The 54460-nt window shown below is 67.7% G+C and carries 56 protein-coding genes (2 of these 56 cut by a window edge); 27 read left to right on the top strand and 29 right to left on the bottom strand.

What is annotated here, in order from left to right; all coding sequences use genetic code 11:
• Positions 1-444: the 3' portion of a L,D-transpeptidase family protein gene (locus ACTZWU_RS11910; protein WP_444737580.1), read on the top strand. The gene continues 78 nt to the left of window position 1, outside the view; only the last 444 of its 522 coding nucleotides appear in the window; the start codon falls outside the window, past its left edge; it ends in the stop codon at positions 442-444.
• A 63-nt stretch (positions 445-507) separates the two neighbouring features.
• On the opposite strand, the gene dalA is transcribed toward ACTZWU_RS11910, so the two are convergent.
• Positions 508-1023: a divisome-associated lipoprotein DalA gene (gene dalA / locus ACTZWU_RS11905; protein WP_444737579.1), complete on the bottom strand. Its 516-nt coding sequence runs from the start codon at positions 1021-1023 to the stop codon at positions 508-510.
• Positions 1024-1242: 219 nt separating this feature from the next.
• On the opposite strand from dalA, the gene ACTZWU_RS11900 reads away from it, so the two are divergent.
• On the top strand, positions 1243-1842 hold the full coding sequence (locus tag ACTZWU_RS11900; RefSeq protein ID WP_444737578.1) for a L,D-transpeptidase: 600 nt from the start codon (positions 1243-1245) through the stop codon (positions 1840-1842).
• A gap of 49 nt (positions 1843-1891) precedes the next feature.
• On the opposite strand, the gene hemH is transcribed toward ACTZWU_RS11900, so the two are convergent.
• Together hemH and ACTZWU_RS11890 are read right to left on the bottom strand one after the other, a co-directional pair.
• Complete coding sequence (hemH, locus tag ACTZWU_RS11895; protein WP_444737577.1) at positions 1892-2920, bottom strand: ferrochelatase; 1029 nt, start codon at positions 2918-2920, stop codon at positions 1892-1894.
• On the bottom strand, positions 2917-3756 hold the full coding sequence (locus ACTZWU_RS11890; RefSeq protein WP_444737576.1) for a methyltransferase domain-containing protein: 840 nt from the start codon (positions 3754-3756) through the stop codon (positions 2917-2919). Before ACTZWU_RS11890 ends, hemH begins: the two co-directional genes overlap by 4 nt.
• On the opposite strand from ACTZWU_RS11890, the gene ACTZWU_RS11885 reads away from it, so the two are divergent.
• Genes ACTZWU_RS11885 through ACTZWU_RS11870 form a run of 4 tightly spaced genes read left to right on the top strand, consistent with a single transcriptional unit; the run spans position 3755 to position 6129 of the window.
• Entirely contained in the window at positions 3755-4510 is a 756-nt protein-coding gene (locus ACTZWU_RS11885; RefSeq protein WP_444737575.1) for a ComF family protein, read from the top strand. The genes ACTZWU_RS11890 and ACTZWU_RS11885 overlap by 2 nt on opposite strands.
• 29 nt (positions 4511-4539) lie before the next feature.
• The gene (gene grxC, locus ACTZWU_RS11880) at positions 4540-4800 is read left to right on the top strand and encodes a glutaredoxin 3 (RefSeq protein WP_444737574.1); all 261 of its coding nucleotides are present in this window, start codon (positions 4540-4542) and stop codon (positions 4798-4800) included.
• A 14-nt stretch (positions 4801-4814) separates the two neighbouring features.
• Positions 4815-5684 (top strand): carbon-nitrogen hydrolase family protein, encoded by an 870-nt coding sequence (locus ACTZWU_RS11875; protein ID WP_444737603.1) that lies wholly within the window; start codon positions 4815-4817, stop codon positions 5682-5684.
• Complete coding sequence (locus ACTZWU_RS11870) at positions 5659-6129, top strand: MarR family winged helix-turn-helix transcriptional regulator (protein WP_444737573.1); 471 nt, start codon at positions 5659-5661, stop codon at positions 6127-6129. Before ACTZWU_RS11875 ends, ACTZWU_RS11870 begins: the two co-directional genes overlap by 26 nt.
• Here ACTZWU_RS11870 and ubiG read toward each other — a convergent pair.
• Complete coding sequence (gene ubiG, locus ACTZWU_RS11865) at positions 6126-6866, bottom strand: bifunctional 2-polyprenyl-6-hydroxyphenol methylase/3-demethylubiquinol 3-O-methyltransferase UbiG (protein ID WP_444737602.1); 741 nt, start codon at positions 6864-6866, stop codon at positions 6126-6128. The two genes, ACTZWU_RS11870 and ubiG, sit on opposite strands and share 4 nt — an antisense overlap.
• Before the next feature lie 56 nt (positions 6867-6922).
• On the opposite strand from ubiG, the gene pip reads away from it, so the two are divergent.
• The 6 genes from pip (at position 6923) to infB (ending at position 14015) form a co-directional block, all read left to right on the top strand.
• A complete protein-coding gene (gene pip, locus ACTZWU_RS11860) occupies positions 6923-7915 on the top strand; it encodes a prolyl aminopeptidase (protein ID WP_444737572.1) in 993 nt (330 codons plus the stop codon).
• Positions 7912-8370, top strand: coding sequence for a tryptophan-rich sensory protein TspO (gene tspO, locus ACTZWU_RS11855; protein WP_444737571.1), 459 nt, complete (start codon positions 7912-7914; stop codon positions 8368-8370). The genes pip and tspO overlap by 4 nt, the downstream gene beginning before the upstream one ends.
• A 132-nt stretch (positions 8371-8502) precedes the next feature.
• Complete coding sequence (gene rimP, locus ACTZWU_RS11850; RefSeq protein ID WP_444737570.1) at positions 8503-9120, top strand: ribosome maturation factor RimP; 618 nt, start codon at positions 8503-8505, stop codon at positions 9118-9120.
• A gap of 6 nt (positions 9121-9126) precedes the next feature.
• Positions 9127-10806: a transcription termination factor NusA gene (gene nusA / locus ACTZWU_RS11845; protein ID WP_444737569.1), complete on the top strand. Its 1680-nt coding sequence runs from the start codon at positions 9127-9129 to the stop codon at positions 10804-10806.
• 24 nt (positions 10807-10830) lie between these two features.
• Positions 10831-11451 carry an RNA-binding protein gene (locus tag ACTZWU_RS11840; RefSeq protein WP_444737568.1) on the top strand — a complete coding sequence of 207 codons (621 nt, stop codon included), beginning with the start codon at positions 10831-10833 and terminating at the stop codon, positions 11449-11451.
• 8 nt (positions 11452-11459) lie between these two features.
• Positions 11460-14015 carry a translation initiation factor IF-2 gene (gene infB, locus ACTZWU_RS11835; RefSeq protein WP_444737567.1) on the top strand — a complete coding sequence of 852 codons (2556 nt, stop codon included), beginning with the start codon at positions 11460-11462 and terminating at the stop codon, positions 14013-14015.
• A 237-nt stretch (positions 14016-14252) separates the two neighbouring features.
• Here the strand turns inward: infB and ACTZWU_RS11830 are convergent, their stop codons facing one another.
• From ACTZWU_RS11830 to ACTZWU_RS11815, 4 genes are all read right to left on the bottom strand, one after another.
• Positions 14253-14381 (bottom strand): hypothetical protein, encoded by a 129-nt coding sequence (locus tag ACTZWU_RS11830; protein ID WP_444737566.1) that lies wholly within the window; start codon positions 14379-14381, stop codon positions 14253-14255.
• Between the two features lie 123 nt (positions 14382-14504).
• Positions 14505-14903 carry a (deoxy)nucleoside triphosphate pyrophosphohydrolase gene (locus ACTZWU_RS11825; protein ID WP_444737565.1) on the bottom strand — a complete coding sequence of 133 codons (399 nt, stop codon included), beginning with the start codon at positions 14901-14903 and terminating at the stop codon, positions 14505-14507.
• Positions 14900-16153: a bifunctional glutamate N-acetyltransferase/amino-acid acetyltransferase ArgJ gene (gene argJ, locus ACTZWU_RS11820; protein ID WP_444737564.1), complete on the bottom strand. Its 1254-nt coding sequence runs from the start codon at positions 16151-16153 to the stop codon at positions 14900-14902. Before argJ ends, ACTZWU_RS11825 begins: the two co-directional genes overlap by 4 nt.
• Entirely contained in the window at positions 16153-16992 is an 840-nt protein-coding gene (locus ACTZWU_RS11815; protein ID WP_444737563.1) for a peptidylprolyl isomerase, read from the bottom strand. The genes argJ and ACTZWU_RS11815 overlap by 1 nt, the downstream gene beginning before the upstream one ends.
• A 210-nt stretch (positions 16993-17202) precedes the next feature.
• On the opposite strand from ACTZWU_RS11815, the gene secA reads away from it, so the two are divergent.
• Positions 17203-19920, top strand: coding sequence for a preprotein translocase subunit SecA (gene secA, locus ACTZWU_RS11810; RefSeq protein ID WP_444737562.1), 2718 nt, complete (start codon positions 17203-17205; stop codon positions 19918-19920).
• A gap of 99 nt (positions 19921-20019) precedes the next feature.
• Here the strand turns inward: secA and fmt are convergent, their stop codons facing one another.
• The 3 genes from fmt to def (ACTZWU_RS11795) all read right to left on the bottom strand — a co-directional run bounded on the left by fmt (position 20020) and on the right by def (ACTZWU_RS11795) (position 22039).
• A complete protein-coding gene (gene fmt / locus ACTZWU_RS11805; protein WP_444737561.1) occupies positions 20020-20913 on the bottom strand; it encodes a methionyl-tRNA formyltransferase in 894 nt (297 codons plus the stop codon).
• A gap of 61 nt (positions 20914-20974) precedes the next feature.
• Positions 20975-21478 carry a peptide deformylase gene (gene def, locus ACTZWU_RS11800; protein WP_444737560.1) on the bottom strand — a complete coding sequence of 168 codons (504 nt, stop codon included), beginning with the start codon at positions 21476-21478 and terminating at the stop codon, positions 20975-20977.
• A gap of 39 nt (positions 21479-21517) precedes the next feature.
• Complete coding sequence (gene def, locus ACTZWU_RS11795) at positions 21518-22039, bottom strand: peptide deformylase (protein ID WP_444737559.1); 522 nt, start codon at positions 22037-22039, stop codon at positions 21518-21520.
• A 76-nt stretch (positions 22040-22115) separates the two neighbouring features.
• On the opposite strand from def (ACTZWU_RS11795), the gene ACTZWU_RS11790 reads away from it, so the two are divergent.
• The 3 genes from ACTZWU_RS11790 (at position 22116) to ACTZWU_RS11780 (ending at position 24977) form a co-directional block, all read left to right on the top strand.
• Entirely contained in the window at positions 22116-23300 is a 1185-nt protein-coding gene (locus ACTZWU_RS11790; RefSeq protein WP_444737558.1) for a MalY/PatB family protein, read from the top strand.
• An 83-nt stretch (positions 23301-23383) separates the two neighbouring features.
• On the top strand, positions 23384-24346 hold the full coding sequence (locus tag ACTZWU_RS11785; protein WP_444737557.1) for an acetyl-CoA carboxylase carboxyltransferase subunit alpha: 963 nt from the start codon (positions 23384-23386) through the stop codon (positions 24344-24346).
• Between the two features lie 400 nt (positions 24347-24746).
• Positions 24747-24977 (top strand): hypothetical protein, encoded by a 231-nt coding sequence (locus ACTZWU_RS11780; protein WP_444737556.1) that lies wholly within the window; start codon positions 24747-24749, stop codon positions 24975-24977.
• Here ACTZWU_RS11780 and ACTZWU_RS11775 read toward each other — a convergent pair.
• The 3 genes from ACTZWU_RS11775 to ACTZWU_RS11765 are packed head-to-tail and all read right to left on the bottom strand — an operon-like array spanning position 24962 to position 27356.
• Positions 24962-25759, bottom strand: a complete 798-nt coding sequence (locus ACTZWU_RS11775; protein WP_444737555.1) for a lysophospholipid acyltransferase family protein — start codon at positions 25757-25759, stop codon at positions 24962-24964. The two genes, ACTZWU_RS11780 and ACTZWU_RS11775, sit on opposite strands and share 16 nt — an antisense overlap.
• Positions 25756-26667 (bottom strand): cell division protein FtsX, encoded by a 912-nt coding sequence (locus tag ACTZWU_RS11770; protein ID WP_444737554.1) that lies wholly within the window; start codon positions 26665-26667, stop codon positions 25756-25758. The genes ACTZWU_RS11775 and ACTZWU_RS11770 overlap by 4 nt, the downstream gene beginning before the upstream one ends.
• Before the next feature lie 14 nt (positions 26668-26681).
• Complete coding sequence (locus ACTZWU_RS11765) at positions 26682-27356, bottom strand: cell division ATP-binding protein FtsE (RefSeq protein WP_444737553.1); 675 nt, start codon at positions 27354-27356, stop codon at positions 26682-26684.
• 114 nt (positions 27357-27470) lie between these two features.
• Between ACTZWU_RS11765 and ACTZWU_RS11760 the strand changes: the two genes are divergently transcribed.
• Complete coding sequence (locus ACTZWU_RS11760) at positions 27471-28232, top strand: zinc-ribbon domain-containing protein (protein WP_444737552.1); 762 nt, start codon at positions 27471-27473, stop codon at positions 28230-28232.
• Positions 28233-28241: 9 nt separating this feature from the next.
• Here the strand turns inward: ACTZWU_RS11760 and ACTZWU_RS11755 are convergent, their stop codons facing one another.
• Genes ACTZWU_RS11755 through argH form a run of 4 tightly spaced genes read right to left on the bottom strand, consistent with a single transcriptional unit; the run spans position 28242 to position 33626 of the window.
• Positions 28242-30815 carry a DUF4175 domain-containing protein gene (locus tag ACTZWU_RS11755; RefSeq protein WP_444737551.1) on the bottom strand — a complete coding sequence of 858 codons (2574 nt, stop codon included), beginning with the start codon at positions 30813-30815 and terminating at the stop codon, positions 28242-28244.
• Positions 30806-32071 (bottom strand): diaminopimelate decarboxylase, encoded by a 1266-nt coding sequence (gene lysA, locus ACTZWU_RS11750; RefSeq protein WP_444737550.1) that lies wholly within the window; start codon positions 32069-32071, stop codon positions 30806-30808. Before lysA ends, ACTZWU_RS11755 begins: the two co-directional genes overlap by 10 nt.
• Entirely contained in the window at positions 32071-32229 is a 159-nt protein-coding gene (locus tag ACTZWU_RS11745; RefSeq protein WP_444737549.1) for an argininosuccinate lyase, read from the bottom strand. The genes lysA and ACTZWU_RS11745 overlap by 1 nt, the downstream gene beginning before the upstream one ends.
• Entirely contained in the window at positions 32226-33626 is a 1401-nt protein-coding gene (gene argH / locus ACTZWU_RS11740; protein ID WP_444737548.1) for an argininosuccinate lyase, read from the bottom strand. The genes ACTZWU_RS11745 and argH overlap by 4 nt, the downstream gene beginning before the upstream one ends.
• A 22-nt stretch (positions 33627-33648) precedes the next feature.
• Here argH and ACTZWU_RS11735 point away from each other — a divergent pair, with 22 nt between their 5' ends.
• Positions 33649-34200, top strand: a complete 552-nt coding sequence (locus ACTZWU_RS11735; protein ID WP_444737547.1) for a TlpA disulfide reductase family protein — start codon at positions 33649-33651, stop codon at positions 34198-34200.
• Here ACTZWU_RS11735 and ACTZWU_RS11730 read toward each other — a convergent pair.
• Positions 34172-34756, bottom strand: a complete 585-nt coding sequence (locus ACTZWU_RS11730) for a DNA-3-methyladenine glycosylase I (protein ID WP_444737546.1) — start codon at positions 34754-34756, stop codon at positions 34172-34174. The genes ACTZWU_RS11735 and ACTZWU_RS11730 overlap by 29 nt on opposite strands.
• A gap of 96 nt (positions 34757-34852) precedes the next feature.
• On the opposite strand from ACTZWU_RS11730, the gene ACTZWU_RS11725 reads away from it, so the two are divergent.
• From ACTZWU_RS11725 to ACTZWU_RS11715, 3 genes are all read left to right on the top strand, one after another.
• A complete protein-coding gene (locus ACTZWU_RS11725) occupies positions 34853-35668 on the top strand; it encodes an EAL domain-containing protein (RefSeq protein ID WP_444737545.1) in 816 nt (271 codons plus the stop codon).
• Between the two features lie 109 nt (positions 35669-35777).
• Positions 35778-36950, top strand: a complete 1173-nt coding sequence (locus ACTZWU_RS11720) for an acetyl-CoA C-acetyltransferase (protein WP_444737544.1) — start codon at positions 35778-35780, stop codon at positions 36948-36950.
• A 141-nt stretch (positions 36951-37091) separates the two neighbouring features.
• Positions 37092-37817: a beta-ketoacyl-ACP reductase gene (locus ACTZWU_RS11715; RefSeq protein ID WP_444737543.1), complete on the top strand. Its 726-nt coding sequence runs from the start codon at positions 37092-37094 to the stop codon at positions 37815-37817.
• An 80-nt stretch (positions 37818-37897) separates the two neighbouring features.
• Here ACTZWU_RS11715 and ACTZWU_RS11710 read toward each other — a convergent pair whose 3' ends face one another.
• From ACTZWU_RS11710 to ACTZWU_RS11700, 3 genes are read right to left on the bottom strand one after another with little or no spacing between them, the layout of a single operon-like run.
• The gene (locus ACTZWU_RS11710) at positions 37898-38062 is read right to left on the bottom strand and encodes a YdcH family protein (RefSeq protein ID WP_444737542.1); all 165 of its coding nucleotides are present in this window, start codon (positions 38060-38062) and stop codon (positions 37898-37900) included.
• 58 nt (positions 38063-38120) lie between these two features.
• The gene (locus tag ACTZWU_RS11705) at positions 38121-38879 is read right to left on the bottom strand and encodes a tRNA1(Val) (adenine(37)-N6)-methyltransferase (protein ID WP_444737541.1); all 759 of its coding nucleotides are present in this window, start codon (positions 38877-38879) and stop codon (positions 38121-38123) included.
• On the bottom strand, positions 38872-39081 hold the full coding sequence (locus ACTZWU_RS11700; RefSeq protein ID WP_444737540.1) for a putative signal transducing protein: 210 nt from the start codon (positions 39079-39081) through the stop codon (positions 38872-38874). The genes ACTZWU_RS11705 and ACTZWU_RS11700 overlap by 8 nt, the downstream gene beginning before the upstream one ends.
• 75 nt (positions 39082-39156) lie before the next feature.
• On the opposite strand from ACTZWU_RS11700, the gene ACTZWU_RS11695 reads away from it, so the two are divergent.
• A complete protein-coding gene (locus tag ACTZWU_RS11695; RefSeq protein ID WP_444737539.1) occupies positions 39157-40158 on the top strand; it encodes a polyprenyl synthetase family protein in 1002 nt (333 codons plus the stop codon).
• A gap of 144 nt (positions 40159-40302) precedes the next feature.
• On the opposite strand, the gene ACTZWU_RS11690 is transcribed toward ACTZWU_RS11695, so the two are convergent.
• Positions 40303-41649, bottom strand: a complete 1347-nt coding sequence (locus ACTZWU_RS11690) for an ammonium transporter (RefSeq protein WP_444737538.1) — start codon at positions 41647-41649, stop codon at positions 40303-40305.
• Between the two features lie 266 nt (positions 41650-41915).
• On the opposite strand from ACTZWU_RS11690, the gene ACTZWU_RS11685 reads away from it, so the two are divergent.
• Complete coding sequence (locus ACTZWU_RS11685; protein WP_444737537.1) at positions 41916-44210, top strand: transglycosylase domain-containing protein; 2295 nt, start codon at positions 41916-41918, stop codon at positions 44208-44210.
• Positions 44211-44258: 48 nt separating this feature from the next.
• Positions 44259-44471, top strand: a complete 213-nt coding sequence (locus ACTZWU_RS11680; RefSeq protein ID WP_444737536.1) for a putative hemolysin — start codon at positions 44259-44261, stop codon at positions 44469-44471.
• A gap of 170 nt (positions 44472-44641) precedes the next feature.
• Here ACTZWU_RS11680 and ACTZWU_RS11675 read toward each other — a convergent pair whose 3' ends face one another.
• Positions 44642-45256 (bottom strand): MlaC/ttg2D family ABC transporter substrate-binding protein, encoded by a 615-nt coding sequence (locus ACTZWU_RS11675; protein ID WP_444737535.1) that lies wholly within the window; start codon positions 45254-45256, stop codon positions 44642-44644.
• Complete coding sequence (locus ACTZWU_RS11670; protein WP_444737534.1) at positions 45231-46016, bottom strand: MlaA family lipoprotein; 786 nt, start codon at positions 46014-46016, stop codon at positions 45231-45233. Before ACTZWU_RS11670 ends, ACTZWU_RS11675 begins: the two co-directional genes overlap by 26 nt.
• Positions 46017-46146: 130 nt before the next feature.
• Here ACTZWU_RS11670 and ACTZWU_RS11665 point away from each other — a divergent pair, with 130 nt between their 5' ends.
• The gene (locus ACTZWU_RS11665) at positions 46147-47895 is read left to right on the top strand and encodes a type I secretion system permease/ATPase (RefSeq protein ID WP_444737601.1); all 1749 of its coding nucleotides are present in this window, start codon (positions 46147-46149) and stop codon (positions 47893-47895) included.
• Positions 47892-49199, top strand: coding sequence for an HlyD family type I secretion periplasmic adaptor subunit (locus ACTZWU_RS11660; protein ID WP_444737533.1), 1308 nt, complete (start codon positions 47892-47894; stop codon positions 49197-49199). The genes ACTZWU_RS11665 and ACTZWU_RS11660 overlap by 4 nt, the downstream gene beginning before the upstream one ends.
• Before the next feature lie 221 nt (positions 49200-49420).
• Here the strand turns inward: ACTZWU_RS11660 and rnr are convergent, their stop codons facing one another.
• From rnr to ACTZWU_RS11640, 4 genes are read right to left on the bottom strand one after another with little or no spacing between them, the layout of a single operon-like run.
• Entirely contained in the window at positions 49421-51667 is a 2247-nt protein-coding gene (gene rnr / locus ACTZWU_RS11655) for a ribonuclease R (protein ID WP_444737532.1), read from the bottom strand.
• 22 nt (positions 51668-51689) lie between these two features.
• A complete protein-coding gene (locus ACTZWU_RS11650; RefSeq protein WP_444737531.1) occupies positions 51690-52106 on the bottom strand; it encodes a GNAT family N-acetyltransferase in 417 nt (138 codons plus the stop codon).
• Positions 52103-53239 (bottom strand): succinyl-diaminopimelate desuccinylase, encoded by a 1137-nt coding sequence (gene dapE / locus ACTZWU_RS11645; protein ID WP_444737530.1) that lies wholly within the window; start codon positions 53237-53239, stop codon positions 52103-52105. Before dapE ends, ACTZWU_RS11650 begins: the two co-directional genes overlap by 4 nt.
• Complete coding sequence (locus ACTZWU_RS11640) at positions 53236-54006, bottom strand: sulfite exporter TauE/SafE family protein (RefSeq protein ID WP_444737529.1); 771 nt, start codon at positions 54004-54006, stop codon at positions 53236-53238. Before ACTZWU_RS11640 ends, dapE begins: the two co-directional genes overlap by 4 nt.
• Positions 54007-54319: 313 nt before the next feature.
• On the opposite strand from ACTZWU_RS11640, the gene ACTZWU_RS11635 reads away from it, so the two are divergent.
• A protein-coding gene (locus ACTZWU_RS11635; protein ID WP_444737528.1) for an META domain-containing protein crosses the window boundary here: on the top strand, positions 54320-54460 show its 5' end (the start). Its footprint extends 309 nt past the window's final position; the window shows 141 of its 450 coding nt (coding positions 1-141); the start codon lies at positions 54320-54322; its stop codon lies beyond the right edge, outside the window.

The raw sequence follows: 54460 nt of genomic DNA, 5'->3' as shown, positions 1-54460 counted from the left end.
AGAAAGTTCCAGCGCTATGACGGCCCCCCGATCACCCAGATCCAGGTGAACAAGGGCCAGCGTCGCATGCACCTGCTCAGCGGCGCGAACGTGGTGCGATCCTACGACATCAGCCTGGGCTTCCAGCCTGTCGGCCACAAGCAGTTCGAAGGCGACGGCAAGACGCCCGAGGGGGTCTATTTCATCGACCGCTTCAATCCGCGCAGCCGCTTCCACCTGTCGGCCGGGATCAATTACCCGAATGAACGCGACCGGGCCTTTGCGGCCGCGCATGGGCGCGATCCGGGCGGCGACATCTTCATCCATGGCCGCGGCCCCGAGGGGAACAACCTGTTTCCGCGTCAGCGCGACTGGACCGCGGGCTGCATCGCCGTCAGCGACGCCGAGATGGAAGAGATCTACGCGGCCATCCAGATCCGCACGCCGGTCGTCATCCTGCCCTGACCAAGCCTGCCCGCTGCACCGTGAGAAACGGCCCCGCCAAGGCGGGGCCTTTTGCGTCCGGCCTCAATTGCCGGTCAGCAGCGTCCACCAGACCTTGCCCGAAGGTTCCTGATACCAGGCAAAGCCCAGTTGCGTCGCGGCAGGGTCCATGATCACGTCACGGGTCTCTCGCACGCCCATCCAGGCGGACAGCGTCTGGATGTCGTTCTCGAAGGATTCCGAGATGTTCTCGCCCACCAGGTTGCCGGAATAGCCCTGCCGCCGGGCACGGTCCACGGGCGACGAGCCGTCAGAACCCCAGTGCCAGGCGCGGTTCTGGGCCGACATGTCGCGGGAATGCGCCATGGCGGCAGCCGACAATTGCTGGTTCAGCGTCAGGGGTTGCAGCGAGATGTTGCCGCGCAGGATGTTGATCTGCTGCAACACTCTCTGGGGAATCGCAGCAGCCTCGAATTCGCTGATCTGGCCCGGGATCTCGGGCTCGGCTGCGGCCGGCTGGATCGGGGGTGCCACGTAGCGGGGCGCACAGCCCGCCATGACCAGCATGCAGACCAAGGAAATCGTTTTTGTTTTCAACATTCTTGCTTGTCTCCCGCCCGATCCTTCCGACAGATGTAACGAATAGCCGCGCGGGCTTCAAATCCAACTCTGCGTGAGGGCCGAAGGAAGATACGCCCGGGCGGCTGACGGCGGAGTGAATTGCCGGAATCACCTGCGCGGTTTAGCGTTTCGGGCATCAGAACCATCGGAATCGGCAAGCGCGCCATCAGAGCGCGCCCGAATGCAGGACATGAGACGATGAGCAATTCACCTTCTTTCAACCGCCGCGCCTTCATCGGCTCGGTGGCGGCTGTCGGCGCGGCGGGCCTGGCCGTTCCGGCGCTGGCGCAATTCGCCGAACCGATCCCCGCGGCTGCCCCTGTCAGCGCCGGACCGCAGCACAACATCTCGAGCTTCCGGATGCAGGACTGGCGGCCCTACTTCCAGAACCTGAGCAACGGCGCGGTGCTGTGCGACCTGAAATCGCGGGCGCTGCACTTCTGGTCCGAGGATGAGCAGACCTACCGTCTGTATCCCTCGTCGATCCCCGTCAGCGACGACCTGACCCGCACTGGTCGGACCGAGATCATCCGCAAGGTCGAAGGCCCCTCATGGGCGCCGACGCCCGCAATGAAAGAGCGCAACCCCGACTGGCCCGATTTCGTGCCGCCGGGTCCGGACAATCCGCTTGGCACCCATGCCCTGTGGCTGACCTGGGAGTATTATCGCATCCATGGCACCCATGACACGCGCAAGATCGGGCGCCCGTCCTCGAACGGTTGCATCGGGCTTTATAACGAGCACATCGCCGAGCTTTACAACCTGACCAAGATCGGCACGCAGGTCCTGATCATCTGAGACGAAAAAGGGGGCCTTTGCGGCCCCCTTTTGCGTGTCGTCGGCAGGATCAGACCCAGCCCGCGATGTTCTCGCGCACGACGTTCAGCATCACCTCGATATGGGCGGGGTCGTCGTTCAGGCAGGGAATATAGGTGAATTCGTGGCCCCCCGCCTCTTCGAAGCTCTCCTGGATCTCGCCATTGATCTCTTCCAGGGTCTCAATGCAATCGGACGAGAAGGCGGGCGAGATCACGGCGATCTCGGTGATGCCCTGCTTGGCCAGTTCGGCCACATGCTCGACCGTGTAGGGGCGCAGCCATTCCTCGCGGCCAAAGACCGACTGAAAGGTCGTGTCGATCACCCCATCGGGCCAACCCAGTTCCTCTTTCAGCAGGCGCGAGGTCTTCTGGCACTGGCAATGATAGGGGTCGCCCTGCATCAGATAGCGCTGCGGCATCCCGTGATAGCTGGCCACCAGCTTGCGCGGGATCTTGTCGCCAAGCGCGCGGCGCACGCTGTCGGCCAGCGCCTTGATGTAGTCAGGCCGGTTCACATAGGGTTCCACCGTGCGGACGGCGGGTTGCCAGGTCTGCTGCATCAGCGCCCGGAACAGCTGGTCATTCGCCGTGGCCGAGGTCGGCCCCGCATATTGCGGATAAAGCGGCAGGAACACGATCCGGCGGCAGCCCGCCTTGACCATGCGGTCCACGACCTCGTGGGTCGAGGGGTTGCCGTAGCGCATGCAGAATTCGACCATGACCTGATCGCCCCATTCCTGATGCGCGCGGGCGCGCAGCATCTCGGTCTGGGATTTGGTGATCGTCATCAGCGGGCTTTCATTCGCCTCGTGGTTCCAGATCAGCTTGTAGTTCGCCCCCGAGGTGAAGGGCCGCTTGGTCAGGATCACCAGTTGCAGCAGCGGCTGCCAGATCAGGCGGTTGATGTCGATGACGCGGCGGTCCGACAGGAACTCGTTCAGGTAGCGGCGCATCGACCAGTAATCATAGCCGTCCGGCGTTCCCAGATTGGCGATCAGAATGCCGGTCTTGGCGGGAAGGACCCGGGGATGGTCGGCGGGCAGAGGACTGGTGGTCATTTCTGTTGCTTCCTGATGTCGTTCAAGGCGTCTGCCAGGGATGTCTGCGCCGAGCCGGGACGCAGCGGTTTGGGCTGGCTGTCCGAGGGCGCCCAGCCCGTCAGAAAGACCAGATCGAATGTGACGGCAACACGGGACGGATCGTCGCGGTCGGGGTGGTGGGTTGCCAGATGGGCGGCGGCGCGGGCCAGCACCTCGCGCCGGGTCGGGCGGCGCAGGCGGGCGGCCATGGCATTGCCCTCGCCCATGGCGCGCAGGTCGCGGGCCAGGTGGAACAGGTCGCGATAGCTGGCGCGTTGGCTGAAGCCGTCGGCCACCGGCAGCGCCAGCCCCGCGCGTTGCAGCAGCGCGCCCAGATCGCGGATCTCGCCCATGGGCAGGATGCGGGGCGACAGGCCGCCGGTCACCTCGGCCTCGGCCTGGGCCAAGGCTGCACGCAATTCGTGCAGCGTCTGATTGCCGAAGCAGACGCCCAGGAACAGCCCGTCCTCGCGCAGCGCGCGGCGCGCCTGCACGATCTGGCCCACCGGATCGTCGGCCCAGTGCAGGCACAGCGCATGGATCACCAGATCATGCGCGCCAGGGGCAAGGTCCAGGCGGTCCTCGTCCGCCACGACCCGCGCCTGCGGAAAGCGCGAGGCCCAGACGTCGGGAAAACCCGTCACGATGGCGGGGGCCGTAAACGTCCTGTTAACCTCGGCCAGCCTATCCTCGATCTCGTCCGCAGCGATCTGGTGGAACAGGTCGGCATGGCCCATGCGTCGCGCGCGGGCGCGATTGCGGACAAGGGCCGCGCGGTCGGTCAGAGGGGGGCGTTGATCGGTGGGGCTGCTCATGGGGCTGGAACATAGGCTTCTTTCGGGGGCGGTTAAAGCGGGCTTGGCGCTGATCTATCCGCCGCAATGCCTGTCATGCGGCGAAACCGTGGCGCATGGCGGGGGGGCGGTCCATCTGTGCCCGGTCTGCTGGCCGGATGCGGTCTTTGTGGGCGCAACCTGTTGCGATGCCTGCGGCACGCCCCTGCCCGGCGATCCGGCGCCCGACCTGCAATGCGACGATTGCCTGCGCCTGCCCCGCCCGTGGGATCGTGGGCGCGCGGCGCTGGTCTATGGCGGCACGGGGCGCAAGCTGGTCCTGGCGCTGAAACATGCCGACCGGCCGGATCTGGCGCCGGCGCTTGGGCTGTGGCTGGCGCGGGCGGCGGCCGATCTGGTCGCGCCGGGCATGGTCGTGGCGCCGGTGCCGCTGCATCTGCGGCGGATGCTACGGCGCAAATACAATCAGGCCGAATTGCTGGCCGCAGCCGTCGCGAAGCATCACGGGCTGGACCATCAGCCCCGGCTTCTGCGGCGCGTCCGGCACACGGACGGACAGGATCACCGTAGCGTCATGGACCGCCACGCCAATGTCGCGGGGGCGCTGGCCGTCGATCCGGCGCGGGCCGCGCAGTTGCGGGGGCGGCCGGTCCTGCTGATCGACGACGTGATGACCTCGGGCGCGACCTTGGCCGAGGCGACCGAGCGTCTGTCCGAGGCCGGGCTGGGTCCGATCTCGGTCGCGGTTCTGGCGCGGGCGGTCAAGGATGCCTAGATAGGGACCGAAACAGCATCGGACCCGACATGAGCATCGAGATCTACACGACCCGCACCTGCCCCTTTTGCCACCGCGCCAAGGCGCTGCTGGATCAGAAAGGCGCGCGCTATACCGAAATCGACGTGGGCGCCGACCCCTCGCTGCGCGACGCGATGACCCGGCGCGCAGGCGGCAAGCGCACCGTGCCGCAGATCTTCGTGGGCCAGACCCATGTCGGCGGCTGCGATGACCTTTACGCGATGGAGCGCGCGGGCAAGCTGGACCAGCTGCTGAAGGGCGCGGCGTGAACCCGCCCTCGTCCCTGACCGTCGGGCTGGTGCAGCTGACGGTCGGGGACGACCCGGCCCTGAACCTGCCCGCCACGCTGGACCTGATACGGCAGGCGGTGGCGCAGGGCGCGCGGTTGGTCCTGACACCCGAGGCCACGAACCTGCTGTCGCCCGATCGCGCCCATCAGGCGCGCCTGTTGCGCCCCGAGGCCGATGACCTGACGCTGGCCGCCCTGCGCGCCGAGGCACGGGCGCTTGGCATCTGGCTGCTGATCGGCTCGCTGGCGCTCAAGACCGATGACGCCGAGGGGCGCTTTGCCAATCGCAGCCTGCTGATCGCGCCCGATGGCGGGATCGTCGCGCGTTATGACAAGCTGCACATGTTCGACGTGACGATCAGCGACACGGAATCCTATCGCGAAAGCGCTGCCTACCGTCCCGGGGACCGCGCGGTCCTGACGCATGTGGACGGGGTCGGGCTGGGCCTCAGCATCTGCTACGACCTGCGCTTTCCGCATCTTTACCGTCGGCTGGCGCAGGCGGGGGCGAGCATCCTGACCGTGCCCTCGGCCTTCAACCCCACCACCGGCGCCGCCCATTGGGAGGTTCTGCTGCGCGCCCGCGCGATCGAGACCGGTTGCTTCGTGCTGGCGCCCGCGCAATGCGGTACCCATCCCGCGCCCCACAGCCCGGACCGCCCCTCACGCCGCAGCCACGGCCACAGCCTGGTCGTGGCACCCTGGGGCGAGGTGCTGGCCGATGGCGGAACAGGGCCGGGCATGGTGATGGTTTCGCTTGACCTTCAGGCGGTTGACAGGGCACGGTCCCGCATCCCTTCCCTGCTCCATGATCGACCCTTTGCCGGTCCCGAAGGCCATGACGACCCAAGCGCCCACCCCTGACCATCCGGAAGCCGCCGACCGGCTGGCCGCCAGCCTTTTTGCCGAGCTGCTGATCGCAGAGCAATTGTCACGCGACCTGATCGGGGGCGCGTTGCCGCGGGGCATGCAGATCTCGCATTTCTCGGTGCTGAACCTTTTGGCGCATGTGAACGAGGAACGCACACCGGCACAGCTGGCCGAGGCGTTTCACGTCACGCGCGGCGCGATGACGAACACGCTGTCGCGGCTGGAATGGGCGGGGCATATCCATATCCGCCCCGACTGGGACGATGCGCGGCGCAAGTTCGTGTCGCTCAGCCCGGCGGGGCGGGCGGCGCGCGATGCGGCGCTGTCATCCTTCATGCCCGCCATCGCGGGGATCGTCCGCGATATCGGCGTGGACCGGGTGCGCGTGGCGCTGCCGGTCCTGCGCGAATTGCGCCGCAGGCTGGAACAGCAGGCCTAGCGGCGCGCCGTCAGAAGGTAGTTCACCGACAGGTCGCGATCCGACAGCCGCCAGCCGAAGGTCAGCGGGTTGAAGACCATGCCGCGCCGGTCGGCCACCCGCAGGCCGGCCCCCTTGACCAGCCCCGCCAGTTCGTCCGGGGTGATGAAGCGCTGCCAGTCATGGGTGCCGCGCGGCAGCCAGCGCATCACCCATTCCGCCCCGATGATCGCGGCGGCAAAGCTGCGCGCGGTGCGGTTCAGCGTGGACAGGATCAGCAGCCCGCCCGGCTTCAGCAGCGATTGGCAGGTGGCGACGAAGCCCGCCGGGTCGTTCACATGCTCGATGATCTCGAGCGCAAGGACGATGTCGTAACGCTCGCCCTGATCGGCCAGCGTCTCGGCGGTGGTGGCGCGGTAATCGATGGCAAGGCCCTGCGCCTCGGCGTGCAGGCGCGCGATGGCGATGTTGCCCGCCGCCGCATCCGCGCCCGTGACATCCGCGCCCAGACGCGCCATCGGCTCGGACACAAGCCCGCCGCCGCAGCCGATATCCAGCAGCCTGAGCCCCGCCAGAGGCGCCTGCGCTTTTTGGTCGCGCCCGAATTCGGCCGCGATCTGGGCGGTGACATAGTCCAGACGCAGCGGATTCATCAGGTGCAGCGGGCGGAACTTGCCGTTCGGGTCCCACCATTCCGCTGCCATCGCCTCGAATTTGGCGATCTCTGCCTGATCGACGCTGGCGCTGGTCTGGGACATCGAAGTCATGGGCGGTCCTTCTGGCGGGCGGTTCAGTCTGTCCTTATAGTGGCAGGATGAACCGATTGGCAGGACAAATCACCGCGTCACCTGGTCGCCTGTATCCGGCGACGGAACCCTTTGCGCGCCACATGATCGAGGTGCCGGGCGGTCACACCCTCTATGTCGAGGAATGCGGCAATCCCAATGGCCGCCCCGTGCTGGTGCTGCATGGTGGGCCGGGCGGTGGGTGCAGCCCCTATATGCGGCGTTTCTTCGACCCCGCCCATTACCGCGTGATCCTGTTCGACCAGCGCGGTTGCGGGCGCTCGCAGCCCACGGCCTCGGTCATGGCGAACACGACGCAGGACCTGATCGCGGATATCGTGCTGATCCGGCAGAGGCTGGACGTCGCCGGGCGATGGCTGCTGTTCGGCGGCAGCTGGGGCGCGACGCTGGCGCTGGCCTATGCCGAGGCGCATCCCGACCATGTCGCGGGGCTGATCCTGCGCGGCGTCTTCATGGGTACGCGGGCGGAACTGGACTGGTTCTATGGCGGCGGCGCGGGGCGGTTCTTTCCCGAGCTCTGGGCGCGGTTTCAGGAACCCATCCCCCCGGACGAACGCGGCGACATGATCGCGGCCTATCACCGGCGCCTGTTCGATTCGGACCTGGGCCGTCAGGGGCGCTATGCGCTGCCTTGGCTGATGTGGGAAAACGCGCTGGCGGGGCTGCAATCCAGCCCGGCCTCGGGCGCGCCGAACGATTACGCGAGGGCCTTCGCGCGGCTAGAGAATCACTATTTCCACAATGCCTGCTTTCTGGAAGAGGGGCAGCTCTTGCGCGACCTCGACCGCATCCGCCATCTGCCCGCCGTGATCGTGCAGGGGCGCTATGATATGGTCTGCCCGCCGGTCTCGGCCTGGGAACTCGCGCAGGCTTGGGAGAATTGCGAACTGGTCATGGTGCCCGCCTCGGGCCATGCCCTGTCCGAGCCGAACATCAGCGCCGAACTGGTGCGCGTGATGGACAGCATCCGCGACGACGACCATGAAAAGGATCACGCATGACCCTGTTCCCGATCTTCCTGCTGGCCTCGGGCGCCGCTGCGGCGACGGGCATCGTGTTCCGCCCAGGCCCCTGGTATGCGGCCTTGCGCAAACCGTCCTTCACCCCGCCGAACTGGGCCTTTCCCGTGGCCTGGACGGCGATCTACCTGCTGTCGGCGCTTGCAGCCACGCGGGTCGCGCTGCTGCCCGGCGCGGGCGTCGCGCTGGCCTTGTGGTCGGCGCAGATCGCGCTGAACACGCTCTGGACGCCGCTGTTCTTCGGGGCGCGCCGGATGGGGCTAGCGATGATCTGCATGACGGTGCTGGTCGTGGTCGTGGCGGCAATGACCGTCACCTTCTGGCGGCTGGACTGGATCGCGGGGATGATGCTGCTGCCCTATCTGGGCTGGCTCGGCGTGGCGACCGGCCTGAACTGGCGCATCATGCGCGACAACCCCGGTGCGGGCGCCGCGTGATGCGGCTTGCCTTTTGTGCCGCGTTGCGCTAGGGACACGTCCAACAGCGGTGCAGGGGTCCACACCCTGCCCACCGGAACTTCCGCATGGGGCCTCCGCTGAAGGCCCCTTTTTCACATCCGAGAGGACCCCATGTCGAATGACCTGATCGCCAAGACCGCCATCGACCGGCGCCTGGCCGAGATCATCTCGCCGGTGATCGAGGATATGGGCTTTGAGCTTGTGCGCCTGCGGCTTCAGGGCGGCAAGACCGCGACGTTGCAGATCATGGCGGACCGTCCCGAGGGCGGGATCAATGTCGATGACTGCGCCGAGATTTCCACGATGGTCAGCGCCACGCTGGATGTCGAGGACCCGATCGAGGACAATTACCACCTTGAGGTCTCCAGCCCCGGCATCGACCGGCCGCTGACGCGCCTCAAGGATTTCGTCACGTTCGAGGGGTACGAAGCACGGCTGGACCTGAACCAGCCCATCGACGGGCGCAAGCGCTTCAAGGGCGTTCTGGCCGGCGTCGAGGGCGAGGAAGTCCTGCTGAACATCACCGAGAACGGCGAGACGCACACGATCGGCCTGAACTTCGACCTGCTGGCCGATGCCAAGCTGGTCCTGACCGACGAGCTGATCCGCGAAATGCTGCGTCAGAAGAAGGAAGCCGGGATCGAGATCGACAATCTCGACGAATCGGCCTTTGACGCGATCGAAACCGATGACAATGACGGTGCCGAGCCCGTCGAGACCAAGGAGTGAGTGGCGATGGCGATCACCTCTGCCAACCAGCTTGAACTGCTTCAGACGGCCGAGGCCGTCGCGCGCGAGAAGATGATCGACCCCGAATTGGTCATCGAAGCGATGGAGGACAGCCTGGCCCGCGCCGCCAAGTCGCGTTACGGCGCCGAAATGGACATCCGCGTCCGCATCGACCGCAAGACCGGCAACGCCACCTTCACCCGCGCCCGCACCGTGGTCGAGGAAGAGGCGCTGGAGAATTACCAGGCCGAATTCACCGCCGGTCAGGCCAAGCCCTATTTCGAGCCCTCGCGCGACGGGCGCTCGATCTGGGTGCGCGACGGTCAGGCCGTCAACGACTTTGCGGGCGGCCCGCAGGTGGGCGACGTGTTCCAGGAACAGGTTCCCCCCGTCGATCTGGGCCGCATCGCCGCCCAATCCGCCAAGCAGGTCATCCTGCAGCGCGTCCGCGAGGCCGAGCGTGACCGCCAGTACGAGGAATTCAAGGACCGCGCCGGCACCATCATCAACGGCGTCGTCAAGCGCGAGGAATACGGCAACATCATCGTCGATGTGGGCCGAGGCGAGGCGATCCTGCGCCGCAACGAAAAGATCGGCCGCGAAAGCTATCGCCCGAACGACCGCATCCGCGCCTATGTCAAGGACGTGCGCCGCGAGAACCGCGGCCCGCAGATCTTCCTGTCGCGCACCGACCCGCAGTTCATGGCCGAGCTGTTCAAGATGGAAGTGCCGGAAATCTACGACGGCGTCATCGAGATCAAGGCCGTCGCCCGCGACCCCGGCTCGCGCGCGAAGATCGCCGTGATCAGCTACGACAACTCGATCGACCCGGTCGGCGCCTGCGTCGGCATGCGCGGCAGCCGCGTTCAGGCCGTGGTGGGCGAGCTTCAGGGCGAGAAGATCGACATCATTCCGTGGAACGAGGATCAGGCGACGTTCCTCGTGAACGCCCTGCAACCCGCCGAGGTCAGCAAGGTCGTCTTTGACGAGGAAGCCAACAAGATCGAGGTCGTCGTCCCCGACGAGCAGCTGTCGCTGGCCATCGGCCGTCGCGGCCAGAACGTGCGTCTGGCCAGCCAGCTGACGGGTCTGGACATCGACATCCTCACCGAGGAAGAGGAATCCAAGCGTCGTCAGGCCGAGTTCAACAGCCGCACGGCGTTGTTCATGGAAGCGCTGGATCTGGACGAGTTCTTCGCCCAACTTCTGGTGGCCGAGGGCTTCACCAACCTTGAAGAAGTCGCCTATGTCGATCAGGACGAGCTTCTGTCGATCGACGGCGTGGACGAAGGCACCGCAGCCGAGCTTCAGGCCCGCGCCCGCGACGTGCTTGAGGCGAAGAACAAGGCCGCGCTTGAAAGCGCCCGTGCGCTTGGCGCTGAGGACAGCCTCATTGAATTCGAGGGTCTGACACCCCAGATGGTCGAGGCATTGGCCAAGGACGGCGTCAAGACGCTTGAAGACTTCGCCACCTGCGCCGATTGGGAACTGGCCGGCGGCTGGACCACGGTGAACGGGCAGCGCGTCAAGGACGAAGGCCTGCTGGAGCCCTACGAGGTCAGCCTCGAAGAGGCGCAGACGATGGTGATGACGGCACGCGTGCTGCTGGGCTGGGTCGACCCGACCGAGCTTGAAGCCGAGGCCGAGGACGATAGCGAAACCGACGAAGAGGAGGCCGGGGCCTGATCGCGCCCCGGACGGATGCACCAATTGAGCCGTGGCGGACGTGACAAGGACCGGGACGAACCCGAACGGCGCTGCATTGCGACCGGCGAGACGCAGCCCAAACGCGGGCTGATCCGCTTCGTGATCGGCCCCGAGGGGCAGCTTGTGCCGGATCTGGCCGAAAAGCTGCCCGGTCGCGGGATCTGGGTGGCCGCCGACCGTGCGGCGCTGGATCGTGCGGCCTCCAAGGGATTGTTTTCCCGCGCCGCGCGGATGCCGGTGACGGTGCCCGAGGGGCTGACCGATCTGGTCGAGGCGGGCGTGGCGCGGCGACTGGTCGATCTGGTCTCGCTGGCGCGCAAGTCGGGCCGGGCGGTCGCCGGGTTCGAGAAGGTCAAGGGCTGGCTGGCAGAGGGGCGCGCAAAAGTGCTGCTGCAGGCCAGCGACGGGTCGGAACGAGGCAAGGGCAAGCTGTGGACGCCGACCGGCGGACGCTGGTTCGGCTGCCTGACCGCCTCAGAATTGGGTTTGTCCTTCGGGCGCGATCATGTCATACACGGCGCGCTTGCGGCGGGTGGACTGACGGACAAGGTGATCTTGGAAGCCGGCAGACTGACGGGTCTGCGCGGGCATGACGGCGGCAATACGGCGGCCGGGAAGGAATGAATACGCAGATGAGCGATAACGACGGTAAAAAGACCCTGGGGCTTGGCGGCAGCGGCCGTTCGGGCCAGGTCAAGCAAAGCTTCAGCCATGGCCGCACCAAGAGCGTGGTCGTCGAAACCAAGCGCAAGCGCGTCGTGGTGCCCAAGGCGGGCGCCACGCAGATGACCGATGCGCAGAAGGAAAAGAACCCGCTGACCGCCCGGATGGCTGGCGATCCGTCGAAACGCCCTGCCGGGATCTCGGATGCCGAGATGGAGCGCCGCCTGAAGGCGCTGGCCGCCGCCAAGGCCCGCGAGGCCGAGGACGCCGCGCGCCGCGCCGCCGAGGAAAAAGCCCGCGAGGAAGAGCGTGAGCGCCGCCGCGCCGAGATCGAGGCCAAGGCCCGCGAAGAGCGCGAGCGCGAGGAAGCCCTGAAGGCCAAGGCCGAGGAAGAGGCCCGCGCCGCCCGCGAGGCCGAGGAAGCCGCCAAGCGCAAGGCCGAGCCGCGCGCCAAGCCCGCAGCCTCCGCGACCGCCAAACCCGCCGCCCCCGATCAGGCCGCCATCGAGGCCGCCGCCTCGCGCGCCGAGACCAAGGGCGTCGCCACCGGCGCGCCGCGCAAGCCCGAACGCGACCGCGTGGAACGCGCCCCCGAACGCGACCGCGGCAAGACCGCCCGCGACGACAGCCGCCGCACCGGCAAGCTGTCCCTGACGCAGGCGCTTGACGGCGAAGGCGGGCGCCAGCGCTCGCTGGCCGCGATGAAGCGCAAGCAGGACAAGGCCCGTCAAAAGGCGATGGGCGGCAGCCAGCGCGCCGAAAAGCAGGTGCGCGACGTGCAGCTGCCCGAGACCATCGTGGTGTCGGAACTGGCCAACCGGATGGCGGAACGCGCCGCCGATGTGGTCAAGGCGCTGATGAAGATGGGCATGATGGTGTCCATGAACCAACCCATCGACGCCGACACGGCCGAACTGGTGATCGAGGAATTCGGCCACCGTGCCGTCCGCGTCAGCGACAGCGATGTCGAGCAGGTCATCGACAGCGTCGAGGACAAGCCCGAGGATCTCCGCCCGCGTCCGCCGATCATCACGATCATGGGCCACGTTGACCACGGCAAGACCTCGCTTCTGGACGCGATCCGCAACGCGAATGTCGTCTCGGGCGAGGCGGGCGGGATCACGCAGCATATCGGCGCCTATCAGGTGACGACCGAAAGCGGCGCGGTGCTCTCCTTCCTCGACACGCCGGGCCACGCGGCCTTTACCTCGATGCGGGCGCGCGGCGCCCAGGTGACGGATATCGTGGTGCTGGTCGTGGCCGCCGATGACGCGGTGATGCCGCAGACGGTCGAGGCGATCAACCACGCCAAGGCCGCCGGCGTCCCGATGATCGTGGCGATCAACAAGATCGACAAGCCCGCCGCCGATCCGCAGAAGGTCCGCACTGACCTGCTGCAACATGAGGTTGTGGTCGAGGCCATGTCGGGCGAGGTGCAGGATGTCGAGGTTTCGGCCAAGACCGGCCTCGGTCTGGACAACCTGCTGGAAGCCATCGCGCTTCAGGCCGAGATCCTTGAACTCAAGGCAAACCCGAACCGCGCCGCCCAGGGCGCCGTGATCGAGGCGCAGCTGGATGTCGGTCGCGGTCCCGTGGCGACCGTTCTGGTGCAGCACGGCACTCTGCGCCGCGGCGACATCTTCGTCGTGGGCGAGCAATGGGGCAAGGTCCGCGCGCTGATCAACGACAAGGGCGAGCGCGTCGAAGAGGCCGGCCCGTCCGTCCCGGTCGAAGTTCTGGGCCTGAACGGCACCCCCGAGGCCGGCGACGTGCTGAACGTGGTCGAGACCGAAGCGCAGGCCCGCGAGATCGCGGATTACCGTATCCAGCAGGCCAAGGACAAACGCGCCGCCGCCGGTGCCGCCACCACGCTGGAACAGCTGATGGCCAAGGCCAAGGCCGATCAGAGCGTGGCCGAACTGCCGGTGGTCGTGAAGGCCGACGTGCAGGGCTCGGCCGAGGCGATCGTGCAGGCGCTGGAAAAGGTCGGCAATGACGAGGTCCGCGTCCGCGTGCTGCATTACGGCGTGGGTGCGATCACCGAATCCGATATCGGTCTGGCCGAGGCCAGCCGTGCTCCGGTCATCGGCTTCAACGTCCGTGCCAACGCTCCGGCCCGCAACTCGGCCAACCAGAAGGGTGTCGAGATCCGCTATTACTCGATCATCTATGATCTGGTGGACGACATCAAAGCCGCCGCGTCGGGCCTGCTGTCGGCCGAGGTTCGCGAGAACTTCATCGGCTATGCGCAGATCCGCGAAGTCTTCAAGGTCACGGGCGTCGGCAAGGTCGCCGGCTGCCTTGTCACCGAGGGCGTGGCGCGCCGTTCGGCGGGCGTGCGCCTGCTGCGCGACAACGTGGTGATCCACGAAGGCACGCTGAAGACGCTCAAGCGCTTCAAGGACGAGGTCAAGGAAGTGCAATCCGGTCAGGAATGCGGCATGGCCTTCGAGAATTACGACGACATCCGCCAGGGCGATGTCATCGAGATCTTCGAGCGGGAAGAGATCGAACGCACGCTGTAAGCCGTGCCGATCAACAGAAAAGGGCCGCGGTTTCGCGGCCCTTTTTCGTGGCGCAGTCTGCCCGAGCTTTGCCCGCACCTACCAGGCGGCACACGAGACGCCGGGGTTCGACGCCTCTACGCGTTCCCCTGTTCAGCCACCCGCCATGCCTGCCGCCCGGTGAGGCCTGCGCATGAAAAAGGGCGGCATGCCCCCCGCACGCCGCCCTTGGTGTATCTGGCCATTTGCACCGTCGGTTCACTTGCCGACAGGGCGCCCCTCATAAGTGCGACTGCCCACACGAACCAGAATGTTGCCGTTGGCCGCGGCCCCTTCGAAAACGCCTTGAATCGATATGTATTGTCCGATCGAGATGGTGCGAATCATGTCAATCCTCCTCTGCGCCCACAGGATCAGGTTGTCACGAATTGGTTAAAATTCCACTAAGCGCGCATTCAACCTACCCGCGATTTAAGCAGAATTCGAACGAGATCCAAGGGAACTGCGACATTATAGCCACATCCGCAGGACTGGAATCAGGGGAATATCCGCTGCAGGCATAGGGTAATTCGACAAATCAGCCGCCTTGACCCAGGCCAGCCGCTGCCCCTCGCGGGGCTGCGGGATGCCTTGCCACTTGCGGCAGGCGAATAGCGGCATCAGCAGGTGGAAACTGTCATATTGATGGCTGGCGAAAGTCAGCGGCGCCAGGCACGAGGCCCAGGTGTCGATGCCCAGCTCCTCGTGCAATTCGCGGATCAGCGCCGCTTCGGGGGTCTCTCCCGGCTCGACCTTGCCGCCGGGAAACTCCCACAGGCCAGCCATCGACTTGCCCTCGGGGCGCTGCGCGAGCAGGATGCGGCCATCCACGTCGATCAGCGCCACCGCCGAGACCAGCACCGACTTCACGAGCGGTAATCCGCGTTGATGTCGATGTAGCCATGGGTCAGGTCGCAGGTCCAGACGGTGCGGGCGCCCTGCCCCAGCCCCAGATCGACCCCGATCCGCAGATCCTGGTTCTTCATGTAGGCGCTGGCCGCCGCCTCGTCATAGGACGGGTCGCGCCAGCCGTCGCGCGCCAGGACCATGTCGCCGAAGCGGATCGTCAGGCGGTCGCGGTCGGCCTCGGCGCCCGATTTGCCGATGGCGGCGACGATGCGGCCCCAATTGGCGTCCTCGCCCGCGATGGCGGTCTTGACCAGCGGCGAATTGGCAATGGCCATGGCAACGCGGTGGGCATCGGCGGTGTCCTGCGCGCCGGTCACGGCGATCTCGACGAATTTCGTCGCGCCCTCGCCGTCGCGCACGACCAGATGGGCCAGTTCGCGCATGACACCGTGCAGCGCCGCGACAAATGCCTGCCCGGTCGCGCTGGCCAGATCGGTGATCGGCGCGGCCTTGCTGCGCCCCGTCGCCGCCAGGATCAGCGCATCCGAGGTCGAGGTGTCGCTGTCCACGGTGATCGCGTTGAAGGTCGTGTCCAGCCCCGAACTCAGCGCCTGTTGCAGCAGGTCGGCGGGGATCGCCGCGTCGGTGAAGACATAGACCAGCATCGTCGCCATGTCGGGCGCGATCATGCCCGAGCCCTTGGCAATGCCGGTGATGCGGATCTCGCCACCTTCGCCGGGCAGGGTCGCGAAGGCGCCCTTGGGGAAGGTATCGGTGGTCATGATCGCGCGCGCGGCCTCGGCGGCGCCCGCCGCGTCAAGGCGACCGGCCAGATCGCCCGTCACCGCGATGATGCGGTCATGGGGCAAGGGCTCGCCGATCACCCCGGTCGAGGACGAAAAGACCCGCCCCCGCGGCAGCCCAAGCGCCTGCGCCACCGCACCGGTCACGGCATCGACCGATTCCTGACCCCGCGCGCCGGTGAAGGCATTGGCGTTGCCGGAATTGATGATGATCGCGGCCCCTTCGGGCGCATCGCCGCCCTGGGCCAGCTTGACCTGGTTGTCCAGAACGCAGGCCGCGCGGGTCGAGGATCGCGTGAACGCCCCCGCCAGCGTGCTGCCGGGCGCCACACGGATCAGCGTCACATCGGTGCGGCCCTGATACTTGACCCCGGCGGCGGCGCTGGCGAATTCCACGCCCTCGATCACCGGCAGGTCGGGAAAACGCGCCGGTGCCAGCGGCGAGACAGGAAGCCCGGCCTTGCCCATCACTCGGCCTCCAGCAGGGTGGCGTCATTGATCTGCGCGGGGTCGATGCCCTCGACGCGCTGCACCTCGGCCTCGGTCACAAGACGCTGGATCTCGGCCTCGACGCTTTCGCGCAGGACCATCTGGACCAGCTGGTCGCGGATCTCGGCGATGCCGGGCGCCTCGCGCAGGCGGGTTTCCGACAGGCGGATGACGTGCCAGCCGAATTCGGTCTGGACCGGGTCGGACACCTCGCCCGGCTGCATGGCGGCCACGGCCTCGGCGAAGGGCGGCACCATCTGATCGGCCGAGAACCAGCCCAGATCGCCGCGGTTCGGCCCCGAAGGACCGGTGGAACGCTGCTCGGCCACGTCGCCGAAATCGGCGCCCTCGTCGATCTGCGCCTTGATCTCGGCGGCCTCTTCCTCGGTCTCGACCAGGATATGGGCGGCGTTGTATTCGGTCGTGGGCTCGGCATCGCCGAACAGGCGATCATAGGCGGCGGCGATCGCCTCGTCCGAGGGCTCGACCTCGGCCAGGCGGCTGACGGTGGCGGTGGCCATCGCGTTGCGGCGCTGCAATTCGATCTGGGCGCGCAGACCGGCGCTGTCCTCGGCGGCCTCGGCCACGGCGGTCTGGCGGATCAGCTGGTCCAGCATCATGTCCCACATCGCCTGATCGGGCAGCTGCTGCGCCATCGGGTCCGTCATCGACTGCCGCATGAGGATCATCTGGCCCAGGGTGATGGGCTGGCCGTTCACGGTGGCGACCACGCGGTCGGCCCCGCTTTCCTCGGCCAGGGCGGCGGGCGCAAGCGCCCCAAGCCCGATGGCCAGTGCCAGACAAGACGCTTTCAGCATGTCGCAACCCCTTGCAGATCACGGCCCGGACCGCGTCACGGGCCGGGCCAACATTGACACTTTGGCATGCGGGGCCTACATCCCGGAGCAACTCCGTGGAAGGCGCCGCCGCCGCGTTTCGTTCAGGCCCCTGATACGGCAATGCGGCCGGTGCGGGCAAGTGGCCCGCGGCACAGGCGCCTTTCCCAACAACGTGATTGCGAAGGTGACATGCTCGGCATCGGAAATCTGGCGAAGATGGTCTTTGGCACGCCCAATGACCGCAAGGTCAAGGGAACGCGCCCGCTGATCGCGCGCATCAACGCGCTGGAGGCCGAGTTCAAGGCCCTGTCCGATCAGGGACTGATCGACAAGACGCGCGAATTCCAGACCCGTGTGGCAGGCGGCGAAAGCCTGGACGACATCCTGCCCGAGGCCTTCGCCAATTGCCGCGAGGGTGCGCGGCGCGCCCTTGGCCTGCGCGCCTTCGACGTGCAGCTGATGGGCGGGATCTTCCTGCATCAGGGCAACATCGCCGAGATGAAGACCGGCGAGGGCAAGACCCTTGTGGCGACCTTCCCGGCCTATCTGAACGCCCTGTCGGGCAATGGCGTCCATGTCGTCACGGTCAACGATTACCTGGCCAAGCGAGACGCGGAATGGATGTCCAAGGTCTATGCCCAGCTTGGCCTGACCTGCGGCGTCGTCTATCCCTTCCAGCCCGAGGACGAAAAGCGCGCCGCCTATGCCTGCGACGTGACCTACGCCACCAACAACGAGCTGGGCTTCGACTATCTGCGCGACAACATGAAGGGCAGCGTGGCCGAGATGGTCCAGCGCGGCCACAACTACGCCATCGTGGACGAGGTGGACAGCATCCTCATCGACGAGGCGCGCACGCCGCTGATCATCTCGGGGCCGTCGCAGGACCGCTCGGAACTCTACCGGGTTCTGGACGCGTATATCCCGCTGCTGACCGAGGACCATTTCAAGCTGGACGAGAAGGCCCGCAACGCCACCTTCACCGAAGAGGGCAACGAGTTTCTCGAAAAGCGGCTTCAGGCCGACGGCATCCTGCCCGAGGACCAGACGCTCTATGATCCGGAATCGACCACCATCGTCCACCATGCCAGCCAGGCGCTGCGCGCGCACAAGCTGTTCCTGAAGGACCAGCACTACATGGTCCGCGACGGCGAGGTGATGCTGATCGACGAATTCACCGGCCGGATGATGAAGGGCCGCCGCCTGTCGGACGGCCTGCACCAGGCGATCGAGGCGAAGGAGGGCGTGGACATCCAGCCCGAGAACGTCACCCTGGCCAGCGTGACCTTCCAGAACTACTTCCGCCTCTATGCGAAACTGGGCGGCATGACCGGCACCGCCTCGACCGAGGCCGAGGAATTCCAGGAAATCTACAAGCTGGGCGTGGTCGAGGTTCCGACCAATCGCGGCATCGCGCGGATCGACGAACATGACCGCGTCTATCGCACCGCCGCCGAGAAATACGCCGCCGTCGTCGAGGCCATCCGCGAGGCAAACGCCAAGGGCCAGCCCACCCTTGTCGGCACGACCAGCATCGAAAAGTCCGAGATGCTGTCCAACCTGCTGACCAAGGAAGGCATCGCGCATAACGTCCTGAACGCCCGCCAGCACGAGGCCGAGGCCCAGATCGTCGCCGATGCCGGCAAGCCCGGCGCCGTGACCATCGCCACCAACATGGCCGGCCGCGGCACCGACATCCAGCTGGGCGGCAATGTCGAGATGAAGGTGATGGAGGCGCTGAAGGCCGATCCCGACGCCCATCCCGACGAACTCCGCGCCCGGATCGAGGCCGAACACGCCGCCGACAAGCAGAGGGTGCTCGAGGCGGGCGGCCTCTTCGTTCTGGCCACCGAACGCCATGAAAGCCGCCGCATCGACAACCAGCTGCGCGGACGCTCAGGCCGACAGGGCGATCCGGGGCGGTCGCTGTTCTTCCTGTCGCTGGAAGACGACCTGATGCGGATCTTCGGCTCGGACCGCCTGGAAAAGGTGCTGTCCACGCTTGGCATGAAAGAGGGCGAGGCGATCGTCCATCCTTGGGTGAACAAGTCGCTGGAACGCGCCCAGGCCAAGGTCGAGGGCCGCAACTTCGACATCCGCAAGCAATTGCTGAAGTTCGACGACGTGATGAACGACCAGCGCAAGGCCATCTTCGGCCAGCGCCGCGAGATCATGGACAGCGAGGAGCTGGGCGAGATCACCGCCGACATGCGCCACCAGGTCATCGACGACCTGGTCGAGGATTTCATGCCCGCCAAGACCTATGCCGACCAATGGGACGCCGAGGGCCTCAAGACGGCGGTGCGCGAAAAGCTGAACATGAACCTGCCCGTCGTCGAATGGGCCGAGGAAGAGGGCGTCGATCAAGACGTGATGCGCGAGCGGATCACCGAGGCTGTCGACCGCTACATGGCCGAAAAGGCCGCCGCCTTCGGCCCCGAAACGATGAAGACCGTCGAGAAGCAGGTGCTGCTGCAGATGATCGACCAGAAATGGCGCGACCACCTGCTGACGCTGGAACATCTGCGCTCGGTCGTGGGCTTCCGCGGCTATGCGCAGCGCGATCCGCTGTCGGAATACAAGACCGAGGCATTCCAGTTGTTCGAGACACTGCTGGACAGCCTGCGCTTCGACGTGACGCAGCGCCTGTCGCAGATCCGTCCGCTGACGGATGCGGAGCGCGAGGAAATGCTGCGCCAGATGGCCGAACAGCAGAAGGCCGCACAGGACCGCCTGACCATGGCGCATGGCGCGGACAGCCAATCGGTCTCGGACGCGGAAAAACCCGTGCCGCTGGTCGAGGGCTTCGATGAGAACGATCCCACCAGCTGGGGCAACCCGTCGCGCAACGATCCCTGCCCCTGCGGCTCGGGCAAGAAGTTCAAGCACTGCCACGGCGCGTTCTGAGGCGATCCCTGCGCCGCTTGCGTCCCGCGACGGGATCGCGCCCGCCGGGCGGGGACAAGCCCCGCCACGGTCGGGCGCGAGGCCGGGCCTTGCCCGGCCCTATCCCAGACGAGGGGGCAGCGCCCAACCACGCAGCAGGTCCTCGGTGCGCATCGGCTTCTTGCCGGCCCGCTGCGCCTCGATGATCTCCAGCGCGCCCGTCCCGCAGGCCACTTGGAACCCGTCCAGAACATCGCCCGGCACGCCCTCTCCAGCGATCACCCGCGCGCGAAGCAGCTTGACCCGCTCTCCGCCAATATCGCTCCAGGCGCCGGGAAACGGCGACAGCCCCCTGATCTGGCGATCGATCTCGGCTGCCGACTTGGTCCAGTCGATGCGCGCCTCGTCCTTCAGGATCTTGGCGGCATAGGTCACGCCCTCCGGCGCCTGCGGCACAGCCGGCAGAGGCAGCCGCCCCAGCACGTCGCAGATCAGCCCCGCCCCCATCAGCGACAGACGGTCATGCAGATCGGCAGCGGTCTCCTCGGGGCCAATGGGGGTGCGCGCCTCGGCCAGGACCGGACCGGTGTCCAGCCCGGCCTCCATCTGCATGATGGCGACCCCCGTTTCGGCATCCCCCGCCATGATCGCACGCTGAATGGGCGCCGCCCCCCGCCAGCGCGGCAGGATCGAGGCGTGGATGTTCAGACAGCCCAGCCGCGGCGCATCCAGCACAGGCTGCGGCAGGATCAGCCCATAGGCCACCACGACCGCCACATCCGCCCCAAGCGCGGCAAAGGCTGCCTGCTCGGCCGGATCGCGCAACCGCTCGGGATGGCGCACCGGCAGGCCCAAAGCCTCGGCCGCCGCCTGAACCGGCGAGACGCGCGGCTTCTGCCCCCGCCCGGCTGCCCGGGGCGGCTGGGTATAGACCGCCACGACCTCATGGCGCGCGGCGATCTCGCGCAGCGCTGGAACCGAGAAATCGGGCGTTCCCATGAAGACGACGCGCATGGCCACTCCTTTGCCTTGGTCCAAATATCCCCGGGGGTCCGGGGGCAGGCAGCCCCCGGCGCTATCCCTTGCGCGCCAGCTTCGCCGATTTCGCGACCAGCATCCGCCGCCGCAAGGGCGTCAGGTGATCGACATAGACCCGCCCCTGCAGATGGTCGATCTGATGCTGCACGCTGGTCGCCCAGAGACCGACGAAATCGCGATCCTCGATCTGGCCCTGATCGTTCAGGAACCGCACCGTGACGGCGCGCGGGCGCTGCACAGGCGCCCAGACGCCGGGAAGGTTCGGGCTGGCCTCGTCATGGCTGCGCAACTGCACGCTGGCATGCAGGATCTCGGGATTGGCCATCCGCACCGCCTGACCGCGCTTGTCAGAGGCATCGACCACGGCCAGCCGCAGCATGATCCCGATCTGGGGTGCGGCAAGGCCTACGCCCGGCATTGCCTCCATCGTGTCGATCATGTCGTCCCAGATCATCCGCACGGCTTCGGTCACACCCTCGACGGGCTCGGCCGGGCGATGCAGGCGCGGGTCGGAATAGGGAATGAAGGGCCGCACGGCCATGAGGTCTTCCTTGTCGAAAAAGCGCGCGGCGGGGCGGGCTCAGTCGCGCGCCCGGTCCCGCTTGAGCTTCTGCATCTTGCGCGTGATCATCTGCCGCCGGATCGCCGAGAGGTGGTCGATGAACAGCACCCCGTCCAGATGGTCCATCTCGTGCTGGGCGCAGGTCGCGGCCAGCCCGTCGAAATCGCGTTCGTGGGTTTGACCGTCCAGCCCCAACCAGCGCAGCCGCACCTCGGCGGGGCGCGTCACCTCGGCATATTGGTCGGGGATGGACAGGCAGCCCTCTTCGTAGACATTCGTCGCATCCGATCGCCAGACCAGTTCCGGATTCACCAGAACCATCGGATCGGGCTCGGCCTCGGGGTCGCGGGTCGCGTCCATCACGAAGATGCGCTGCAACACGCCGACCTGCGGACCGGCAAGGCCGATGCCGGGCGCGTCATACATCGTCGCGATCATGTCGGCGGCCAGCGTCTCGATTTCCGGCGTGATGCGGGCAATCGGCTCGGCCACACGCTTGAGGCGCGGATCGGGATGGATCAGGATGGGTCTCAGGCTCATGACGCGCATTTAGGCCAAGGCCGGGCGCGAAGCAATAACGCGGCAGGCCCCGCGACAGGCAAGGACAGGAAATTCCATGACGACCCCCGATTTCGACGAGATCATCGACCGCCGCGGCACCCATTGCAGCAAATGGGACGACATGGCGGCGCAATACGGCGTCTCGGCGCATGACGGCATCGCCATGTGGGTGGCGGACATGGATTTCCGCCCCCCCGCCGCCGTCCAGCGGGCGGTCGAGGCCCATGCGGCCCACGGCATCTACGGCTATCCCGGCGCGAACCGGCCCTATCTGGACGCGATCTGCTGGTGGATGCAGGCGCGCCACGGCTGGCAGATCCAGCCCGACTGGGTGCTGACCTGCGCGGGGCTGGTCAATGGCGTGGCGATGGCGCTGGACGCGCTGACGCAGCCGGGCGACGGGGTCATCGTGATGAGCCCGGTCTATCACGCCTTCGCCCGAACGATCCGCGCCTCGGGACGCAAGCTGGTCGAGATGCCTCTGGCACTGGATCAGGGGCTTTACCGGATGGACTGGCAGAACTGGCAGGCGCAGCTGACGGGGGACGAGCGCATGCTGATCCTCTGTTCGCCCCATAATCCCGGCGGCCGCGTCTGGTCCGAGCCCGAACTGCGCGAGGTCGCCGATTTCTGCACCCGCAACGACCTGATCCTGATTTCCGACGACATCCATTGCGATCTGGTCATGCCCGGCGCGCCGCGCCACCGGATGATCGCCGCGCTGATCCCCGAACTGGCCGACCGGCTGGTGACACTGACCGCCGCCACCAAAAGCTTCAACATCGCCGGCGCCCATATCGGCAATGCGATCGTCGCCGATCCCGACCTGCGGGCGCGGTTCAAGGCGGCGCTGATGGCGCGCGGCATCTCGCCCGCCTTCATGGGGATGGACATGGTCGCCGCCGCCTACTCCCCCGAGGGGGCGGAATGGATCGACCACTTGTGCGCCTATCTCGACGGGAACCGGCGGCTGTTCGATCAGGGCGTGAACGCGATTCCGGGGCTGCGGTCGATGCCCTTGCAGGCGACCTATCTGGCCTGGGTCGATTTCTCGGGGACCGGCATGGCGCAGGCCGAATTCATCGCGCGGGTCGAGGGGCAGGCCCGGATCGCGGCCAATCACGGCGCCAGCTTCGGCACCGGGGGCGAGGATTTCCTGCGCTTCAACCTGGCCACCCCCCGCGCCCGCGTGGCCGAGGCCGTGCAGCGTCTGGCGGCGGCCTTCTCGGACCTGCAATAGCGCGCAGGGTCTGGCCGGGCGCGTTGCATGATGCGGCGACCCGGCCTATATAGCGCCAGATCCGAACCCAAGGGGCGCCACGCATGGTCTATCTGGATTTCGAAAAGCCGCTCGCCGATATCGAGGCCAAGGCCGAAGAGCTTCGGGCCATGGCCCGAAAGGGCGAAGGGGCCGTCGATGTCGAGAAAGAGGCCGCCGCGCTGGACGCCAAGGCGCAAGAGATGCTGCGCGAGCTTTATGCGTCGCTGACGCCCTGGCGCAAGACGCTGGTCGCGCGCCATGCCGACCGCCCGCATTGCAGCGACTATATCAGCGCGCTGTTCACCGAATTCACGCCGCTGGCCGGCGACCGCGCCTTTGGCGACGACCATGCCGTGATGGGGGGCCTTGCGCGGTTCAACGACGCGCCCTGCGTGGTGATCGGCCATGAAAAGGGCAACGACACCAAGTCGCGCATTCACCACAATTTCGGCATGGCCCGCCCCGAGGGCTATCGCAAGGCGATCCGCCTGATGGACATGGCGCACCGCTTCGGGCTGCCCGTGATCACGCTGGTCGATACGCCCGGCGCCTATCCCGGCAAGGGCGCCGAGGAACGCGGCCAGTCCGAAGCCATCGCCCGCTGCACCATGAAATGCCTGGAAATCGGCGTGCCGCTGGTCAGCGTCATCATCGGCGAGGGTGGTTCCGGCGGGGCCGTGGCCTTCGCCACCGCGAACCGCATCGCCATGCTGGAACACTCGATCTATTCGGTGATCTCGCCCGAGGGCTGCGCCTCGATCCTGTGGAAGGACGCCGAGAAGATGCGCGACGCCGCCGAGGCTTTGCGCCTGACCGCGCAAGATCTGAAGAAGCTGGGCGTCATCGACCGGATCATCGCCGAACCGATGGGCGGCGCGCAGCGTGACCCCGCCGCGGCCATCGCCGCCGTGGGCGCCGAGATCGGCGCGATGCTGGCCGATCTGTCGGGGATGAAGCCCGCCGATCTGGTCCGCGACCGGCGCGAGAAGTTCCGCGCCATGGGCGCCCACGCGCTGGCCGCCTGACGCCTGCTGACGACATTGTGATCCAACGGCAACAGGCCGGGCAAAACTGCCCGGTCTTTTTCATGGGCAATTGCAGGTTGTGCAGAAGGCTGGCAGCGTCCCCCTTGCCCGCAATTCGCAAGACAGGAGGGGCGCCGATGATCCATCACCAGACCCCCCGCCCGTCACAGGATGCGAACCGACGAGGCATCTGGCGCAACCACGCCTGATCCCCTCGCCGCGCCATTGCCTGCCCTTTGGGGCGGGACATGCGGGCAACCCCACCGCGCCATGACCTGACACCTTCCGGGGTGCGATCCGCCCTGCGCGGTCGCCTGCCGGACGTGATCGGGCATCGGCGCATTCTCTCACCCTGACAACCAGACGGCCCCGCCAGCACGGCAGGGCCAAGGAGACGACGATGATCGCTGAACTGCATCCGCAGGCCGCGCGCCTGAACCCTGCCCTTCACCGCCTGATCGCCCGCCATGGACGGATGGCGGTCTTATGGGCGATGATCCGGGCGCTGCTGCTGCCCAGACGGCGGCGGCCCAGGCCGCCTGACCCCTATCACCTCAGCCCGCATATGCGGCGCGACATCGGCCTGCCGCCCGCTCCGCCGACGGTGCCGCGCTATTACGAGCTGCGCTGATCGGCGTCCGGCCGGGGCAGGCTCAGCCCTGCCTCGGCCATCAGCAGGTCCGAGCGCGTCTCGATATCCGCTTCCAGCCGGGTCATCAGCGCCTCTTGCGGCAGATCGGGACCGATCGCGGGCAGGAACTCGATGACGGCGCGGCCCGGGCGGATGCCCCAGCCCTTGCGCGGCCAGAACATGCCGGTATTTACCGCCACCGGCACGACCGGCAGCCCGGTCGCGGCGCGGATCGTGGCAACGCCCTGCTTGTAGGGCTTGCGATGCCCCGGCAGCGTGCGCGTGCCTTCGGGGTAGATGATCAGCTGACCCAGCCCGTCGCCTGCGATCCTCTGGTTGATCGTCGCCGAGATCGCCGCCATCGCGTCGCGCCCGCGCGAGCGGTCGATGGGGATGCAGCCCACCTTCCACGCATACCAGCCCATGATCGGCACCCGCATCACCTCGCGCTTCATGATGAAGGCACGGCGCGGCACGGCATGGGCAATGACCAGGATGTCCCAGAAGCACTGGTGCTTGGCGGCGACGATGCAATCCTCGGTCGGAGGCGTGCCGCGGATCTCGCAGGTCAGGCCCAGATGCAGGCGCGCGGCGCCGATCATGTAGCCGATCCAGAAGGTCGCGACCCTGTTCGCGCCGACCCGCCCCTGCGCCAGAACCAGCACGATGCCGAAAAGCCCGATCACCAGCGTCGCCACCGCGACATGAAGGTAATAGAGGACGTTCTGCACATATTGCCAGGCCGTCAGCCGACCCGGGAGAGGGTTCTCGTGGCGCTTCATCGCACGCCCTCCAGCATCTTCAGCGCGGCCCAACGTGTCGCGACAAAGCCCACCCCGGCGGCGATGACCGGGATCAGCAGCGGCAGCAACCAGCCCCAGCCCTGAAAACCAAGGCCGGTCAGAAAGCCGCCGGCCGCGCTGGTATTGGGCAGCATGGCGACCGCCGCCATCCCGGCCAGCGTGCCGACGCTGGCGCCTACGGCCGCGCGTCGGGTGAAGCGGCGCACAAAGGCCGTGGCGATGGTGATGTCGCGCGCCCCGATCAGGCGCAGCACGCGGATGACCTGCCCGTTCGCCGCCAGCGCCGCCTTCGCCGCCAGCGTGATCATCGCGGCCGAGGCCGCGCCGATCAGCAGCAGCGACACGATACCCAGCAGGCGCAGCCTTTGCGCGGCCGAGACCAGCGGACGCCGCCAGGCGCTGTGATCGTCCAGCACCGTGCCCGGCGCCTCGGCCTCGAGGCGCAGCGCCAGGCCCTGCGGGTCGAAATCGCGCCCCGAGACCGGCAGGTCGATCAGCGCGGGCACCGGCAGCGCGTCAACGGGCATATCGGGGCCGAACCACGGTTCCAGCAGCGCGGCGACCTCGTCCTGCGGCAGGCGGCGGGCCTGACCCGCGCCGGGCGTCGTCTGCAGGATCGCCATCACCGACTGCACCCGCGCATCAAGTTGGGCGGCGGGCGCGCTGACGCGCACCGTGACCGAACCCGCCAGTTCCGACGACCAGCGTTCCGCCAGCCGCCCCGTCGCCAGCGCCAGCGCCAGCGCAAAGACCGCCAGAAAGGCCATTGCCCCCGCCGAGAACAGCGTCAGCTGCGCGGTAAAGCCGGTGGGCGGCACGATCCGGTCGCCCTTGCCGCCCTCGCCGCCGATCAGTCCCTGGACCAGCCCCGTCAGACGGGGCGGCATGACACCCTTGCGCTTCATAGGTCCGCCCCCGCCAGCTGCAGCTTGCCGCCCGAGATCCGCAGCACCCGCGCCGAGACCTGCGCCTTGGCCGCCCGGATCAGGTTCAGGTCATGGGTCGCGACCAGCACGGTCTTGCCCGATTTGTTCAGCTCGATCAGCAGCTGCAACAGCCGCATCGACATCTCCCAGTCCAGATTGCCGGTCGGCTCGTCCGCCAGCACCAGATCCGGCGACAGGATCACCGCCCGCGCCAGCGCAGCCCGCTGCCTCTCGCCGCCCGACAGCGACGGCGGCAGCGCGCGGGCATGTTGCGACAGCTGCACCCAGCCCAAGAGATCGCGCAGCGCGTCCATATCGACCGGCTCGCCCGCGACGCTCATGGGCAAGGCGACGTTCTCGGCCACGGGCAGGTGGTCCAGGAATTGCGGGTCCTGATGAACGACCCCGACCCGGCGGCGCAATTGCGCGATCCCGTCGCGGTCCAGCGCCTGCATGTCGTGGCCAAAGGCGGTCATCTGCCCGGACCGGGGCAAGAGATCGGCATAGCACAGCCGCAGCAGCGTGGTCTTGCCCGACCCCGACGGCCCGGTCAGGAAGTGGAACATGCCCGGCTGCAATGTCAGCGTCATGCCTGATAACAGATCGGCCTCTCCGTGATAACCGAAGCCGACATCCCGCATCTCGATCACATGCTACCTCGTTCGCTGCCAAAAGCCGTTCTGTCGCGGCCTGTCCCGACCTGCCGCTTTGCAACCCGGTTCCCGGCTTGATAAAACAGCCGCAAGGCGATTACGAGGGTCGGCATGTCTGAAATGAGGTTGATCTGTCCGGGATGCGAGGCCGAATACCGGCTGCCCCCCGATGCCATCCCCGCCTCGGGCCGCGAGGTCGAATGCAGCGGTTGTGGCCATGTCTGGATGGCCAAACGCGCCGACACCGCGCCCGCGCGGCTGGATCTGGGCGATTTCGCCGCAGAGGGTCCCGCGCCCGGCCCCGCCCTGCCGCCACCCAGCAGCCGCCTGCCCGCCGATGTGCTGGACATCCTGCGCGAAGAGGTCGAACACGAACGCCGCCTGCGCGAGGGGGATGGCGGGGCGATGCTGCCCGCCGTCAGGACGACCCCGCCCGAGGACGAGGCCGATTGGCCCGCCACCACGATCACCGATGCCGAGCGGCACCCGCCCGCCCTGCCCGCAGCCGCCCCCGCGCCGAGGGGCCGCGCCGATCCGCAGCCGCCTCGGGCCGAAACGCCGCGGCTGATCACGCGCCCCCTTTCGGTGCCGCCGTCACAGCCGGCACGCGCGCCCGAACCCGCGCGACCGGCCCCTCAGGTCATCCGCCACGATCCTCCGCCCGCGCCCCGGCGCGAGGGGCGGGGCGGCGCCTATCGGGCGGGGTTTGGCCTGTCCATGATGGTCGCCGCCTCTTGCGTGGCGCTGTATCTGCTGGCGCCGGGCCTTGCGGCCAGCGACAGCCCGTTCGGCGACAGGTTGATGGAATTGCGCCAGGAGGTTGACCGGGGGCGGCTGTGGCTGCAGGTCCAGGCGCGCGATCTGGCGGGCTAGAGGCGGCGGTCAGAACCGGTCCAGCAGACGGCCCAGATAGTCGCGTTCATCACGCGGGCGGGCGATCTCGCCGCTGCGGCGGCGGATCTCGTCCAGCAGGTCGCGGGCGCGCGCTGCCGGGTCCATCCCTTCGGCCAGAGGATCGCCGCCCGTGATGACGCTGCCGCTGCCGGGGCGCTGACGGCCCAGAGGGTCCAGCTGCGGCCGGCCGTCCACCGGCGCCCCGCGCGCGCCCTGCTGTCCCTGACCCGGCTGCTGCCCGTCCTGAGCCTCGGCCTGATTCTGCCCCTCGCCCTGCTGCGCGGGGGGCTGGTCGCCCGCCAGCATGTCGCCCAGAGCGCGCATCCCCTCGCGCATCGACTGGATCGCATCGGCCTGCCGCTGCAGCGCCTCGCCGGTATCGCCGCGACGCAGGGCGTCCTCGGCATCCTCCATCGCGCGACCGGCCTCGTCCAGTTGCCGCCGGGCGCGATCCCCTGACTCAGAGCCCTGACCGGGCATCAGACCCTGCTGGCGGCCCAGTTCTTCGCGCAATTCGCGCTGACGTTCGGCCATTTCGCCGGGCGAGGTGCCCTCGGACTGATCGCCGTCCTGATCCTGCCCGAAGCCCTGCCCGAACTGGCGCTGCATCTCGCGGAAGGCGTCGTCGGACAGGCGCTGCTGCTCGCGCAGCGTATCGGCCAGACGGTTCATCGACTGATTGCCCTGCCCGCTGCCCTGACCGCTGCCCTCGCCCGCCTCGCCCTGCTGAACCTCAAGATTTTCCATCATGCGGTTGAACTGTTCCAGAAGGGCGGCGGCCTCGGCCATGCGGCCCTCGTTCATCAGGCGCTGGATCTCGTCCATCATCTGCTGGATCTGGTCGCCGGTGATCTGCTGGCGCTGCTGGCCACGGTCAGGGCTGTCGGTCTGGTCCTGACGCTGGCTCTGTTCGGCCAGCATCTGGGTATAGGCCTCGGTCGCCTCGCGCAGTTCGTCCATCAGGCGCTGAATCTCGTCGGGGCTGGCGCCATTGCGGATCGCCTCGGAGAGTTTCTGCTGCGCCTCGCGCATCCGCGCCAGCGCATCGGCCAGACCGCCATCCTCAAGCTCAAGCGCGGCCTGCCACAGCGCCTCGGCCATGCGGTCGCGGGCCTCGGGGGCCAAGGGGCCGCTTTCCAGCAACGTCACCGAGGCGCGCAGTTCGGTGTAAAGCGCGTCCTCGACAAAGCCCTCGGGGCGCCATGTCACGGCGCGCAGGATCTCGGCGCTGCGGCGGGCATTCTCGCGCGACCACAGAAGATCGCGGCGCATCTCGATCAGGGCGGCGGCCAGAGGGTTGAAAAAGCGCCGCCCCGGCAGGTCCAACCGCGCGGCGGGGGCATGGGCCACCTGTTCGATCCCGTCCTCGGCGCGCAGGGTCAGCGTCACCGGCAGGTTGGCCCAAGGGTGGCGGGCCAGATCCTCGACCAGCTGGCCCGCGACCTGACGGCGATCCCCGCGCGGCAGCGGCAGGGCCAGTTCGATATCCTCGCGCGGCTCGGGCTCGGCGGCCAGCCCGAAGCGGCGATCGACCGCGGCCAGATCAAGCGCGATCACGGCATCGGCGGCGATCACGCCATGGTCATCCTCGGCGCTGAAATCCTGGATCATGCGGCCATCGGCGCGGCGCATCGGCGCAGCGCCCGCGCGGATCACGGGCGGCTGGTCGGGCAGAACCTCGATCCCGAAGCGGCGCCCGGCCAGTTCGACGCTGCCGCTGTCCTCGGCGCGGATGCGGGGTGCCAGAGGGTCGTCCGACAGCGAGGGGCCGATATCCTGCGCCACCTCCTGCGCGCCGCCGTAAAGGCGGAAGGACAGGACCGAGCCCTTGGGCAGGACCAGCACCTCGCCCTCGGGCAGGGCGTTCAGGTAAAGCGTCGGGCGGCGGGTATAGGCTGGCGGCTCGGCCCAGCCCTCCCACGAGGGGCCGGTGGCGATCTGCGGCGCGGCGGTGGTGTTCATTGTGGCGGCAATGGCCGACAGGCCCTGCCCCATCTGGCCCGCGCCGCCGAAGATCAGCGCCATGACCAAGGCCAGCATCGCGGCCAGACGCAGCGCATAGGGGTCGCGCCGGGCAAGCTGGGCGTCGGGCGGCACCGGGCGCGCCTGAAGCGCCGCCGCCCGCATCTGCGCCAGATGCGCCCGCCACAAGGCACCCTCGCCGCCGATCGCCGCGCGGTCGGACAGGGCCGACAGGGGCCGCCCCGGCAAGGTGCGGTCCAGCCGGGCCAGAGCCTCGGTCTCGCGGACCGGGGCAAAGCGCAGCCCGCCCCGGATCGCGGTCACGATCACGGCGGCAAGCCACAGGCCCGCGGCCCAGGGCAGCGCCGGGCCAAGCGGGTCCGCCAGACCCAGCCAGAGGATCGAGAAACCGACAGCGACCAGCGCCGCAAGCGGCCAGAAGGCCCGCGCGGCGCGTTCCCAGACCATGCCCCACCGCGTCAGCCGCAGGGCGCGCGCGACCGGGCCGCGCCCCTCGGCGATCAGGTCATCGTCAGGCTGTGCCCGGGGACCGTCGGCCCCCGGCGCTTCTTCCGCATCGTGATCCCGCGTCAAAGCCATGCCGGGATGCTATCCCGGCTCAGCATCTCCTCATATGTCGGACGCGCCCTGATGACGGCGAAGTGATCGCCCTCGACCAGCACTTCCGGCACCAGAGGCCGCGAATTGTATTCCGACGCCATCACCGCGCCATAAGCCCCCGCCGAGCGGAAGGCGATCAGGTCGCCCGCCGCCATCGTCGGCAGCTCGGCGCCCTTCTGGAACGTGTCGCCCGATTCGCAGACGGGGCCCACCACGTCATAGGGCTGGACGGGCGCGCCGGGCGCGGCCTCGACGACAGGAACGATGTCGTGATGGGCGCCATACATGGCCGGGCGCAGCAGGTCGTTCATCGCCGCGTCCACGATCAGGAAATCGCGATCCTCGCCACGCTTGACGTAGATCACCTGGCTCAGCAGCACGCCGGCATTGCCGACGATGTTGCGGCCCGGCTCGATCTCGATCTCGCAGCCCAGATGGCCCACGGTCTCGCGGATGACGGCGCCGTATTCGATGGGCAGGGGCGGCGCGTTGTTGTCGCGGCGATAGGGGATGCCAAGGCCCCCGCCCAGATCCAGCCGGGTGATGTCGTGGCCTTCGGCACGCAGCGCCTGCGTCAGTTCCGCGACCTTGGCATAGGCCGCGCGGAAGGGGGCCAGATCGGTCAGCTGGCTGCCGATATGCACGTCCACGCCCACCACGCGCAGACCGGGCAAGGCTGCGGCCTCGGCATAGACCTCGCGGGCGCGCGAGATGGGGATGCCGAACTTGTTCTCGGACTTGCCGGTGGCGATCTTCTCATGGGTCTTGGCATCCACGTCCGGGTTGACGCGGATCGCCACGGGCACCGTCGCGCCCATGCTGTCGGCCAGCGCCGACAGGGCCTGCATCTCGGGCTCGCTCTCGATGTTGAACTGGCGGATGCCGCCCTCGATGGCCATGCGCATCTCGGCCAGGGTCTTGCCGACGCCGGAAAAGACGATCCGGTCGCCCGGCACGCCTGCGGCGCGCGCGCGGGCATATTCCCCACCCGAGACGACATCCATCCCCGCCCCCATATCGCCCATCAGCTTGAGCACGGCGAGATTGCTGTTCGACTTGACCGCGAAGCAGACCAGATGATCGGTCCAGTCCAGCGCCTGCCGGAACAGGCCGAAATGCCGGCGCAGGGTGGCCGCCGAATAGATATAGACCGGGCTGCCCACCTGCCGCGCGATGCATGACAGGGCCACGTCCTCGGCGAACAATTCACCGTGGCGATAGTTGAAGTGATCCATCAGAGCCGCGCCGAGACGCCGAGACGCGCATCACCGCTGATGCTGACGCCCATCTGCTGTTGCAGCGGCTTTTCCGGCGGACGCTGCGGGGGACCATCGACGCCGCAGCCGGCCAGCGCGAACAGCGCCGCGATCAGGCCAAGAGTGGGGGTCTTCATGCCAGTTTCTCCTTCCAGCGGGTGATCTGGGCGCGGACCTGATCGGGCGCCGTGCCGCCATAGCTTTGCCGCGACGCCACCGAATTATGCACGCCCAGCACCGAAAACACATCCTGCGTGATCGCCGCATGGACCGATTGCATGTCGTCCAGCGTCAGGTCGGGCAGATCGACGCCGCGCCCTTCGGCCAGCGCGACAAGGCTGCCGGTGACGTGATGGGCATCGCGGAAGGGCAGCCCCAGTTCGCGCACCAGCCAGTCGGCCAGATCCGTCGCGGTCGAGAACCCGCCCGAGGCCGCGGCCTCCAGCCGGTCGCGGTTCGCGGTCAGGTCCGACAGCATCCCGGTCATCGCGGCCAGGGCCAGCATCAGCGTGTCGGCGGCGTCGAAGACCTGTTCCTTGTCTTCCTGCATGTCCTTGGAATAGGCCAAGGGCAGGCCCTTCATCACCGTGAACAGCGCGACCGTCGCCCCCAGAATGCGCCCGATCTTGGCGCGGATCAGTTCCGCCGCGTCGGGGTTGCGTTTCTGCGGCATGATCGACGAGCCGGTGGACCACTTGTCCGACATCGACACGAAACGGAACTGCGCCGAGGACCAGATCACCAGCTCTTCGGCCAGCCGCGACAGATGCACCGCGCAGATCGAGGCCGACGACAGGAATTCCAGCGCAAAGTCCCGGTCGCTGACCGCATCGAGGCTGTTCGCCATCGGCCGGTCGAAACCCAACGCGGCGGCCGTCATCTCGCGGTCGATCGGATAGCCCGTCCCGGCCAAGGCCGCAGCGCCCAGAGGCGATTCGTTCATCCGCTTGCGCGCGTCCTGAAAGCGCGACAGATCGCGGCCGAACATCTCGACATAGGCCATCATGTGATGGCCCCAGGTCACAGGCTGCGCGGTCTGAAGATGGGTGAAGCCCGGCATGACCCAATCGGCCCCCGCCTCGGCCTGCGCCAGCGCGGCGCCGATCAGCGCGCGAAGCCCCTCGATGGCCGCATCGCATTGATCGCGCACCCACAGCCGGAAGTCGGTTGCCACCTGATCATTGCGCGACCGGCCGGTATGGAGTCGGCCCGCAGGTTCGCCGATGATCTCTTTCAGGCGGGCCTCCACGTTCATGTGGATGTCCTCAAGATCGGTGCGAAAGGGGAAGTCGCCCGCCTCGATCTCTGACAAGACGGTGAGCAGGCCTTCCCCGATGGCCTTCGCATCGCTATCGCTGATGATGCCCGTGGCCGCCAGCATCGCCGCATGGGCCCGGCTGCCCCGGATATCCTGGGCGTAGAGCCGCCGGTCGAAGCCGATCGAGGCATTGATGGCCTCCATGATCGCGTCGGGTCCGGCGGCAAAGCGCCCGCCCCACATGCTGTTGGCAGAGGTCGCTGGCCGGTCTGTCATCAGGAAGTCCTTCGGAGGTCACATGCTTCGTTCCGCCCTGCTTTATACGGCCCTTGTTTTCGGTGCAAACGCAGCCTTCGCCGAACCCGACTGGCAGGCCGCGCGGGATGGCGGGCTGGACAAGCTGATCGTCCTGGACGACCCCGCGCCGGTCAGCGCGGTGACCTTCACCGACCGCGACGGCGGCGAACATTCGCTGGCCGACTGGCAGGGCAAGGTGGTGCTGCTGAACTTCTGGGCCACCTGGTGCGCGCCCTGCCGCGAGGAAATGCCCGCGCTGGACGATCTGCAGGCCGCTCTGGGCGGTGACGATTTCGAGGTCGTGACCATCGCCACCGGCCGCAACGCCGTGGACCGCATCGACGCGTTCTTCGCCGAGGTGGGCGTGGAAAACCTGCCCGTGCTTCTGGACCCCCGCCAGCAGGTCGCGCGTGACATGGGCGTGATGGGGCTGCCCGTCACCGTGCTGATCGACCGTGAGGGGAACGAGGTCGCGCGGTATCTGGGCGATGCCGACTGGGCGTCAGAGGCGGCGAAAACGTTGGTCAGCCAGATGGTTGCGACAGCGCCCTGATCTGGGCGTGGCGAAAGCAGCCGGTGACGTGGTCGTTGACCAGCCCGTTGGCCTGCATGAAGGCCAGCACCGTCACCGGCCCGCAGAACCCGAAGCCCCGCGCCTTGAGCGCCTTTGACAGCGCGGTCGATTCCGGGGTCGTGACCGGGATCGCGGCATGTTCGGCATGACTGTTCTGGATCGGCGCGCCACCGGTGAAGGACCAGATCCAGCCCGAGAAGCCGCCGGGTTCCTGCGCCTCGATCCGCGCCCATGCGCGGGCGCCGCGAATCGCGGCCTCGATCTTGCCGCGATGGCGGATGATCCCGGGGTTCCGCAGGGCCTGCGCGATCCGCGCCTCGTCCCAATGCGCGATGCGGGCCGGGTCGAAGCCCTCGAACTCGGCGCGAAAGGCGGGGCGCTTGCGAAGCACCGTGATCCAGCTGAGACCCGCCTGAAATCCCTCGAGAATCAACGATTCCCACAGGGCGCGCCCGTCCCGCTGAGGCACGCCCCATTCGGTGTCATGGTAGGCCACATACAGCGGATCGCTACCGCACCAGTTGCATCGGATCATCGTTTGTTAACCTTCTGGGCAGAAAAGACTGACCTTTAGGGGCAGGTTAAGACATGATGCGTTACCTGCAAGACGACCCATGCAACGAGGCCAGACATGACGGACATGTGCAACGACGCCGGCTCGCCGCTGGAAGGCGCGATCCGCCACCAGGATCGCATCACCCTGTCCGCAGTGCAGGAAGCGGTCGCGCGCGGCAGCGGCGTGCTGGCCTTCCAGCCCATCGTCCAGTCGCGCCAGACCGACCGCGTGGCCTTTTACGAGGGGCTGATCCGCATCATCGACGAGACGGGGCGTCTGGTCCCGCTCAAGGATTTCATGCCGTTTGCCGAGGATAACGAGCTTGGCCGACAGATCGATTGCCTGTCGCTGTCCCTGGGCCTGAACACGCTGCACGAAGACCCCGGCCTGCGGCTGTCGATCAACATGTCCGCGCGTTCGGTCGTGCATGAGGGCTGGTTGGACACCCTGCGCACCGGCCTGGCCGCGGATTCGACACTGGGCGAACGACTGATTCTGGAAATCACCGAAAGCTCGGCCATGGGCATGCCCGAGGCCGTGCTGGAATTCATGGCCGAGGTGCAGTCCCACGGGATCAGCCTTGCGCTGGACGATTTCGGGGCGGGCTATACCTCGTTCCGCTATCTGCGGGATTTCTGCTTCGACATGATCAAGATCGACGGGCAGTTCGTGCGCCAGATCGCCAGTGACCGCGACAATCAGGTCCTGACCCGCGCCTTGCAGGCCATAGGCCACCATTTCGAGATGTTCACCGTGGCCGAACAGGTCGAGACGGCCGATGACGCCAGCTTCCTGATCGATCTGGGGATCGACTGCCTGCAGGGGTATTACTTCGGCGCCCCGACCATCGCGCCTCCGTGGAAAAACCCGCCCTCGGTGGCCAGCCGCTAGCGCGCGGAGACCGGGGGCGGCGGTTTATGGCGCTTGACGTAGCGTTGCGAAACCGCATCCTGACGGGCGAAGCTCGGCCAGATCCGGCCAGATTGCCAAGGAGCCCGCAATGACCAAAGCCGTAATCGTCGCCGCCGCACGCACGCCCGTGGGCAGTTTCCTCGGGTCGTTCGCGTCAACGCCCGCCCATGATCTTGGCGCCGCGGTCCTGGCAGAGGTCGTCGCCCGCGCCGGCATCGACCCGTCCGAGGTCAGCGAGACGATCCTGGGTCAGGTCCTCACCGCCGCGCAGGGCCAGAACCCCGCCCGTCAGGCCCATATCAAGGCCGGCCTGCCCAAGGAATCCTCGGCCTGGCTGATCAACCAGGTCTGCGGCTCGGGGCTGCGTGCCGTGGCGCTGGCCGCGCAGCAGGTCATTCTGGGCGATGCCCGTGTCGTTCTGGCGGGCGGTCAGGAAAGCATGTCGCTGTCGGCCCATGCCGCCTATCTGCGCGCCGGGCAGAAGATGGGCGACATGCAGATGATCGACACGATGATCCGCGACGGCCTGTGGGACGCCTTCAACGGCTATCACATGGGCCAGACCGCCGAGAACGTCGCCAACCAGTGGGAAATCACCCGCGACCAACAGGACGAATTCGCGCTGGCCTCTCAGAACAAGGCCGAGGCCGCCCAGAAAGAGGGCCGCTTCGACGACGAGATCGTGGGCTTCACCGTCAAGACCCGCAAGGGTGACATCATGGTGGACAAGGACGAATACATCCGCCACGGCGCCACGCTGGACAGCATGCAGAAGCTGCGCCCCGCCTTTACCAAGGACGGCAGCGTGACGGCGGCGAACGCCTCGGGGCTGAATGACGGCGCCGCCGCCGTGATGGTCATGACCGAGGAAGAAGCCGCGCGCCGCGGCCTGACGCCGCTTGCGCGCATCGCCAGCTATGCCACGGCTGGCCTGGACCCCGCGATCATGGGCACCGGCCCGATCCCGGCCAGCCGCAAGGCGCTGGAAAAGGCCGGCTGGTCGGTGGGCGACCTGGATCTGGTCGAGGCGAACGAGGCTTTCGCGGCGCAGGCCTGCGCGGTGAACAAGGACATGGGCTGGGACCCCTCGATCGTGAACGTGAACGGCGGCGCCATCGCCATCGGCCACCCGATCGGCGCCTCGGGCTGCCGCGTCCTGAACACGCTGCTGTTTGAAATGCGCCGCCGTGACGCCAAAAAGGGTCTTGCCACGTTGTGCATCGGCGGCGGCATGGGTGTCGCCATGTGCCTCGAACGGTGATCACACCGGCATGGCGGCCGCGACCCGGCCGCCATGCTGACCCAACGTCATCTTTGTGACACATCGCCGCGTATGCGACTTGCGATACTGACAACCGCCCCTTAGCCTGACCTTGCACTCGGCCAACAGAAGGGGGGAACAATGTCTAAAGTTGCACTGGTCACAGGCGGCTCGCGCGGAATCGGCGCGGCGATCTCGAAGGCGCTGAAAGAGGCGGGCTATACCGTCGCGGCCAATTACGCCGGCAATGACGACGCCGCGAAAGCCTTCACCGAGGAAACCGGCATCAAGACCTACAAATGGTCCGTCGCTGATTATGACGCCTGCGCCGCCGGCATCGCGCAGGTCGAGGCCGAACTGGGTCCGATCGCGGTCCTGGTGAACAATGCCGGCATCACCCGCGACGCGATGTTCCACAAGATGACCCCCCAGCAGTGGAAAGAGGTCATAGACACGAACCTCACCGGTCTGTTCAACATGACCCACCCTGTCTGGACCGGCATGCGCGACCGCAAGTTCGGTCGCATCATCAACATCAGCTCGATCAACGGCCAGAAGGGCCAAGCAGGCCAGGCCAATTACTCGGCCGCGAAATCGGGCGATCTGGGCTTTACCAAGGCGCTCGCGCAAGAGGGCGCCCGCGCCGGGATCACCGTCAACGCGATCTGCCCCGGCTATATCGGGACCGAGATGGTCCGCGCCATCGACGAAAAGGTCCTGAACGAGCGGATCATCCCGCAGATCCCCGTCGGTCGTCTGGGCGAACCCGAAGAAATCGCGCGCTGCGTGCTGTTCCTGGCCTCGGACGAGGCCGGCTTCGTCACCGGCTCGACCATCAGCGCGAATGGCGGTCAGTATTTCGTGTGACCCCCTGAAACAGATAAGGCCCGCGCAGATCGCGCGGGCCTTTCTGGTTCAGTTCTGAATTTCCTGGTCCGGGCTTGGCCTCAATGGGCGAGCCGTTCGATCTGTTCCTTGATACGCAGCTTCTGCCGCTTCATCTGGGCGATTTCCAGATCGTTGCTGCCAGGGCTTTTCTGCGCCCGTTCGACAGCGTCCGACAGCATCTGGTGCTTCCTGCGCAGTTCGTTGACATGAGATGAAACCGACATTCGCGTCCTCCTTCACATCTGACAGATGGGGGTAGTGCAACACAGGTTTACGATTCTGTCACCTGTGTTTCGCGTCGATGTTACCGATTGCAGCCCCGTCGCGCAGGATCGCGCCGGCCTCGGGGGTCAGATCTTCGCCATCCGCCGCATGGGCGGGCGCGGCATGCAGGATCAGGGGCGCCAGCAGGCGCAGCGGCGCGCGCGATCCCTTGCGCGCCCGGACGATCACGCGCCCGGCCTCGCGACCCGCACGCGACGCCACGGGCAGCACGATCAGCCCGCCCGCGCGCCCGGCCAGCGCCGCGATCACGCCATCCAGCCGGTCGGCGCGCTGGATCAGCGTCAGCCAGCCACCCGGATGCAGGCGCTTCAGCCCGGCCTCGATCCACAGCGCCAGGGGCGTGACCTCTTGCCGCGCCAGGGCGCGACCCGCATCGGGCGCCGGTGTGCCTGACAGGAAATAGGGCGGGTTCATTATCACATGGTCAAAGCCGCGTTCGCGCAGCGCGGCGGGTGGCGCGGCCAGATCGCCTGTCAGCACCTCCAGCGCGATGCCGTTCTGCACCGCATTGGTGCGGGCAAGGGCTGCGTAATCCGGCTGACGCTCCAGCCCCGTCAGCGCCGCACCCGGCACCCGCCAGCCAAGGCAGAGGCTGGCCACCCCCGCCCCGCAGCCCAGTTCCAGCACCGATTCCCCTGATTTTGCTGGACAGGCCGCCGCCAGCATCACCGCATCCATCCCCGAGCGGTAGCCGCGCACAGGCTGTTCGATCCGCAGGCGCCCGCCCAGAAAGCCGTCGATCCGGGTCTCAGTCATCCAGCCCCGTGTCGCGCAGGATGGCCTGGGCCATGAACAGGTCACGATCCGCGACCATCACCCGGCGCGGCAGAATCCCGATCGAGCCTTCCAGCGCGCTCATGTGCTGATCCATCTCGAAGCAGCGGATGCCCTCGGATTCCAAAAGGCTGGTGGCGGCGGAAATGCGGACCGGATCGGTGCTGCGGAAAAGCTCTTTCATGGCGCGAAAGCTAAGCTGCGGTTGCGTCTTTGTCGATGGCGTGGCAATGCGAAACCGCAGAAACGGGGTGTCGCCATGACCGTGCAGGAGAATGTCCGCAAACCGCTGGATCGTCTGGCCGAGACCCTCGCCGACGAGATGGCCGCCGTTGACGCCCTGATCCGCGAGCGGATGGCCAGTCAGCACGCTCCGCGCATCCCCGAGGTGACGGCGCATCTGATCGGCGCGGGGGGCAAGCGGCTGCGGCCGATGCTGACCTTGGCCTCGGCCCGGCTGATGGGCTATTCCGGCCCCTGGCATGTGCATCTGGCCGCAACGGTCGAGTTCATCCACACCGCGACCCTGCTGCATGACGACGTCGTCGATGAAAGCCGCCAGCGGCGGGGGCGCCCGACGGCGAACCTGCTGTGGGACAACAAGTCCAGCGTGCTGGTGGGCGACTACCTGTTCGCGCGCAGCTTCCAGCTGATGGTCGAGCCGGGCAACATGCGCACGCTTGAGATCCTGGCCAATGCCAGCGCCACCATCGCCGAGGGCGAGGTGCTGCAACTGACCGCAGCCCAGGATCTGGCGACGGATGAAAGCGTTTATCTTCAGGTGGTTCGCGGCAAGACGGCGGCCCTGTTCTCGGCCGCGACCGAGGTGGGCGGCGTCATTGCCGGGGGCAGCGCGGATCAGGTCCGGGCGCTTTTCGATTACGGCGACGCGCTTGGCATCGCGTTCCAGATCGTCGATGACCTGCTGGATTACGGCGGCGCGACGGACACGATCGGCAAGAATGTCGGCGACGATTTCCGCGAGCGCAAGCTGACCCTGCCGGTCATCAAGGCGGTGGCGCAGGCCACCCCCGAGGAACGTGCCTTCTGGTCGCGCACCATCGAGGCGGGCGACCAGCGCGAGGGCGATCTGGACCATGCGCTGAGCCTGCTGGCGCGCCACGGCGCGATGGAGGCCGCACGCCGCGATGCGCTGGATCACGCCGCCCGCGCGCGCGCCGCGCTGGAGGTTCTGCCCCAGCATCCGATCCGCGACCTGCTGTCCGATCTGGCCGAATTCGTCGTCAGCCGCGTCGCCTGACACCCCCTCACGACCTGTCCACGGGCGATGCACCGCGCGTGCACCGATTGTGCACAGGTTTGATTCCCTTGCCGAAAGCGCAATGCAGAAGGGGCGAGCCGCTTGCGCGACCCGCCCCCTCTCCGGGAAGAGACCGTTGATGGCTTACTTGGCCTGGACGAAGTCGGGATAGGCTTCCATCCCCATCTCGCTGATGTCGAGGCCGCTGATCTGGGCTTCCTGCGAGGCACGGATGCCCATGGTCGCCTTGAGGACCAGCCAGACCGCCAGGCTTGCCAGGAAGACGAAGGCACCGATGGCGACCACGCCGACCAGCTGCGTGACGTAGCTGGCATCCGAATTGGTGGCCGGGACGATCAGCGTCCCCCAGATGCCCGCAAGCAGGTGGACCGGGATGGCGCCGACCACGTCGTCGATCTTGAGCTTGTCCAGCATCGGGACCGCAAAGACCACGATGATGCCGCCCACCGCACCGATAGCGACGGCGGCCGGGATCGAGGGGGCCAGCGGCTCGGCGGTGATCGAGACGAGGCCCGCCAGCGCGCCGTTCAGCACCATGGTCAGGTCAACCTTGCCATACATCACCTGCATCAGGATCATCGCGGCGATGGCACCGGCCGAGGCGGCCATGTTGGTGTTCACGAAGATGCGGCTGACATCGGCCACGTCGTCGATCGTGCCCATCGCAAGCTGCGAGGCGCCGTTGAAGCCGAACCAGCCCATCCACAGGATGAACGTGCCAAGCGTGGCCAGCGCCAGGTTCGAACCCGGCATCGGCTGCATCCGGCCATCGGCGCGATACTTGCCGTGGCGGGCGCCCAGCACGATGGCCCCGGCCAGCGCCGCGAAGCCGCCTGCCGCGTGAACCAGCGTCGAGCCGGCGAAGTCCGCGAAGCCCATTTCCGACAGCCAGCCGCCGCCCCACTGCCAGCTTGCCTCGATCGGGTAGATCAGGCCGGTCAGGATCACGGTGAAGATCAGGAAGGGCCACAGGCGCACACGCTCGGCCAGGGTGCCCGACACGATGGATGCGGTGGTGGCGCAGAACATCAGCTGGAAGAAGAAGTCCGAACCGACCGAATAGCCGTTCTCAAGATCGGCCTCGGCAACGCCGTCAAGGCTGGCGAAGCTGAAAAGCTCTCCGAGCCAGCCGCCGATGGTCCAGTCGCCCGGATACATCAGGTTGTAGCCGACGATCCAGTACATCAGCCCCGCGATCGAGAACAGCGCGATGTTCTTGGTCAACTGCGTCGTCACGTTCTTCGAGCGGACCAGACCGGCCTCGAGCATGGCAAAGCCCGCCGCCATCCAGAACACCAGGATGCCGCCGATCAGGAACAGCAGCGTGTCGAAAATATAGGCCACCTCTGCCGTGACGGCCTCGGCGGCCAGGGCAGCGGTTTCGGGATCGGCTGGCAGGGCGTCCTGCGCGGCCGCGGGCAGCGCGAAAAGCGCCGTTGCCGCGACCAGTCCGGGAATCATCTGTTTCATCAGTCGTCACCTGTCTTCTGGACCTGCGGCCCGTGAAATCGACCGCCATCGCTGCTTTCATCCGCAATCGCCCCGGCTTTGCACAAGCGACGGGCGGGATGCTGCCGTGCAGAAACATCGGCTGGCGCGGAAACGGGCGAACCTGCGGTTGTATGCCCGTTTTCAGGGCAAATCACGGATTGGTCAGTGCAATTCCATCGCAGCGAATCTTCCTGTATGTTGTGGCGAATTTGGGCCGGAGAACACGGCCGGGCAGGAAAGCAGGCATGACAAAACCCACCGGCACCCCGAACCGCACGGGCAAGCGACCCGTCGCCGAAAAGCGCGCCTTTTCCGAGGAGAAGCCCAAAAAGCCCCGCAAGGTGCGCCGCCACAACCCGCGCCCCGCGCGCCGGGGGGGCATCGTCGGCTGGTTCGCGGCGCTGATCGTGCTGATCTGGCGCATCATCTGGGGATCGGTCTGGCGGCTGGCGATGGTGGTCGGTCTGATCATCGGATCGGCCACGGCCTATTTCTACGCCACCCTGCCCGATGCCGAGGCTTTGTTCGACGGGCGCGCGCGCGGCTCGGTGACGATGCTGGACCGCGACGGCCGCGTCTTTGCCTGGCGCGGCGAGACCTTCGGCGCCGTCACCGCCGACCAGATCGCGCCCGTCCTGAAAGAGGCCGTGATCGCCACCGAGGACCGGCGGTTCTACAGCCATCTGGGCATCAGCCCGCGCGGCATCGCCAGCGCCATCCGAATCAACCTGGCCGCAGGCCGTGGCCCGCTGGAGGGTCACGGCGGCTCGACCATCACGCAGCAGGTCGCCAAGCTTCTGTGCCTGGGCGAGACCTTCGACCCCACGCGCTTTGCCAACGAGGCCGAGTTCGAGGCCGATTGCCGCGGTGGCGGGGTGTGGCGCAAGATCAAGGAAGTCCCCTACGCCTTCGCGATGGAGGCGAAATATTCCAAGGACGACATCCTCAACATCTACATGAACCGGTCCTATCTGGGTGCCGGGGCGCGCGGCTTCGAAGCCGCCAGCCAGCGCTACTTCAACAAGCCCGCAAGCCAGGTGAACGCCGCCGAGTCCGCGATGCTGGCGGGCCTGCTGCGCGCGCCCAGCTATTACGCGCCCACCGCGAACCTGGCGCGCAGCCAGGCCCGCGCCAGCGTGATCCTGGGCCTGATGCAGGAAGAGGGCTATCTGACCGCCGAAGAGGTCGCCCATTACCGCGCCAATCCCGCGACGCTGTCGCAGGCGGCCTCGGCCCGTGCGGGCGGGGCCTTTGCGGATTGGGTGATGGAATCGGGTCCGGGCTTCCTGACCAGCGAGACGACCGAGGACGTGACCATCACCACGACCTTTGACCAGCGCATCCAGCGCGCGGCCGAACGCGCTATGCAGCGGGTCTTTGACGAAAAGCTGCGCGACGGTTCAGAGGCGCAGGCCGCGGTCGTGATCATGTCGGCCGATGGCGCGGTGCGCGCCATGATCGGCGGGCGCGACACGCGCGCGCATGGCACCTTCAACCGTGCGACGCAGGCCAAGCGGCAGACCGGGTCCAGCTTCAAGCCCTTTGTCTATGCCGCAGCCCTTGAGGTCGGCTATTCGCCCAATGACACGGTGCAGGACGCGCCGCTGACGATCCGCATTCCGGGCGGGCGCAACTGGTCGCCGCAGAACTACAGCCGCAACTTCCGGGGCACGGTCACGCTGACGCAATCGCTGGCGCAGTCGCTGAACACCTCGACCATCCGCCTGCAAGAGGCCGTGGGCCGCGACCGCGTGCGCCAGATCGCCAATGATTTCGGCATCGTCAGCAACCTGACCACCAGCCCCTCGCTTGGGCTGGGCGCGTCCGAGGCGACGCTTCTGGAACTGACCGGCGCCTATGCGGGCATCCGCAACGGCGGCACCTCGGTCGCGCCTTACGGCGTGGTCAGCCTGACCATGCGCGGCGACGACCGCCCGCTGATGGGCCAGACCGGCGGCTTCGGGCAGCGCGTCATCAGCCAGCGCGCGGCGGGGCAGCTGATCTACATGATGCAGCAGGTGATCAGCTCGGGGACCGGCACGCGCGCCAAGCTGGGCTCGCGCCCGGTGGCGGGCAAGACCGGCACGACCAGCAGCTATCGTGACGCCTGGTTCGTCGGCTTCACCGAGCAATATGTCACCGGCGTCTGGATGGGCTATGACGACAACACGCCCCTGCAGGGCGTGACCGGGGGCGGGCTGCCCGCCGAGATCTGGCAGGCCGTCATGGCCGAGATCCACGAGGGGCTGCCGGAACTGCCGGTCTCGACCGTGTCGCCCGATGGCAGCGGGATCGTGCTGTCGCAGGGCGAGACGACCGGCCGCGTGGTCACCTACGGCTCGGCCGACGACCCGCTGGCCGCTGCTCTGGCCGATGTGATGAACTCGATCGAGGCCGAGCGCACGGGTCAGGCCCCGCGCCAGATCACCGCCCCGACCGAGATCACCGGCGGCGCGCCCCAGACGCCCGGATCCAGCAGCACCGCCGATTCCGACGATGCGCTGACCCGCGCATTGCAGGACATCATCGGCAGCAACTAGAACCACACGCCGCCCCGACGGGGCGGCGCCGATCCCGGAGGGATGCCGATGAAGGCCCTGCTGATCCCCGCCCTTGCTGCCCTTGCCGCATGTGGTCAGGCGCGGCTGGACATGCCGAACCCGGCCAGCCGCTTCTGTCAGGATCTGGGCGGCCAAAGCCAGATCCGCACCACACCCCAGGGCGAACAGGGCTTCTGCCTGATGCCCGACGGGCGACTGGTTGACGAATGGGATCTGTGGCGCAGCCGCAATCCGGGCTGAATCAGAAGCCCCGCACCGACGGTGTCGGGCGGGGCCTTGCGCGGTAGTCGATCATCCATTCTCTTCGCTGGCTCGGAACGCCTTCAGGCTTTGACCAGTGCCGCGCATGAGGGGTAAACCGCGCGCCGGGCCGTCGGTTCCGCCGTTGTGATCACAAGCGTTTGACCGGGTCAGCCCGCCTGACGCAGTTCGTTGGCCAGCCCAGCCACGCTGCCGCGCTGTCGCGCCAGAAGCGCCGCGATCTCGGCCCGTTCCGAGGACAGCATGTTCACGCCCTCGATGATGATGTTGAAGAAGCGCACCTGACCCGAGCGGTCCGAGACATGCCATTCGACCTCCATCGGGGCGCGGCCACGCAGATGCGCGACCGAGGTGACGGCGACGAAGCTCTTCAGCGGGCGCGCGCCCGTCACCTCGACCCGAGAGCCGATGAATTCGCGGAAGCGGCGGCCGTATTTGCGCCCGACATAGCCCTGGAAGGCCTGCCGGTAGGCGGCGAATTCGGCGGCCGGGGTCTGGCGGGCGGCCGGTCCAAGCGCCGAGCGCGCCATCACGTCCACATCGGCATAGCGCGACAGGATGTCCTCGAACCGGGCCAGCATGCGGTCGGTCGGCTCGCCGGTGTTAATGACACGATAGACCTCGTCCACGGCGCGCTGGATATGGGCGCGGGCGGCCTCGACATTCTGGGCATGGGCCGCGGCGGGCATCATCGCCAGAAGTCCCGCCCCCGCCATCAGGCCCAGAAAGCCGCGACGGTCAATCCTCGTAAGGGTCGATGACATCGTCATAGGGGTCGAAATCGTCACGGTCTTCTCCCAGTTCGTGGCGGCGGTTCATCAGCCAGATCAGCCGCAATTGTGCATAGCTATCCGCACTGCCCTGCAGAACGCCATCCACACTATCGCCGAAACGTGCCCGTTCACCGGCTTTTGACGCGACCCGCAGGCCAAAGGCCGCCCGGCGGTCGCGCCCCGACAGGACGTTGTTCACCGGATCGATGACCAGATCGACCACCCGCCCCGTCGCATCCCGCGCGGTCGAAGGGCCGATCAGCGGCAATTCCAGATAGGCGCCCTCGGGGACGCCCCAGGTCGCCAGCGTCGCGCCGAAATCGGTGTCGCGCTCGGTCAGGCCGAAATTCTCGCCCGCCGGATCGAAAAGGCCCGCCAGACCCACCGTGCTGTTCACCGCGAAACGCGTCAGGTTGCGGCCCGCATCGCCGGGGCGGCCCTGCAGCAGGCCGTTCACGGCCTTGCCCGGCAGCGACAGGTTGCGGCCCGCATTCACGACCATCTGCACCGGCCCGATCGGGTCCGAGGGATCGCGGGGCCGCGCCTCGCCGCTGCCGCGCAGGCGATTCGCCACGGGCGAGATCAGGGTCGCGTCCACCCCCTTGTTGAAGGCGTGGATACGGCGGTTCGCGCCCTCGTAGGGGTCGTTGATGAGGATGCCGTCCTGCATCTGTGGCGCGCTGGCGCAACCCGCCAGGATGAGGGCCAGAAAAATCGGGCCAAGGCGGGCCGCGCGCAAGGAAATCTTCATCTTCTACCGCGATGTTTTGGCTGACGGGGTGGCTGGGACGGTGATAGGTCTGGCGCCGGGGCCGGGCAAGCCCCGTCTGGCGGGCATGTCCCGGCTGGGCGGAAACCGGCGCGAAAGGGTGTTGTTGACGATGTCATTCGAGGCTGTTTCCGCGCGCGGCGCCGAGGAATTGCGCAAGGCGCGGGCGGCGGGTCTGGGCCTTGTGCTGGCGATCGGGCTGTTCTCGGCGGCGGTGAACCTGCTGATGCTGACCGGGCCGGTCTTCATGCTGCAGGTCTATGACCGGGTGCTGGCCTCGCGCTCGGTCGAGACGCTGGCGGCGCTGTTTCTGCTGGTGGCGTTTCTCTATCTGCTGATGGGGGTGCTGGACTGGTCGCGCAACCGGGTGATGACCCGCGTGGCGGCGCGCTTCCAGCAGCGGATCGAGGGGCGGGTCTTCGCCGCCGCCCTGCGCGAGGGCGCGGTGCGGCAAGAGGCCGAGGCCGCCACCGGCGGGCTGCGCGATCTGGATGCGGTGGGGCGCTTCATGGCCTCGCCCGTGCTGATGGCGCTGTTCGATCTGCCCTGGGCGCCGCTGTTTCTGGCGGTGATCTTCGTGTTCCACCCGCTCTTGGGCGCGGTGGCCTTGGGCGGGGGCGTGATCCTGGTGGTGGCGATGGTGGCGACGCGGCGGCTGACCCGCGCGCCCTTGCAGAACGCCGCCCTGTCGGCGGCGCAGGCGCAGCGCATGGCCGATCTGTTCCGCGATCAGGGCGAGGCCGTGGGCGCGCTTGGCATGCAGGGCGCCACGCATCGGCGCTGGCGGGCCCTGCGCGATCAGGCGCAGGGCCATGCCGTGACGGGGGCGGATCGGGGCGCGGGGATGGCGGTTTTCTCGCGCAGTTTCAGGCTGTTTCTGCAAAGCGCGCTGCTGGCGGCGGGGGCCTGGCTGGTGCTGCGTAACGAATTGACGCCGGGCGCGATGATCGCCAGTTCGATCATGATGGGCCGCGCGCTGGCGCCGATCGACCAGTTGGTCGGCGGCTGGCCCTCGGTGCAGGCGGCGCAGGATGGCTGGGCGCGGCTGGCGGGGCTGCTGGGCCGCAACCCGCCCGAGGCGCCGCGCACGCCCCTGCCCCGCCCCGAGGCCCGGATCGAGGTTCGCAACCTGACCGTCGCCCCCCCGGGCGAGGCGGTGCCGGTCCTGCGCGGCGTGTCGCTGGCCATCGGGCCGGGTCAGGCGCTTGGCGTGATCGGCGCATCGGGGGCGGGGAAATCGACGCTGGCCCGCGCGCTGATCGGGGCCTGGGCGCCGGCCTCGGGTCAGGTGCGGCTGGGCGGTGCGACGCTGGACCAATACGCGCCCGACATGCTGGGCGCGCTGATCGGCTATCTGCCGCAGCAGGTGACGCTGTTCGACGGCACCATCGCCGAGAACATCGCCCGGCTGGACCCGAACCCCGATGCCGACCGCGTGGTGCGCGCGGCGCAGGCGGCGGACGCGCATCAGATGATCCTGGACCTGCCGCAGGGCTATGACACGCGGATCAGCCAGACGGGCGGGCGGCTGTCGGGCGGGCAGATCCAGCGGATCGGACTGGCGCGCGCGCTTTATCCCGACCCGGTGATGCTGGTTCTGGACGAGCCGAACGCCAATCTGGACAATCAGGGCTCCGAGGCGCTGAACCGGGCAATCAGGCGCATCAAGTCGCAGGGCGGCGCGGTGGTGATCATGGCGCATCGCCCGGCGGCGATCAACGAATGCGAGCTGCTTCTGGTGCTGGAACAGGGCTGGCGGCGGGCCTTCGGGCCGCGCGACCGCGTCCTGCAGGAGATGGTCGAGAACTCGGCCCAGATCCTGCGCGCACAAGAGGCCGGCCGTCAGGGAGGCGTGACATGAGCGGCGGCGGCGAACAGGCCTGGCCGGTCCGGGCGCCGATTCTTGCGGGGCTTCTGGCGCTGGCGGTGCTGGTGGCGGGGCTGGCGCTGTGGGGGACGGGCGCGCGGATCAGCGGCGCGGTCGTCGCCAGCGGTCAGGTCGAGGTCGAGCAGCAGCGTCAGGTCGTGCAGCACCCCGATGGCGGGGTGGTCGCACGGATCGCGGTCTCCGAGGGGGTGGCGGTCGCGGCGGGCGATCTGCTGGTCGCGCTGGACGGGGCGCTGCTGCAATCCGAACTGGCCATCGTCGAGGGGCAGTATTTCGAGATCCTCGCCCGGCGCGGCCGGCTGGAGGCCGAACGGGATGATACCGATGCCCCTGATTTCCCCGAGGAACTGGCGGCGGGCGCCACGGACAGTCCCGCCTTGGCCAGCCTGATCGAGGGGCAGACAAGCCTGTTCCGGTCGCGCCGCGAGACGCTGCGACAATCGCTTGAGCAGTTGGCGACGCAATCCGAACAGATCGGCTCGGAGATCGCGGGGATCGATGCGCAGATGCAGGCGCTGGCGACCCAAGGCACGCTGATCGGGCAGGAATTGCGCGACCAGCGCAGCCTGCTGGATCGCGGCCTGGCGCAGGCCTCGCGCGTGCTGGCGCTGGAACGCGAGGCAGCGCGCCTCGAGGGTGAGCTGGGCGCGTTGCAGGCGCAGCGGGCGGCAGCGCAGATCCGGCGCACCGAAATCGGCATCCAGCGCTTGCGCCTTGGCGCGACACGCCGCGAAGAGGCCGAGACCGAGCTGCGTGATCTGGGCTATCGCGAGCTGGAACTGGCCGAACGACGCCGGGCGCTGGCCGAACGCATCGCCCGGCTTGAGATCCGCGCCCCGGTGGCGGGGATCGTCCACAACATGCAGGTGACGACCCCGCGTTCGGTCGTGCGCGGCGCCGAGCCACTTCTGTATCTGGTGCCGCAGGACCGGCCCTTGCAGATCGGGGCGCGGATCGCCACGATCAATGTGGACGAATTGCAGATCGGGCAGGCGGTCTCTTTGCGGTTTTCGGCCTTTTCGGCGCGCACCACGCCCGAGATCACCGGCAGGCTGGAGCGTGTCTCGGCCGATGCGCTGACCGATCAGGCAACCGGCGCGCCCTATTACCGCGCCGAGATCACCATTCCGCCCGAGGAACTGGCGCTGCTGGGGGGGCTGGTCCTGCTGCCGGGAATGCCGGTCGAGATCTATATCCGCACCTCGGAACGCAGCCCGCTGGCCTATCTGATGAAGCCCCTGACGGACTATTTCACCCGCGCCTTTCGCGAAAGCTGACGCTGACGGAAGGCGCGGCGAGTCGCCGGCTCGAAGCGGCCATCGCGCGGCGCCCGGCGCCGGTAAGGGATGATCCGGCCTGGCCCAACGTGTCCTCGTTCCCGCTGCGGTTTCGATATGGGTGAGGGCGAGCCGGGGGCGCTTCGCCCCCCGGACCCCCAGAGGATATTTGCGTGAAGAAGAAGAGGACGACGACGGGGCTTTGACGGCGGGCGCCGCGGTCAGTCGCGTTTGCGGCGCCGCTTGGAGGCGCGCTTGATCTCGGCCAGGCGCGCCTTGGTCGAGACGCGGCCCGGGCTGCGGCCCCGGCGGCCCTTTTGCGGGCCGCGCGGCAGGGGCTGCCCGTCAAGTTCCAGCAATTCCAGCGTCAGGCCGCCGGTCATCGGCACGGCCTCGGCCAGGCGCACGGTGACGCGCTGACCGATGCCGATTTCCAGCCCGGTATCGCTGCCCAGAAGGGTCTGGGTCGCGGGGTCGTAATGGAAGTATTCCTGCCCTATGGATCGGATCGGCAGCAGCCCGTCGGCGCCGCTTTCATCCAGACGCACGAAGGCTCCGAACTTCTGCACCCCGTTGATGCGGCCGGTCATTTCGGATCCGACGCGTTCCGACAGATAAGCCGCCAGATAGCGGTCGGTCGTGTCGCGTTCGGCGGCCATGCTGCGGCGCTCGGTCTCGCTGATATGTTTGGCGGTCTCGGGCAGGCGCTCGATCTGGGCCTCGTCCAGCCCGTCCTTGCCCCAGCCATGGGCCGAGATCAGCGCGCGATGCACGACCAGATCGGCATAGCGGCGGATGGGCGAGGTGAAATGCGCGTAGCTTTTCAGCGCCAGCCCGAAATGGCCGAAATTCTCGGGATGGTAATAGGCCTGCGTCATCGAACGCAGGGTCGAGATGTTGATGAGTTCGTCGAAATCGCTGCCCTCGGCCTGGGCCAGCAGGCGGTTCAGGTGGCTGGTCATCAGCACCTGCCCCTTGGCCAGGGTGAAGCCCGATGCCTGCGCCACCTCGCGCAGGGCGTCGATCTTGTCGAGGCTGGGTTCCTCGTGGACGCGGAACAGCAGCGGCTTGCCGCGCCGGGTCAGTTCCTCGGAGGCCGCGACATTGGCCAGGACCATGAACTCCTCGATCAGCTTGTGGGCGTCGAAGCGGTCGCGGAAGTTCACCGAATGGACGCGGCCGTCCGGGGTCAGTTCGATCCGGCGTTCGGGCAGGTCCAGATCCAGCGGCTGGCGGCGGGCGCGGGCGTCGCGCAGCAGGCCGTAAGCGTGCCAGAGCGGGCGGATCACGCTGTCCATCAGCGGCGCGGTCTGGTCGTCGGGATTGCCGTCAGCCGCAGCCTGCGCCTGTTCATAGGCAAGGCTGGCGCGGCTGTGCATGATGCCGCGGTGGAACTTGTGGCTGACCTTGTTTCCGTCGGCATCCAGCCGCATCCGCACCGCGATGACCGGGCGGTCGACGCCCTCGTGCAGCGAGCAGAGGTCCGCCGACAGCGCCTCGGGCAGCATCGGCACGACGCGGTCGGGGAAATAGGTGGAATTGCCGCGTTTCCATGCCTCGCGGTCCAGTGCGCTGCTGGGGCGGACGTAATGGGCGACATCGGCGATGGCGACCCAGATCGTCGCGCCGCCGTCCTCCTCGATCCGGGCGGCGACGGCGTCGTCATGGTCGCGCGCATCCGAGGGGTCGATCGTGACCAGGGGCAGGTCGCGCAGATCCTCGCGGCCCTTGACGGGGGCGGGGGTGGCGGCTTCGGCCTCTTTCAGGACGGTTTCGGGGAAGTCGTCGGGGATGCCGTGCTGATGGATCGCGATCAGGCTGACCGAGCGCGGGGCCGAGGCATCGCCCAGCCGTTCGATGATCCGCGCCAGCGGCAGGCCAAGGCGCGCGCGCGGCCCCATCTGTTCGGCCTGGACCAGTTCGCCATCCTCGGCGCCAAGGGTCGCGTCCTCGCGCACGCGCCATTCCTTGTCCTGGCCCTTGTCGATGGGCAGGATGCGCCCGCCCTGGCTTTCGCGGCGGAAGATGCCGGTGATGCGGTTCGCGCTGGCGGTGATGCGGCGGATCAGCCGGGCCTCGTATTGGTGATCCTCGGCCTGCACGGCGATCAGGCGGCCCAGAAAGCGGTCGCCGCGCCCAAGCGCCGGATCGGTCTGGCGCGGCAGATAGAGGATGCGGGGCAGCGCGCCTTCGCCCCGCCATTCGAGGGGCCGCGCGAACAGGTCGCCCGACCCGTCGGGGGCCAGAAGTTCCAGCACCGTGACCGGGGGCAGCGCCTCGGCGTCCAGATAATGGCGGCGGCGGCGTTCCAGCGCGCCCTCGGCCTCCATCTCTTTCAGCAGGCGTTTCAGCTCGATCCGGGCGGCGCCCTTGATGCCGAAGGCCTTGGCGATGTCACGCTTGGAATTGGCCTCGGGATTGTCGGCCACCCATTCGAGGATCTGGGCCTTGCTGGGAATCTGGGTCATCGTCCTGCTTTCGGGTGGGCCATCAGAGGTCGCGGCTCATGTCACGATGCGGGATGCCCGCGTCGTCGTAAACCGGGCCATGCGCGGCAAAGCCCAGTTTCTCGTAGAATCCGATGGCGTGGGTCTGCGACGACAGCGCCGCGCGGGTGATGCCGGGCCGCGCCCGCAGCGCGTCCAGCGCGGCCAGCATCAGCGCCGCGCCAAGCCCGCGCCCGCGCGCCTGCGACAGAACCGCGACGCGGCCGATCTTGCCGGTGTCGCCCTTGAGGATCAGCCGCGCGGTGCCGAGGGGCTGGCCGTCCTCATGCGCCAGCAGGTGGATGGCCTGATCGTCCAGATCGTCCATTTCGTCGGCTTCGGGGACGTTCTGTTCCTCGATGAAGACGCGGCGGCGCAGGGCGTGGCAGGCGGCCAGATCGGTGGTTTCCTCGATGATCATGCGAAATACCGTTCCAGGATGCGCTGATAGATCGCTTTCAGCTGGTGGACCTGTTCCACCGGCACGCGTTCGTCGATCTGGTGCATGTGGTGGCCGACAAGGCCGAATTCCACCACGGGGCAGTGATCCTTGACGAAGCGCGCATCCGACGTGCCGCCCGAGGTGGACAGGACCGGCTGGCGCCCGGTTTCCGCCGCCACGACATCGCGGACCAGATCGACAAAGGGGCCGGGTGCGGTCAGGAAGGCCTCGCCCGAGATCTGGGCCTCGACGCTCAGCGCGACGCCGGTATCGGCGCTGATCCGGGCGGCGTGGTCGCGCAGGCGTTCGGTCAGCGAGGCGCCGGTATGCATGTCGTTGAAGCGGATGTTGACCACCGCCCGCGCCGTTTCCGGGATCACGTTCGAGGCCGGGTTGCCGCAATCGATGGTGGTGATCTGAAGGCCCGACGGGTCGAAATGCGCGGTCCCCTGATCCAGCGGCGTGGCGGTCAGGTCGGCCAGCATCCGCGTCAGGGCGTGCAGCGGGTTCTTCGCCCGGTGCGGATAGGCGGCGTGGCCCTGCACGCCCTTGGCCGCAATTTGGAAGGTCGCGGAACCGCGGCGGCCGATCTTCATCATCTCGCCCATCAGGTCGGGGTTGGTCGGCTCGCCCACGATGCAGACATCCATGCGCTCGCCCGCCGCCTCCATCCAGTCGAGGATGGCGATGGTGCCGTCGCGGCCCGGCCCCTCCTCATCGCCGGTGATGGTCAGGATGACGGCGCCGTCGGGCGGTGTCTGGCGGGTGAAGTCGATGGCGGCGGCGACAAAGGCCGCGACGCCCGATTTCATGTCGGTCGCGCCGCGCCCCCAGATCACGCCATCCTCGACATGCCCGGAAAAGGGCGGATGCGTCCAGGATGCCGGATCGCCGGTCGGGACGACATCGGTATGGCCGTTGAAGCCGAAGGTCTTTGCGCCCCTGGCGCCCCACCGGGCAAAGAGGTTCGGCGTGCCGTTCCGGTCGATGCGACGGGTTTCGAACCCGGCCTCGCGCAGAAGCGCCTGCAACAGGGTCAGGGCGCCGCCTTCCTCGGGGGTGACCGAGGGGCAGCGGATCAGGCGGGCGGTCAGGTCGGCGGGGTCGGTCATGCGAAAGGTCCGGTTACAAGGGCGCGACGGATCAGGTTCAGCCCGGTCAGGATGAGAAGGATCAGCGTCCAGCGGCGGAATTGCGCGACGTCCAGCCGGTCCTGCAGCGCAAAGCCCGCCTTCATCCCGGCAATGGCGGGCAGGCAGAGCAGCGCGGACAGCGGCAGCGTCGCCGGGTTCAGCACGCCCGAGACCAGATGCGCGACCGTCAGTACCACCGCGCCGATCAGGAAGACGACGCCCTGCACGCGCACCTGTTCGCGTTTGTCGGTGCCGATGGACAGCAGATAGACGATCAGCGGCGGCCCCCAGATGCCGGAAATGCCGCCGTAAAGCCCGCCGATAACGCCCGACACGGCCTCGGCCCGTTTCCGGTGGCGCAGGTTCAGGACCAGCGGGCGGCCCGAAAGCTGCCAGATCGCAAAGGCAGTGATCGGCACGCCCAGAAGGCCATACATCAGCCATTGCGGGATCGCGGCGGCAAAGCCCGCCGAGACGCAGATGAACAGCCCGACCATCGCGATATGCAGCCGGAACTTGCGGACCGAGCCGATGGCGGCGGTGCGGCCGTCCCGAAAGCTCTGCTGCACGTTGGTGATCAGCGTGGGCAGGATCATCGCGGCCAGCGCGACCATGGCGGGCATGATCGAACCGAAGGCCGAGATCATGATCATCGGCATGGCAAAGCCCAGCGCGCCCTTGACGAAGCCCGCGAAGGCAGTGACCCCGATGGCCGCCAGGATTTGCCAAAGCTCCAGTCCGAACATGCGGCGGACGCTACAGGCCGCGCCGGGAAAGGAAAAGGCCACGAATCGCGCAAGGCGGTCTGCGGCTGACGAAAAGATGATGCGCGCCAAGGGTTTGCCCCTGCGGCTGTGGGAATTGGGCAACGCCCCACGGCAGCGATGCCACAGGCGGGGCCGGAAAAATCCAGCAGCCATCGCGCGTTCCGGCCCGGAGAGGGCGCCTGTGGGGATGTCCACGCAGCCCCACCGCGCCGATCCCTTCTGCAAGAGGCTGGCGCGGCGGGGAAAAAATGTCTAATCCGGTCGGGTATCTCCAGCTGTCAAAGAGTAAAAGATGCCCAGCCTCCGCCTTGCCGCACCGATTCTGGCCGCGATGACGCTTGCCGCCTGCAACAGCCAGCCTGCAGGCGATCCGATGGGCGGCCTGCCCGCCAATGATTACGTGCTGGTGGGCATCGGCAATGGCACCGTGCCG

This window comes from Paracoccus sp. NSM (genome assembly GCF_052379855.1).
Lineage (GTDB): Bacteria > Pseudomonadota > Alphaproteobacteria > Rhodobacterales > Rhodobacteraceae > Paracoccus.
This window is presented reverse-complemented; position numbering and strand designations above follow the sequence as displayed.

Excerpts from the sequence above, each read along its gene's own strand:
- tspO (WP_444737571.1), top strand. The coding sequence starts at position 7,912 with ATGACCCTGTTCCCGATCTTCCTGCTGGCCTCGGGCGCCGCTGCGGCG.
- argH (WP_444737548.1), bottom strand. The coding sequence starts at position 33,626 with ATGACAGACCGGCCAGCGACCTCTGCCAACAGCATGTGGGGCGGGCGC.
- ACTZWU_RS11890 (WP_444737576.1), bottom strand. The coding sequence starts at position 3,756 with ATGAGCAGCCCCACCGATCAACGCCCCCCTCTGACCGACCGCGCGGCC.
- ACTZWU_RS11760 (WP_444737552.1), top strand. The coding sequence starts at position 27,471 with ATGTCTGAAATGAGGTTGATCTGTCCGGGATGCGAGGCCGAATACCGG.
- ACTZWU_RS11650 (WP_444737531.1), bottom strand. The coding sequence starts at position 52,106 with ATGATCATCGAGGAAACCACCGATCTGGCCGCCTGCCACGCCCTGCGC.
- ACTZWU_RS11735 (WP_444737547.1), top strand. The coding sequence starts at position 33,649 with ATGCTTCGTTCCGCCCTGCTTTATACGGCCCTTGTTTTCGGTGCAAAC.
- ACTZWU_RS11640 (WP_444737529.1), bottom strand. The coding sequence starts at position 54,006 with ATGTTCGGACTGGAGCTTTGGCAAATCCTGGCGGCCATCGGGGTCACT.
- ACTZWU_RS11770 (WP_444737554.1), bottom strand. The coding sequence starts at position 26,667 with ATGCCGCCCCGTCTGACGGGGCTGGTCCAGGGACTGATCGGCGGCGAG.
- dapE (WP_444737530.1), bottom strand. The coding sequence starts at position 53,239 with ATGACCGACCCCGCCGACCTGACCGCCCGCCTGATCCGCTGCCCCTCG.
- def (WP_444737559.1), bottom strand. The coding sequence starts at position 22,039 with ATGAGCCTGAGACCCATCCTGATCCATCCCGATCCGCGCCTCAAGCGT.
- secA (WP_444737562.1), top strand. The coding sequence starts at position 17,203 with ATGCTCGGCATCGGAAATCTGGCGAAGATGGTCTTTGGCACGCCCAAT.
- nusA (WP_444737569.1), top strand. The coding sequence starts at position 9,127 with ATGGCGATCACCTCTGCCAACCAGCTTGAACTGCTTCAGACGGCCGAG.
- hemH (WP_444737577.1), bottom strand. The coding sequence starts at position 2,920 with ATGACCACCAGTCCTCTGCCCGCCGACCATCCCCGGGTCCTTCCCGCC.
- grxC (WP_444737574.1), top strand. The coding sequence starts at position 4,540 with ATGAGCATCGAGATCTACACGACCCGCACCTGCCCCTTTTGCCACCGC.
- rnr (WP_444737532.1), bottom strand. The coding sequence starts at position 51,667 with ATGACCCAGATTCCCAGCAAGGCCCAGATCCTCGAATGGGTGGCCGAC.
- ACTZWU_RS11755 (WP_444737551.1), bottom strand. The coding sequence starts at position 30,815 with ATGGCTTTGACGCGGGATCACGATGCGGAAGAAGCGCCGGGGGCCGAC.
- ACTZWU_RS11675 (WP_444737535.1), bottom strand. The coding sequence starts at position 45,256 with ATGTCATCGACCCTTACGAGGATTGACCGTCGCGGCTTTCTGGGCCTG.
- dalA (WP_444737579.1), bottom strand. The coding sequence starts at position 1,023 with ATGTTGAAAACAAAAACGATTTCCTTGGTCTGCATGCTGGTCATGGCG.
- ACTZWU_RS11730 (WP_444737546.1), bottom strand. The coding sequence starts at position 34,756 with ATGATCCGATGCAACTGGTGCGGTAGCGATCCGCTGTATGTGGCCTAC.
- ACTZWU_RS11710 (WP_444737542.1), bottom strand. The coding sequence starts at position 38,062 with ATGTCGGTTTCATCTCATGTCAACGAACTGCGCAGGAAGCACCAGATG.
- infB (WP_444737567.1), top strand. The coding sequence starts at position 11,460 with ATGAGCGATAACGACGGTAAAAAGACCCTGGGGCTTGGCGGCAGCGGC.
- rimP (WP_444737570.1), top strand. The coding sequence starts at position 8,503 with ATGTCGAATGACCTGATCGCCAAGACCGCCATCGACCGGCGCCTGGCC.
- argJ (WP_444737564.1), bottom strand. The coding sequence starts at position 16,153 with ATGGGCAAGGCCGGGCTTCCTGTCTCGCCGCTGGCACCGGCGCGTTTT.
- ACTZWU_RS11725 (WP_444737545.1), top strand. The coding sequence starts at position 34,853 with ATGACGGACATGTGCAACGACGCCGGCTCGCCGCTGGAAGGCGCGATC.
- pip (WP_444737572.1), top strand. The coding sequence starts at position 6,923 with ATGAACCGATTGGCAGGACAAATCACCGCGTCACCTGGTCGCCTGTAT.
- ACTZWU_RS11775 (WP_444737555.1), bottom strand. The coding sequence starts at position 25,759 with ATGAAGCGCCACGAGAACCCTCTCCCGGGTCGGCTGACGGCCTGGCAA.
- ACTZWU_RS11695 (WP_444737539.1), top strand. The coding sequence starts at position 39,157 with ATGACCGTGCAGGAGAATGTCCGCAAACCGCTGGATCGTCTGGCCGAG.
- ACTZWU_RS11705 (WP_444737541.1), bottom strand. The coding sequence starts at position 38,879 with ATGACTGAGACCCGGATCGACGGCTTTCTGGGCGGGCGCCTGCGGATC.
- ACTZWU_RS11745 (WP_444737549.1), bottom strand. The coding sequence starts at position 32,229 with ATGAAGACCCCCACTCTTGGCCTGATCGCGGCGCTGTTCGCGCTGGCC.
- def (WP_444737560.1), bottom strand. The coding sequence starts at position 21,478 with ATGGCCGTGCGGCCCTTCATTCCCTATTCCGACCCGCGCCTGCATCGC.
- ACTZWU_RS11815 (WP_444737563.1), bottom strand. The coding sequence starts at position 16,992 with ATGCTGAAAGCGTCTTGTCTGGCACTGGCCATCGGGCTTGGGGCGCTT.
- ACTZWU_RS11680 (WP_444737536.1), top strand. The coding sequence starts at position 44,259 with ATGAAGGCCCTGCTGATCCCCGCCCTTGCTGCCCTTGCCGCATGTGGT.
- ACTZWU_RS11830 (WP_444737566.1), bottom strand. The coding sequence starts at position 14,381 with ATGATTCGCACCATCTCGATCGGACAATACATATCGATTCAAGGCGTT.
- ACTZWU_RS11665 (WP_444737601.1), top strand. The coding sequence starts at position 46,147 with ATGTCATTCGAGGCTGTTTCCGCGCGCGGCGCCGAGGAATTGCGCAAG.
- ACTZWU_RS11660 (WP_444737533.1), top strand. The coding sequence starts at position 47,892 with ATGAGCGGCGGCGGCGAACAGGCCTGGCCGGTCCGGGCGCCGATTCTT.
- ACTZWU_RS11700 (WP_444737540.1), bottom strand. The coding sequence starts at position 39,081 with ATGAAAGAGCTTTTCCGCAGCACCGATCCGGTCCGCATTTCCGCCGCC.
- ACTZWU_RS11685 (WP_444737537.1), top strand. The coding sequence starts at position 41,916 with ATGACAAAACCCACCGGCACCCCGAACCGCACGGGCAAGCGACCCGTC.
- ACTZWU_RS11790 (WP_444737558.1), top strand. The coding sequence starts at position 22,116 with ATGACGACCCCCGATTTCGACGAGATCATCGACCGCCGCGGCACCCAT.
- ACTZWU_RS11690 (WP_444737538.1), bottom strand. The coding sequence starts at position 41,649 with ATGAAACAGATGATTCCCGGACTGGTCGCGGCAACGGCGCTTTTCGCG.
- ACTZWU_RS11900 (WP_444737578.1), top strand. The coding sequence starts at position 1,243 with ATGAGCAATTCACCTTCTTTCAACCGCCGCGCCTTCATCGGCTCGGTG.
- ACTZWU_RS11780 (WP_444737556.1), top strand. The coding sequence starts at position 24,747 with ATGATCGCTGAACTGCATCCGCAGGCCGCGCGCCTGAACCCTGCCCTT.
- ACTZWU_RS11885 (WP_444737575.1), top strand. The coding sequence starts at position 3,755 with ATGGGGCTGGAACATAGGCTTCTTTCGGGGGCGGTTAAAGCGGGCTTG.
- ACTZWU_RS11870 (WP_444737573.1), top strand. The coding sequence starts at position 5,659 with ATGACGACCCAAGCGCCCACCCCTGACCATCCGGAAGCCGCCGACCGG.
- fmt (WP_444737561.1), bottom strand. The coding sequence starts at position 20,913 with ATGCGCGTCGTCTTCATGGGAACGCCCGATTTCTCGGTTCCAGCGCTG.
- ACTZWU_RS11720 (WP_444737544.1), top strand. The coding sequence starts at position 35,778 with ATGACCAAAGCCGTAATCGTCGCCGCCGCACGCACGCCCGTGGGCAGT.
- ACTZWU_RS11670 (WP_444737534.1), bottom strand. The coding sequence starts at position 46,016 with ATGAAGATTTCCTTGCGCGCGGCCCGCCTTGGCCCGATTTTTCTGGCC.
- ACTZWU_RS11785 (WP_444737557.1), top strand. The coding sequence starts at position 23,384 with ATGGTCTATCTGGATTTCGAAAAGCCGCTCGCCGATATCGAGGCCAAG.
- ACTZWU_RS11715 (WP_444737543.1), top strand. The coding sequence starts at position 37,092 with ATGTCTAAAGTTGCACTGGTCACAGGCGGCTCGCGCGGAATCGGCGCG.
- lysA (WP_444737550.1), bottom strand. The coding sequence starts at position 32,071 with ATGGATCACTTCAACTATCGCCACGGTGAATTGTTCGCCGAGGACGTG.
- ubiG (WP_444737602.1), bottom strand. The coding sequence starts at position 6,866 with ATGTCCCAGACCAGCGCCAGCGTCGATCAGGCAGAGATCGCCAAATTC.